General features: G+C 46.4%; 62 protein-coding genes, 1 pseudogene and 1 riboswitch (1 of these 64 cut by a window edge). Of the genes and pseudogenes, 16 read left to right on the top strand and 47 right to left on the bottom strand.

The genetic code is table 11. The features are described from left to right. On the bottom strand, positions 1-352 hold the 5' portion of the coding sequence (locus KI350_RS11335; RefSeq protein WP_023856201.1) for a YfcC family protein. 1,055 nt of this gene lie to the left of the window's left edge; 352 of the gene's 1,407 nt are visible here — the first part of the coding sequence; it begins with the start codon at positions 350-352; its stop codon lies off the left edge, out of view. A 242-nt stretch (positions 353-594) separates the two neighbouring features. On the opposite strand from KI350_RS11335, the gene KI350_RS11330 reads away from it, so the two are divergent. Together KI350_RS11330 and KI350_RS11320 are read left to right on the top strand one after the other, a co-directional pair. Beyond that, complete coding sequence (locus KI350_RS11330; RefSeq protein ID WP_236808605.1) at positions 595-1,641, top strand: anthranilate phosphoribosyltransferase; 1,047 nt, start codon at positions 595-597, stop codon at positions 1,639-1,641. A gap of 79 nt (positions 1,642-1,720) precedes the next feature. Continuing rightward, positions 1,721-2,542, top strand: coding sequence for an endonuclease I family protein (locus tag KI350_RS11320; protein WP_020452859.1), 822 nt, complete (start codon positions 1,721-1,723; stop codon positions 2,540-2,542). Between the two features lie 126 nt (positions 2,543-2,668). Here KI350_RS11320 and KI350_RS11315 read toward each other — a convergent pair whose 3' ends face one another. The 26 genes from KI350_RS11315 to KI350_RS11195 all read right to left on the bottom strand — a co-directional run bounded on the left by KI350_RS11315 (position 2,669) and on the right by KI350_RS11195 (position 26,908). Then, on the bottom strand, positions 2,669-3,508 hold the full coding sequence (locus tag KI350_RS11315; RefSeq protein WP_023856203.1) for an FAD binding domain-containing protein: 840 nt from the start codon (positions 3,506-3,508) through the stop codon (positions 2,669-2,671). Positions 3,509-3,729: 221 nt separating this feature from the next. Then, positions 3,730-4,851, bottom strand: a complete 1,122-nt coding sequence (locus KI350_RS11310) for an NAD(P)/FAD-dependent oxidoreductase (RefSeq protein ID WP_023856205.1) — start codon at positions 4,849-4,851, stop codon at positions 3,730-3,732. 64 nt (positions 4,852-4,915) lie between these two features. After that, positions 4,916-5,776 (bottom strand): DMT family transporter, encoded by an 861-nt coding sequence (locus KI350_RS11305; protein ID WP_020452862.1) that lies wholly within the window; start codon positions 5,774-5,776, stop codon positions 4,916-4,918. Between the two features lie 30 nt (positions 5,777-5,806). Further along, positions 5,807-6,190, bottom strand: a complete 384-nt coding sequence (locus tag KI350_RS11300) for a hypothetical protein (protein ID WP_023856206.1) — start codon at positions 6,188-6,190, stop codon at positions 5,807-5,809. Between the two features lie 528 nt (positions 6,191-6,718). Continuing rightward, entirely contained in the window at positions 6,719-7,840 is a 1,122-nt protein-coding gene (locus KI350_RS11295) for a Rap family tetratricopeptide repeat protein (protein WP_065643726.1), read from the bottom strand. A 564-nt stretch (positions 7,841-8,404) separates the two neighbouring features. Continuing rightward, positions 8,405-8,698 carry a hypothetical protein gene (locus tag KI350_RS11290; RefSeq protein ID WP_025809825.1) on the bottom strand — a complete coding sequence of 98 codons (294 nt, stop codon included), beginning with the start codon at positions 8,696-8,698 and terminating at the stop codon, positions 8,405-8,407. 229 nt (positions 8,699-8,927) lie between these two features. Continuing rightward, positions 8,928-10,325, bottom strand: coding sequence for a Fe-S cluster assembly protein SufB (gene sufB / locus KI350_RS11285; protein WP_020452865.1), 1,398 nt, complete (start codon positions 10,323-10,325; stop codon positions 8,928-8,930). An 18-nt stretch (positions 10,326-10,343) separates the two neighbouring features. After that, positions 10,344-10,790: a Fe-S cluster assembly sulfur transfer protein SufU gene (gene sufU / locus KI350_RS11280; protein WP_020452866.1), complete on the bottom strand. Its 447-nt coding sequence runs from the start codon at positions 10,788-10,790 to the stop codon at positions 10,344-10,346. Then, positions 10,780-12,000 (bottom strand): cysteine desulfurase SufS, encoded by a 1,221-nt coding sequence (gene sufS, locus KI350_RS11275; protein ID WP_020452867.1) that lies wholly within the window; start codon positions 11,998-12,000, stop codon positions 10,780-10,782. Before sufS ends, sufU begins: the two co-directional genes overlap by 11 nt. Continuing rightward, positions 12,000-13,313 (bottom strand): Fe-S cluster assembly protein SufD, encoded by a 1,314-nt coding sequence (sufD, locus tag KI350_RS11270; protein ID WP_023856210.1) that lies wholly within the window; start codon positions 13,311-13,313, stop codon positions 12,000-12,002. Before sufD ends, sufS begins: the two co-directional genes overlap by 1 nt. A 17-nt stretch (positions 13,314-13,330) precedes the next feature. Then, on the bottom strand, positions 13,331-14,116 hold the full coding sequence (gene sufC / locus KI350_RS11265) for a Fe-S cluster assembly ATPase SufC (RefSeq protein ID WP_020452869.1): 786 nt from the start codon (positions 14,114-14,116) through the stop codon (positions 13,331-13,333). A 222-nt stretch (positions 14,117-14,338) separates the two neighbouring features. Continuing rightward, positions 14,339-15,274, bottom strand: a complete 936-nt coding sequence (locus KI350_RS11260) for a cation diffusion facilitator family transporter (RefSeq protein ID WP_023856211.1) — start codon at positions 15,272-15,274, stop codon at positions 14,339-14,341. Between the two features lie 123 nt (positions 15,275-15,397). Continuing rightward, positions 15,398-15,532, bottom strand: a complete 135-nt coding sequence (locus tag KI350_RS23520) for a YuzK family famiily protein (protein ID WP_257007291.1) — start codon at positions 15,530-15,532, stop codon at positions 15,398-15,400. A 155-nt stretch (positions 15,533-15,687) separates the two neighbouring features. Then, on the bottom strand, positions 15,688-16,071 hold the full coding sequence (locus KI350_RS11255; RefSeq protein ID WP_031305044.1) for a carboxymuconolactone decarboxylase family protein: 384 nt from the start codon (positions 16,069-16,071) through the stop codon (positions 15,688-15,690). A gap of 92 nt (positions 16,072-16,163) precedes the next feature. After that, on the bottom strand, positions 16,164-16,994 hold the full coding sequence (gene metQ, locus KI350_RS11250; RefSeq protein ID WP_023856213.1) for a methionine ABC transporter substrate-binding lipoprotein MetQ: 831 nt from the start codon (positions 16,992-16,994) through the stop codon (positions 16,164-16,166). A 13-nt stretch (positions 16,995-17,007) separates the two neighbouring features. Next, positions 17,008-17,676 (bottom strand): methionine ABC transporter permease, encoded by a 669-nt coding sequence (locus tag KI350_RS11245; protein WP_003185053.1) that lies wholly within the window; start codon positions 17,674-17,676, stop codon positions 17,008-17,010. Further along, positions 17,669-18,694, bottom strand: coding sequence for a methionine ABC transporter ATP-binding protein MetN (gene metN, locus KI350_RS11240; RefSeq protein WP_023856214.1), 1,026 nt, complete (start codon positions 18,692-18,694; stop codon positions 17,669-17,671). The genes KI350_RS11245 and metN overlap by 8 nt, the downstream gene beginning before the upstream one ends. Before the next feature lie 116 nt (positions 18,695-18,810). Next, positions 18,811-18,918, bottom strand: a riboswitch (SAM riboswitch). Between the two features lie 174 nt (positions 18,919-19,092). Next, complete coding sequence (locus KI350_RS11235) at positions 19,093-19,449, bottom strand: SCP2 sterol-binding domain-containing protein (protein WP_020452875.1); 357 nt, start codon at positions 19,447-19,449, stop codon at positions 19,093-19,095. 121 nt (positions 19,450-19,570) lie between these two features. Beyond that, entirely contained in the window at positions 19,571-19,879 is a 309-nt protein-coding gene (locus KI350_RS11230; protein WP_023856215.1) for a thioredoxin family protein, read from the bottom strand. Between the two features lie 25 nt (positions 19,880-19,904). Next, positions 19,905-20,249, bottom strand: coding sequence for a toprim domain-containing protein (locus KI350_RS11225; RefSeq protein ID WP_023856216.1), 345 nt, complete (start codon positions 20,247-20,249; stop codon positions 19,905-19,907). 62 nt (positions 20,250-20,311) lie between these two features. Continuing rightward, a complete protein-coding gene (locus KI350_RS11220; RefSeq protein WP_020452878.1) occupies positions 20,312-20,548 on the bottom strand; it encodes a YusG family protein in 237 nt (78 codons plus the stop codon). 60 nt (positions 20,549-20,608) lie between these two features. Then, positions 20,609-20,992, bottom strand: coding sequence for a glycine cleavage system protein GcvH (gene gcvH, locus KI350_RS11215; protein ID WP_020452879.1), 384 nt, complete (start codon positions 20,990-20,992; stop codon positions 20,609-20,611). A 61-nt stretch (positions 20,993-21,053) separates the two neighbouring features. Beyond that, positions 21,054-21,410, bottom strand: coding sequence for an arsenate reductase family protein (locus KI350_RS11210; protein WP_023856217.1), 357 nt, complete (start codon positions 21,408-21,410; stop codon positions 21,054-21,056). A gap of 115 nt (positions 21,411-21,525) precedes the next feature. Next, complete coding sequence (locus tag KI350_RS11205) at positions 21,526-23,310, bottom strand: acyl-CoA dehydrogenase family protein (RefSeq protein ID WP_023856218.1); 1,785 nt, start codon at positions 23,308-23,310, stop codon at positions 21,526-21,528. Positions 23,311-23,329: 19 nt separating this feature from the next. Then, positions 23,330-24,505, bottom strand: coding sequence for an acetyl-CoA C-acetyltransferase (locus KI350_RS11200; protein WP_023856219.1), 1,176 nt, complete (start codon positions 24,503-24,505; stop codon positions 23,330-23,332). Positions 24,506-24,517: 12 nt separating this feature from the next. Further along, positions 24,518-26,908: a 3-hydroxyacyl-CoA dehydrogenase/enoyl-CoA hydratase family protein gene (locus KI350_RS11195; RefSeq protein WP_212930481.1), complete on the bottom strand. Its 2,391-nt coding sequence runs from the start codon at positions 26,906-26,908 to the stop codon at positions 24,518-24,520. A gap of 208 nt (positions 26,909-27,116) precedes the next feature. Between KI350_RS11195 and KI350_RS11190 the strand changes: the two genes are divergently transcribed. The 3 genes from KI350_RS11190 to KI350_RS11180 all read left to right on the top strand — a co-directional run bounded on the left by KI350_RS11190 (position 27,117) and on the right by KI350_RS11180 (position 27,958). After that, positions 27,117-27,278, top strand: coding sequence for a YuzL family protein (locus KI350_RS11190; protein WP_075213790.1), 162 nt, complete (start codon positions 27,117-27,119; stop codon positions 27,276-27,278). A gap of 76 nt (positions 27,279-27,354) precedes the next feature. After that, entirely contained in the window at positions 27,355-27,606 is a 252-nt protein-coding gene (locus tag KI350_RS11185) for a hypothetical protein (protein WP_165428015.1), read from the top strand. 10 nt (positions 27,607-27,616) lie between these two features. Beyond that, positions 27,617-27,958 carry a spore coat protein gene (locus tag KI350_RS11180; protein WP_212930487.1) on the top strand — a complete coding sequence of 114 codons (342 nt, stop codon included), beginning with the start codon at positions 27,617-27,619 and terminating at the stop codon, positions 27,956-27,958. A 29-nt stretch (positions 27,959-27,987) separates the two neighbouring features. Here the strand turns inward: KI350_RS11180 and KI350_RS11175 are convergent, their stop codons facing one another. The 5 genes from KI350_RS11175 to KI350_RS11155 are packed head-to-tail and all read right to left on the bottom strand — an operon-like array spanning position 27,988 to position 31,862. Beyond that, on the bottom strand, positions 27,988-28,239 hold the full coding sequence (locus KI350_RS11175; RefSeq protein WP_020452886.1) for a YusU family protein: 252 nt from the start codon (positions 28,237-28,239) through the stop codon (positions 27,988-27,990). Next, positions 28,240-28,980 (bottom strand): IucA/IucC family C-terminal-domain containing protein, encoded by a 741-nt coding sequence (locus tag KI350_RS11170; protein WP_212930480.1) that lies wholly within the window; start codon positions 28,978-28,980, stop codon positions 28,240-28,242. It lies immediately after the preceding gene. After that, positions 28,973-29,791, bottom strand: a complete 819-nt coding sequence (locus tag KI350_RS11165) for an ABC transporter ATP-binding protein (RefSeq protein WP_020452888.1) — start codon at positions 29,789-29,791, stop codon at positions 28,973-28,975. The genes KI350_RS11170 and KI350_RS11165 overlap by 8 nt, the downstream gene beginning before the upstream one ends. 17 nt (positions 29,792-29,808) lie before the next feature. Next, the gene (locus KI350_RS11160; RefSeq protein WP_065643729.1) at positions 29,809-30,864 is read right to left on the bottom strand and encodes a FecCD family ABC transporter permease; all 1,056 of its coding nucleotides are present in this window, start codon (positions 30,862-30,864) and stop codon (positions 29,809-29,811) included. Continuing rightward, positions 30,861-31,862 carry a FecCD family ABC transporter permease gene (locus KI350_RS11155; protein WP_065643730.1) on the bottom strand — a complete coding sequence of 334 codons (1,002 nt, stop codon included), beginning with the start codon at positions 31,860-31,862 and terminating at the stop codon, positions 30,861-30,863. The genes KI350_RS11160 and KI350_RS11155 overlap by 4 nt, the downstream gene beginning before the upstream one ends. Positions 31,863-32,014: 152 nt before the next feature. On the opposite strand from KI350_RS11155, the gene KI350_RS11150 reads away from it, so the two are divergent. Further along, positions 32,015-32,992, top strand: a complete 978-nt coding sequence (locus KI350_RS11150; protein WP_212930479.1) for an ABC transporter substrate-binding protein — start codon at positions 32,015-32,017, stop codon at positions 32,990-32,992. Positions 32,993-33,032: 40 nt separating this feature from the next. On the opposite strand, the gene KI350_RS11145 is transcribed toward KI350_RS11150, so the two are convergent. The 3 genes from KI350_RS11145 to KI350_RS11135 all read right to left on the bottom strand — a co-directional run bounded on the left by KI350_RS11145 (position 33,033) and on the right by KI350_RS11135 (position 36,607). After that, positions 33,033-33,479: a YusW family protein gene (locus KI350_RS11145; RefSeq protein ID WP_065643732.1), complete on the bottom strand. Its 447-nt coding sequence runs from the start codon at positions 33,477-33,479 to the stop codon at positions 33,033-33,035. Positions 33,480-33,558: 79 nt separating this feature from the next. Beyond that, positions 33,559-35,343, bottom strand: a complete 1,785-nt coding sequence (locus KI350_RS11140) for a M3 family oligoendopeptidase (RefSeq protein WP_065643733.1) — start codon at positions 35,341-35,343, stop codon at positions 33,559-33,561. Between the two features lie 109 nt (positions 35,344-35,452). Then, positions 35,453-36,607 (bottom strand): D-alanyl-D-alanine carboxypeptidase family protein, encoded by a 1,155-nt coding sequence (locus tag KI350_RS11135; RefSeq protein WP_212930478.1) that lies wholly within the window; start codon positions 36,605-36,607, stop codon positions 35,453-35,455. Positions 36,608-36,749: 142 nt separating this feature from the next. Between KI350_RS11135 and KI350_RS11130 the strand changes: the two are divergent. After that, positions 36,750-37,593, top strand: a pseudogene (locus KI350_RS11130) (SDR family oxidoreductase). Positions 37,594-37,687: 94 nt separating this feature from the next. After that, the gene (locus tag KI350_RS11125) at positions 37,688-38,152 is read left to right on the top strand and encodes a Dps family protein (RefSeq protein ID WP_043927172.1); all 465 of its coding nucleotides are present in this window, start codon (positions 37,688-37,690) and stop codon (positions 38,150-38,152) included. 296 nt (positions 38,153-38,448) lie between these two features. Here the strand turns inward: KI350_RS11125 and KI350_RS11120 are convergent, their stop codons facing one another. Continuing rightward, positions 38,449-39,819: a S1C family serine protease gene (locus KI350_RS11120; RefSeq protein ID WP_003185101.1), complete on the bottom strand. Its 1,371-nt coding sequence runs from the start codon at positions 39,817-39,819 to the stop codon at positions 38,449-38,451. 238 nt (positions 39,820-40,057) lie between these two features. Here KI350_RS11120 and cssR point away from each other — a divergent pair, with 238 nt between their 5' ends. Both cssR and cssS read left to right on the top strand, forming a co-directional pair. Then, complete coding sequence (cssR, locus tag KI350_RS11115; RefSeq protein ID WP_009329557.1) at positions 40,058-40,732, top strand: two-component system response regulator CssR; 675 nt, start codon at positions 40,058-40,060, stop codon at positions 40,730-40,732. After that, a complete protein-coding gene (gene cssS / locus KI350_RS11110) occupies positions 40,729-42,075 on the top strand; it encodes a two-component system sensor histidine kinase CssS (protein WP_003185106.1) in 1,347 nt (448 codons plus the stop codon). The genes cssR and cssS overlap by 4 nt, the downstream gene beginning before the upstream one ends. Positions 42,076-42,098: 23 nt before the next feature. Here cssS and spxO read toward each other — a convergent pair whose 3' ends face one another. Next, positions 42,099-42,263: an anti-adapter protein SpxO gene (spxO, locus tag KI350_RS11105; protein WP_009329558.1), complete on the bottom strand. Its 165-nt coding sequence runs from the start codon at positions 42,261-42,263 to the stop codon at positions 42,099-42,101. Positions 42,264-42,450: 187 nt separating this feature from the next. On the opposite strand from spxO, the gene KI350_RS11100 reads away from it, so the two are divergent. After that, positions 42,451-43,335 (top strand): TetR/AcrR family transcriptional regulator, encoded by an 885-nt coding sequence (locus tag KI350_RS11100; protein WP_020452897.1) that lies wholly within the window; start codon positions 42,451-42,453, stop codon positions 43,333-43,335. A 45-nt stretch (positions 43,336-43,380) separates the two neighbouring features. On the opposite strand, the gene fumC is transcribed toward KI350_RS11100, so the two are convergent. Then, entirely contained in the window at positions 43,381-44,769 is a 1,389-nt protein-coding gene (gene fumC, locus KI350_RS11095) for a class II fumarate hydratase (protein WP_003185111.1), read from the bottom strand. An 83-nt stretch (positions 44,770-44,852) separates the two neighbouring features. Further along, positions 44,853-45,020 carry a YvzF family protein gene (locus tag KI350_RS11090; protein WP_003185114.1) on the bottom strand — a complete coding sequence of 56 codons (168 nt, stop codon included), beginning with the start codon at positions 45,018-45,020 and terminating at the stop codon, positions 44,853-44,855. Between the two features lie 123 nt (positions 45,021-45,143). Between KI350_RS11090 and KI350_RS11085 the strand changes: the two genes are divergently transcribed. Genes KI350_RS11085 through KI350_RS11070 form a run of 4 tightly spaced genes read left to right on the top strand, consistent with a single transcriptional unit; the run spans position 45,144 to position 49,200 of the window. Continuing rightward, positions 45,144-46,586, top strand: coding sequence for a spore germination protein (locus tag KI350_RS11085; RefSeq protein WP_025809849.1), 1,443 nt, complete (start codon positions 45,144-45,146; stop codon positions 46,584-46,586). Further along, a complete protein-coding gene (locus KI350_RS11080; RefSeq protein WP_003185118.1) occupies positions 46,555-47,655 on the top strand; it encodes an endospore germination permease in 1,101 nt (366 codons plus the stop codon). The genes KI350_RS11085 and KI350_RS11080 overlap by 32 nt, the downstream gene beginning before the upstream one ends. Then, the gene (locus tag KI350_RS11075) at positions 47,652-48,773 is read left to right on the top strand and encodes a Ger(x)C family spore germination protein (protein WP_020452900.1); all 1,122 of its coding nucleotides are present in this window, start codon (positions 47,652-47,654) and stop codon (positions 48,771-48,773) included. Before KI350_RS11080 ends, KI350_RS11075 begins: the two co-directional genes overlap by 4 nt. Positions 48,774-48,816: 43 nt before the next feature. Further along, on the top strand, positions 48,817-49,200 hold the full coding sequence (locus KI350_RS11070) for a hypothetical protein (RefSeq protein WP_003185122.1): 384 nt from the start codon (positions 48,817-48,819) through the stop codon (positions 49,198-49,200). 36 nt (positions 49,201-49,236) lie between these two features. Here the strand turns inward: KI350_RS11070 and liaR are convergent, their stop codons facing one another. From liaR to KI350_RS11030, 8 genes are all read right to left on the bottom strand, one after another. Further along, positions 49,237-49,872: a two-component system response regulator LiaR gene (gene liaR / locus KI350_RS11065; RefSeq protein WP_065643736.1), complete on the bottom strand. Its 636-nt coding sequence runs from the start codon at positions 49,870-49,872 to the stop codon at positions 49,237-49,239. A 3-nt stretch (positions 49,873-49,875) separates the two neighbouring features. Next, entirely contained in the window at positions 49,876-50,940 is a 1,065-nt protein-coding gene (liaS, locus tag KI350_RS11060; protein WP_020452901.1) for a two-component system sensor histidine kinase LiaS, read from the bottom strand. Further along, entirely contained in the window at positions 50,937-51,668 is a 732-nt protein-coding gene (gene liaF, locus KI350_RS11055) for a cell wall-active antibiotics response protein LiaF (protein WP_003185130.1), read from the bottom strand. The genes liaS and liaF overlap by 4 nt, the downstream gene beginning before the upstream one ends. Positions 51,669-51,698: 30 nt before the next feature. Continuing rightward, complete coding sequence (gene liaG, locus KI350_RS11050; protein ID WP_003185131.1) at positions 51,699-52,562, bottom strand: LiaG family protein; 864 nt, start codon at positions 52,560-52,562, stop codon at positions 51,699-51,701. 105 nt (positions 52,563-52,667) lie between these two features. Further along, on the bottom strand, positions 52,668-53,351 hold the full coding sequence (gene liaH / locus KI350_RS11045; protein ID WP_009329563.1) for a stress responsive protein LiaH: 684 nt from the start codon (positions 53,349-53,351) through the stop codon (positions 52,668-52,670). 20 nt (positions 53,352-53,371) lie between these two features. Next, complete coding sequence (locus KI350_RS11040) at positions 53,372-53,758, bottom strand: protein liaI (protein WP_003185133.1); 387 nt, start codon at positions 53,756-53,758, stop codon at positions 53,372-53,374. Positions 53,759-53,930: 172 nt separating this feature from the next. After that, entirely contained in the window at positions 53,931-54,884 is a 954-nt protein-coding gene (locus tag KI350_RS11035) for a pectinesterase family protein (protein ID WP_003185134.1), read from the bottom strand. A gap of 130 nt (positions 54,885-55,014) precedes the next feature. Next, positions 55,015-55,593, bottom strand: a complete 579-nt coding sequence (locus tag KI350_RS11030; RefSeq protein WP_020452902.1) for a cob(I)yrinic acid a,c-diamide adenosyltransferase — start codon at positions 55,591-55,593, stop codon at positions 55,015-55,017. Positions 55,594-55,778: 185 nt separating this feature from the next. Here KI350_RS11030 and KI350_RS11025 point away from each other — a divergent pair, with 185 nt between their 5' ends. After that, positions 55,779-56,525 (top strand): SDR family NAD(P)-dependent oxidoreductase, encoded by a 747-nt coding sequence (locus KI350_RS11025; protein WP_020452903.1) that lies wholly within the window; start codon positions 55,779-55,781, stop codon positions 56,523-56,525. Positions 56,526-56,680 lie beyond the last annotated feature (155 nt).

The raw sequence follows: 56,680 nt of genomic DNA, 5'->3' as shown, positions 1-56,680 counted from the left end.
GCAGACGGACACCGAGCTCAATGACAGACGCTTTCCGCAGAACGGCAAAAGCGCCGCCAATCACAAATGTAAACACGATAATCGGAGCCGCTTCTGTCATCCCTTTCGGAACAGCCGTAAGCAACCCCAAGATATCAACCGGCGTCTGTTCGATCCGTTTGTAGGACGCCGGATCAATCATTTCCCTGCCGTCCGGACTTTCCACCCGTTCATATTCGCCCGCCGGAATCACATATGTCATAAGCGCCATTAGACCAATCATGACAGCCAGAATGACATAAATATGCGGAAATTCCTTTTTGCTTTTTTCTTTCTTGTTCACGTCTTCTGTTTTGTAAGCCGGCATTCCCATTTTCGATCATCCCCTTTTCCATGTTAACTTTTTTAACATATTAAATGATTACAGCATTAATCGCATTGAAAAATCCTCTAAATTTCAGCATGTTTTCAGTTAAAATACCTAAATCTACACGGCCAATCCAGAAAATCGTCATATTTTCTATCAAGTATTAAGCCGACAATCTCGACTGTTCCTTTTCTGCATTTTCATGTAAAGTCATAAGAAAGATCAGCATGTAAAGGAGAGAGTTCACATTGCAACAGTGGATTAAAGAAGTCGCAAGAGGAAAAAGGGGCGCCCGCGATTTAACTTATGAAGAGGCCAAACAGGCTGCAGAAGCGATCGTTACGGGAAATGCCAGCCCCGTCCAGACCGCCGCATTCTTAATAGCGGAGCGGATGAAAACAGAGTCCCCTGAGGAATTGCTCGCGTTTACCGAAGCATTGCGGAACAGCTCGAAAACACTGAACCTTTCCAAAGCTGTAAAAGATGCGGTCATCGATTTTGCGGGACCTTACACAGGAAGACATTCTTTTTTAGCAACCATTCCCGCCTCGCTCCTTCTCGCAGGAAACGGAGTCCCCGTGTTTCTCCACGGCAGTGATGCATTGCCGCCCAAATATGGAACGAGTGTAAAAAATGTCCTGGACAAACTCGGAATCCCCTCTGAGACTGATCCTGCGCAAACGGCACACTCACTGGAAGAGGCCTCAATCGGATTCGCAGCCGCCGAAACATTTTGCAAACCGTTTGTTCGGATGAGGAAAATTCGCGAAGAGATCGGCATCCGCACCGTGCTGAATACAGCTGAAAAACTGGTCAACTTCTCTGATGCCGACAAGCTCATGATTGGCGCATTTCACCGGACGGCCATTCAGAAAATGCATCCCGTTTTTCAGCACTTGACGTACAAAGAAATGTTCATTGTCCAGGGGGCGGAAGGCTCGGAAGACGTACCGGTCCACAGAGGCAGCTTTGTGTTTACGATAAAAAACGGCGTGATCGATTCCTTTATATTAAAGCCGGAAAAATTCGGGCTTTACGCAGATGAAGCAAAGCTCAACAAACCGCTGTCTGCTGAGGAACAGGCGGAAAAAATAACGGCCGTTCTCGCCGGAGATGAATCGGCCGATACCGAATACGAAAGAAAACAAGTCATCATGAATACCGCATTGCGCTATTATTTGTTCGGACACTGCGCGGCCATTGAAGAAGGCGTCCGAACGGCGGAAAAACAGCTGAAAGAAAAAGCCGGCCTGGAAGCCCTCGAGAGGTGGAAAGCTTCATTTACAAGACCGTAAGAAAACCGTAACCAAAATGATATTTCCTTTTCATGAAAAGATTGGATAATGGAAGAAATGAAAAGGAGGGAATCGAAAGATGAACCGAAAGTGTCTCATACCGTTTATTTTGATGCTGTCAGCGATGTGCGCGCCCACCCAAAACGCAGAAGCCTTCCAGTTGTTTTCCTTACACGTCCAGCCCCATCAGTCCTCGGCTCCGGCGGATTACTATGAACAGGCGCAAGGCAAAACAGGCGAAGCTTTAAAACAAGCGCTTCACGACACAATCGACGATCATAGAGAGCTTTCTTACAGCGAGGTATGGGAAGCGCTGAAAGCAACGGACGAAGATCCGGCCAATCGAAATAACGTGATTCTCTTATATTCCAGAGAGTCGCGCTCTAAACAGGCGAACGGGGGGCAAACTGGCGATTGGAACCGCGAGCACGTATGGGCAAAATCGCACGGTGATTTCGGAACAAGCAAAGGACCCGGAACAGATTTGCATCATCTCAGGCCCAGCGATGTGCAAGTAAACGCCGCCCGCGGAAACCTTGATTTCGACGAAGGCGGCAGCCCCTATCCCGGTTCTCCCGGAAACCGCTATGACGGCGATTCCTGGGAACCTGACAAAAGCATTAAAGGCGATGTCGCCAGAATGATTTTCTATATGGCGGTCCGCTATGAAGGGGACGACGGCCAGCCGGATCTTGAAATGAACGACACAACGAACAACGGATCTAAACCGTACCACGGAAAAATGTCGGTTTTATTGAAATGGCACCATGAAGATCCTGTCGATGCCCTTGAAAGAAAGCGGAACGACATCATCTATCAGCAATACCAGCATAACCGCAATCCATTCATTGATCACCCTGAATGGGCGGAGGATATTTGGGGCTCAGGCGTTTTGAATTGAACAAAAAAAGCGCCTGCCCGGCGCTCTTTTTTTAAACCTCTCTTTTTTTGTTCAGCACACCGATTTTAGGGCCAGTTCAAATTCATGGTATCCCGCGCGCCTGCAAATATTGGATTCAAGCGCTTGTCAAAACGTCTCCTTCTTCAGCATGTCGAGAATGTCAAACAGCGTATGTTTGATGACAAATTTGCGATACTCAGCGGAACCCTGCGCATCGTCCAAAACAGGGCCGGGAAAGCGGCTGATCGCCTTTTCCACCCTTTGATCTACAGGGAGCGATTCGTCATTCAACGCAGATTCCACTTCTGATGAACGAAACGGAAAAGGGCAGACACCGCTAAATGCACAGCGGACGCGTCCGTCTATTTCAAGAGCTGAAATCGTCGCCAAAGGATATCCCGTATCCCATTGCTGCCTCACTTTTATGCTTGCAAAAGGCTGATGAAGATAGCGCTCTTCAATCAAAAGGAAAATGAGGATTTCTCCCTTGTTCAGCTTCAGCTGCTGATCGAATACGTCGTGAATCAAATAGCGCTTTTCCCCCTTGTCTCCGATCGTCACCACTTTGCTGTCGGTTAATAAAAAAGGCAGCACTGCTTCGCGGTAAAAGATCTGCCCGCAAATATTGCCGCCAAGCGTAATCTTATTGCGCGCCGTATGGTCGGCCACTTCCCTTACCGCTTTGCTCAACAATGGAAAGCCGCCGTTTTCCGTGATCTCTGTCAATGTTAATGCTGAGCCTAAAGCGAGGTGGCGCCGTTCAAATTGCAGAGTTCTGCACTCAGGTATGTCTTTAATATCGATAACGGCATTTGGATGAATCACACTCAGCCGTCCTGGTATCAAATGTTCTGTTCCGCCGGAAAAATAAGCCGGCTTTTTGCCCTTGCGCTCCAAGCTTTGAAAGAGCTTTACCGCTTCCTGCGCAGATTGGGGCCTGTAATACTCAAAGTCAAACTGGATCATGGCGACCCTCCTTTTACTTTCCAAATTTGTTCGGGAATCAGAGGCGGCCGATTCAACCGAACACCTGCCGTTCAAAAAAACCGGCATGCACTACGAAGAAAGTCAGATGGTTTTCTCAAAATTTTCCTCCATGGATTTATATTGAAAAATTTTCTATTTTAAAACTGTAAACAAGAAAAAAGTTCACTCTAGCTTCGAGTGAACTTTTTTTGCAACATGATTCAACTTTCAAGCGCGCCGGCCGGATCATATAAAGCGATATCAAGCTCAGGCTCTTCTCCCAAGGCGAGTCTTGCCAATTCCGCGCCAAGGTAAGGACCTGACGTGAGCCCTGAAGCGCCAAGGCCGTTGGCAACAAGCAGCCCGCAAATGTTCGGCAATGAGCCGATCACGGGGAGAAAGCCTGGTGTAAACGGCCTGAATCCTACACGCGTCTCAAGCAGCTCGCTCAATTCCAAACCCGGCGCAACAGCAAGCGCCTTTGAGAAAATTTCGTGAAGGCCGCCAGCCGTTACCCGAAGATCATCAAGCTCCGCTTCATTTTCGTGAGTAGCGCCGGCAACGATCCGGCCGTCTTCAAATGCCAATATGTATTGGTCATTCGGAGGCATCACAACAGGCCAGCTGCCGGTATCCGCCTCCGGAAGACGAAGATGAACAATCTGCGCTTTTTGGTGGCTGACTGAAAAACGCACGCCGAGCGGCTTCAAAAGCTCGTCCGCCCAAGCGCCCGCTGTGACCAGCACCTGATCAGCGTATATTTTTTTGTCAGCTGTGGAGATCCCTGTTACCCGGTTTCCTTCATAGAGCAATGAAGCGTTTCCGGCAACAACTGAAGCTCCGTATTTCTGTGCGGCATTCACAAGTGAGCGGCGGAGCAATTTTCCGTTTACGCGCGCGGCGCCGCTGATATGAACCGAGCCGTACCCCTCTGCCAAAGGCGGAAATAAACGCTTCGTTTCCTCATGGGATAAACGGGTGATCTCGCCGATTTCAGGCGCATCCTTGCGCCTGAGATGCGCCCGTTCTTCCATTTTCTCCAGCTTTCGCTCGTCTGTATGCAAGCTGATAGCGCCTGTCCGTTTATACCCCGTCTCCGATTCTCCGTCAGCTTCAAGCTGCTTGATTAAATCGGCGTAGTACGCCGCTCCGCCTTTTGCAAGCTTGTACCATGCCTGGTTTCTGCGCTGCGAAAGCCAGGGGCAGACGATTCCCGCCGCGGCATCTGTAGCCCTTCCCCGCTCTCCGCGGTCAATCAAGGTCACTTCCGCGCCCTTTTTTGCAAGATGATAAGCGGCAGAAGCGCCGAGGACGCCCGCTCCGACTACAATAAAAGATTTCATGATAAACACCTTTTTCATTTCTGTTTATTTACAAATATAACGGATCACATCGATGGAACACAACCTAACCAACGGCTACCGATATCACGCCAAGCACCATAAAGACAGCCGCGACAATTCTAAGCCGTCCGAAACCTTCAGACAACAGAACCGCCCCCATCACCGTTCCGATTAAAATGCTGATTTCCCGAACCGGTGCCACATAGCTGACCGGAGCAAATACCATGACACTCAGCGCCAAAATATAAGCCAAAGAGTTAAAAACCCCCACCCCGACAGCTTCCATCCGGTGATGCTTCCACTCAAAGCGGACTTCGCTCCAGCTTTTCGCGGCAAAAGGAGTCAATATGATCAGACGGCCGAGCGTATTGCAATAATCAAGCAGCAACGGCGGAATGAGAAACCGGCTGACCGCTGCTTTATCAAGGAGGGTATATGCGGCAATAATACCGCCGACCGCCAGCCCGTAAAGAACCGGTGTGAGCGAGCCTGATTCTTTTAGCCGCTTGACTCCCCCTGTGAAAAAAAGAATGCTGATCACAATCAAAAGAATCCCTGTTATTGCGGGCAGCGTCAATGACTCGCCAAAAAAGGCGACCGCCAGCACACAGGTGAGCAGCGGGCCAGTTCCTCTCGCAATAGGGTAGACGAGGGAAAGGTCGCCCTTTTTGTACCCTTTTTGAAGAACAAGAAAAAAGCCCAAGTGTGCAAGGATGCTCGCCATGATAATGGCAAGCTGCCAGATGCCGATCTCAGGCTTTTCATATATGACAACACCTATGGCCAACGGCGTGTAGACAACGGCTGCAATCGCTGTGAACAGCCAGATAAATGGAACGCCTCCATCGGCTTTTTTTGAAAGGTAGTTCCATGATGCATGGATAAATGCAGAACATAATAATACACAAAAACCCACGGCAGTCATTACACAGCCCTCCGTTCATCATAATGGAGCTCAATGTTTGATGACAATGTAGCGCTTCAATTCCCCATGCCATTTCTTTCCTTTAACAGCATCCACCCAGACGTCATACTTGCCCGGTTTCAGCTTTTTCGTCGGGAAGCTCACCCGAAAATGAGATTTTCCGCGTGTTAAATGAACATCTCGATAGATCAGGACAGTTCCTTTTTTATTGATCAGCCGGACAGCGATCATCGTTCCCGTAACAGGACTTTTTCCAGTGACAACGATCGAAGTGGCTGATTTCGTATATGTATTGGCATCCGTCCTGAATTTCACCGCGCCTTTGGAAGGCATAGCAAAGGCTTCTGTACTCCCGGCAAATGCGGCCAGCAAGAAAACAGCGGCTGTCAACACAGCCTTTTTCAACATTTTCACTGGTCATATCCTTTCTTATACAGTATGAATGTCACATGCTATACCCTTCATTATACATGACAATATGATCTAATAAAGATATTTTACAAGAAGATCCTGTTCTTCTTTTAATGGACAAATACTGTATAAGTGGGTGAAAGGGGATGATTTAAATGTATGAAGCTAAGGTGAAAAGATTAAGACAGGTATACAAATTGTTGATGAAGATGGGTATTTTCATGATGATCTTTTTCTCGCAGGCAGCCTTGTGGAAATACTCGTCGATCGAATAGCTGTTGAAATTCTTTAATAAGCTCAACGAGACTCCAAGTATGAAAAAACGCGCGATCCGTTTCTTTATCATGCGTAATTAATAAAGCCCTGCTGGAAGAAGGGCTTTTACTGACTGAGTATCATATTTTTAGACTGGGATAGTTAGTTTAAGAAGCGAACCTGTCGGCTACTTTGTAGGTGGGAGTTTCTGCTTTAAAGGAAGACGATCCTGCTACTCCAATAGCTCCTAGCAACAGAACAAAACAAATCAATAATTTAGTTTTCATGTAGAAAAGCACTCCTTTGAATTTGTCTTCTCGCATTAACTGTAATCCGGTAAAATTCAACAGCGTCTCGAATTTTTTCTTGTTTCTCTAAAAGGTCTGCTGTGACGAAACCATATTCCTCCATATCTGCATACATACCTTTTTCTTCGAAGAACTTGAACGATTCCCGCACCATGTCTAGGTCAAATGAAAGATAAAGCCCTTTTATTAAGTCAAACTTCGCAAGCAGATCTGAATTTTTGTTCTTTTTAGCCAATTCTTTGCCCTCAAAGTACAAGTCATCAGTAATCGACAACTTGCCTTGCTTCGCCCTTACATGCGCGAGGTTAAATAACGTTTTAGGCAAGAAACCGTGCTTCTCCTCATTATACAAATTAAGGGCTTTTTGAAAATGATCAGTTGCTTTATCAAGTTCTTCCAGTTGATTATAACATATTCCGATATTTAAATGTGATGAACCCATAAGGTGATGGATTCTTTGTTTCTCTGACTCTTCAAGTGCTTTATTTAAATTATGTAGAGCCTTTTCAGGATACATTTGATCTAACCAATTACCCGCAATGATAAACTGACTTTGCACTCGACGCTCACCGTAAGTTTCATACTTTTTGTATATGTTAAACGCACGACTTGCGTAATTCATTGAAAAGAACGTTTGCTTCATATGGTAATAAACTTCAGAAGCTTTGAAATAGAATTCAGCTCTTTCCAGTTCATCACAATCAAAAGAATCGAGTTTTTTCTCCGCATCCCTATAAAAATTCAACGCAAGTATTAATTCTTTTTGTCTGAAATGATACATCCCAGCAAAAAAATGAAAATAATAATCTAACATCCCTTCCAGATTATTCTGATCGCGAATTTTTTTAAAATCATCAAACCGACTATCTAAATTAACACCGGGATTTGAATACATATAATCAAGTTGAAGATTGTGTCGAAAGAGCAGTAAGTTATAATAAACAATTACGTCCTGGTTTTCTTCCATTTGCGCTAGTTCTTTTTCAACTTCTTTTTTTGTATCCTCAGCCTTGCCTGTCCAATTGTTTTTTAATGCTGTATACCAAAAATTCATTTTCGTCGCAACCAAATCATATGGTATTACACTCACTTATCCTCTTCCTTTCTCGTAAGATTATAATTTTTCAGAAAAATCAACAGATTTTTCCTTTTTCTTCACAGTCATCATTTTACATAAAAGAATAATTTTTCACAACAACATTCTAAGAAATCTTTAAAAGTTAGAGGTTCTTTGACCTAATCAATTTGATACATTTTTACTGTTGAATTTTAGGATTATAAAATGGGGATCAGAAAAGTAGTAGGATTATATATATCTGTTGGTATGATAAAAGGTAGTATAAAATGCGGTTTCTTTTGTTGAAACGTATCGTCACAGAATCGTTAAGAGAATATAAAATTGAGTCAGAGTTCTGACCGCACTTATCAAACCAGTGTTCCTCCGAACCGTATGATATTATAACTCAAAATTGAAACCGGCAAGCCGAAAAAAAACCGTAGATATACCCCCATCTTGTCAATAAAAATTGAAGACAGGCAATAGTTTATATCTACGGTGCACAAACACATAAAATGATGACGGGTAAACAAATCGAAATCTGCTATAACCGATGGACGCCCCCTACCACCTTGTTTAAAGTTGCTTAAAATAGTCTTAACCACAAATATTAGTCGCTCTGCTAATTAAGCTCCAAATCCGCGGAATAATTTGGTTTATCTTATTATAATCCGGACCTGCGACAACCACAATTTCATAAAATCGATATTGATCAATTCTTAAATGCATAATCACAACTGTGTGATCATCGGTTAAGCAGGTAACTGCACGGGCATGATTCACTACATTTGAGTAGTAATACCTTAACTCATTTGCTATGCATTCCTTGTGTCGTGCAATGTCTGAATAACTGTTGATGTTGGCTGAATAATTGACCGATGGATAAGCCATTTAATTTTCCCCCTCAGATAATTTCCGAAAGTTATTATTTTCCAGTCATCAATTATATGCCTACTGCAAGTTAATTGTTACTTCTAAGAAATAAGTTATTCTCCCTGTTGTTGAATAAAAAAAGCAGGGTTTCCCCTGCCAATCCCCACTGCTGTAGAGAGATCAAACAAATACTTAGAAAAAAAGAAGAAGACGAACTTCAAAAGTTCGCCTCAACATTTTTTATATATTAACCAATAGACCCTTCCATTTCAAACTTGATCAAACGGTTCATCTCAACCGCGTATTCCATCGGCAGTTCTTTTGTGAACGGCTCGATGAAGCCCATGACGATCATTTCTGTTGCTTCTTCTTCAGAAATGCCGCGGCTCATCAAGTAGAAGAGCTGCTCTTCAGATACTTTTGATACTTTCGCTTCGTGCTCCAATGAAATGTTGTCGTTCAAAATTTCATTGTATGGGATTGTATCAGAAGTTGATTTGTTGTCCATGATCAGCGTGTCGCATTCGATGTTTGAGCGGGCGCCTTCGGCTTTGCGTCCGAAGTGGACGATTCCGCGGTATGTGACTTTTCCGCCTTGTTTTGAGATCGATTTTGAAACGATTGTGGATGACGTATTTGGTGCAAGGTGAATCATTTTCGCACCGGCATCCTGATGCTGTCCTTTTCCTGCGAGAGCGATAGAAAGCGTCATACCGCGCGCGCCTTCGCCTTTCAGGATAACGGCAGGATATTTCATTGTCAGCTTGGAGCCGATGTTTCCGTCGATCCATTCCATTGTCGCGTTTTCTTCACAGACCGCACGCTTTGTCACAAGGTTGAAGACGTTGTTCGCCCAGTTTTGAATCGTTGTATAACGGCAGTATCCGCCTTTTTTAACGATGATCTCAACAACCGCGCTGTGAAGGGAGTTTGTTGTATAAACAGGTGCTGTACATCCCTCTACATAGTGAACGTGAGCGCCTTCGTCGACGATGATCAGCGTCCGTTCGAACTGTCCCATATTTTCTGAGTTGATGCGGAAGTATGCTTGCAGCGGAGTATCAACTTTTACGCCTTTTGGCACGTAGATGAATGATCCGCCGGACCATACCGCAGAGTTCAAGGCCGCAAACTTGTTGTCAGTCGGCGGGATGACTTTTGCCCAATGCTCGCGGAAAATGTCTTCATTTTCTTTGAGGGCGCTGTCTGTGTCTTTAAAGACGATCCCTTGAGACTCAAGATCTTCTTTCATGTTATGGTAAACGACTTCTGACTCATACTGCGCAGATACACCGGCCAAATATTTTTGCTCAGCTTCAGGGATTCCGAGCTTGTCAAATGTTTGTTTGATTTCCTCAGGAACTTCGTCCCATGATCTTTCTGAACGCTCAGAAGGCTTTACATAGTACGTGATTTCATCAAAGTTCAATGAGTTTAAATCTCCGCCCCATTGCGGCATTGGCATATTGTAGAAGTGTTCAAGAGATTTCAGGCGAAAGTCGAGCATCCACTCCGGCTCTTCTTTCATGCGTGAAATTTCCTCAACGATTTCTTTTGTCAATCCCCGCTCTGAACGGAAAATGGAAACGTCTTTGTCGGCAAAACCGTATTTATATTCGCCGATATCCGGCATTTTCTTAGCCATCCATTTTCACTCCAATCTTTATTCGTTATCGCTGTTTTCTTTGGAAACGCCTTTTTCAAGGGCTTTCCATGACAATGTTGCACATTTAATCCGGGCCGGAAATTTTGAAACGCCTTGCAGGGCTTCAATATCGCCTAAATCGATCGAATCGTCGTAGTCTTTGCCCTGCATCATATCTGAAAAGATCTGTGACATCTGAAGGGCGGTCTCCACGTCTTTCCCTTTGATCGCCTGTGTCATCATGGACGCAGAGGCCATTGAGATTGAGCATCCTTCGCCTTCAAATTTTGCATCTTCTACTTTACCGTCTGTTATCTTCATCGTCAGTCTGATTCGGTCACCGCATGTCGGGTTGTTCATATCAACAACGATGCTGTCATTTAAAACCCCTTTGTTTCTCGGGTTTTTGTAGTGATCCATTATCACCTGGCGATACAGTGTATCTAAGTTCACATTAAAAGACATTTGTGAAATACTCCTTTGTCTTCTGAAGAGCTTCAATCAGTTTGTCGATGTCTTCTTCCGTATTATACAGATAAAAGCTTGCTCTGGCAGTGGCGGAAACGTTCAGCCATTTCATCAAAGGCTGTGCGCAGTGATGACCGGCTCTGACGGCGACCCCTTCTGCATCAAGCACGGTTGCCACATCGTGCGGATGAACGTCTTCAAGGTTGAATGTCACGAGTCCTGCACGTTCGGCAGGACCATAGACAGTCGCGCCTTCAAGCTCTTTAAAGCGCTCCAGGGCGTAGGCCGCCAAACGGTGTTCATGCGCCAATATTTCGTCAAGTCCGATGTCTTCAAGGAAGTCAATCGCCGCTCCCAATCCGATCGCACCGGCAATGATCGGTGTGCCGGCTTCGAATTTCCAAGGCAGCTCCTTCCAAGTCGATTCGTAAAGACCGACAAAATCGATCATTTCTCCGCCGAATTCTGCGGGTTCCATGTTTTCAAGCAATGCTCTTTTTCCATACAATACCCCGACCCCGGTCGGACCACACATTTTGTGGGCTGAAAACGTGTAGAAATCGCAGTCCAAATCCTGGACGTCAATTTTCATGTGAGGCGTGCTTTGCGCACCGTCTACGACCATGACCGCGCCGTTGTCATGCGCGATTTTGGCTATTTCCTTAATCGGGTTGATCGTACCGAGAACGTTTGAAACATGCGCAGCCGAGACGATTTTTGTATTTTCCGTCACCGTTTCCCTGACATCGTCCAAGGAAATGGTTCCGTCTTCCTGAAGCGGAATGTACTTCAGCGTGGCGCCGGTTGCTTTGACAGCCTGCTGCCACGGAATAATATTCGCATGGTGCTCCATCGGTGTAATGACGATTTCATCACCAGGCTTGAGGTTTGCGCGGGCATAGCTGAGCGCAACCATATTCAGGGCCGTTGTCGTACCCCTTGTAAAAATAATTTCCTGCATAGACTTCGCGTTTATAAACTTCCTGACCTTCTCACGAGCTCCTTCATATCCATCCGTTGCTTTCGTTCCTAATGTATGAACGCCGCGATGGACATTGGAATTGTAAGAGTTGTAATACTCATCAAGCGTCTCGATGACAACGCGCGGCTTCTGCGAGGTTGCCGCGCTGTCCAAATAAACGAGATCGTGTCCGTTGACCTGTTGGCTGAGAATCGGAAACTGTTCGCGAATATCTTTGGCATTCATTATTTTACTTTCCTTTCAATCACAGAGACCAGCTGCTTCTTCACGCCTTCGATCGGAAGTTCATTGACAACCGGTGCGAGGAAGCCGTAAATGACGAGGCGCTCTGCTTCTTCTTTTGGAATTCCGCGGCTCATCAAATAGTAAAGCTGAACCGGATCGACGCGGCCGACGGATGCAGCGTGCCCTGCCGTTACATCGTCTTCATCAATTAACAGGATCGGGTTGGCGTCGCCGCGCGCTTTTTCACTCAGCATAAGAACGCGTGATTCCTGCTCTGCATTTGATTTTGACGCGCCGTGCTCGATTTTTCCGATGCCGTTGAAGATCGAAGATGCGGAATCTTTCATAACGCCGTGTTTTAAAATATAGCCTTCTGAATGCTTTCCGTGATGAATGATTTGCGTTGTAAAGTTTTGAGTCTGTTCTCCTCTGCCGACGACAACCGTTTTCGTATCGCCGAATGTGCCGTCTCCATGCAGATTTGTCGTGTTTTCAGAAACGGTGTCTCCGTCATTCATTAAACCGAGCGCCCATTCAATTTTGCTGTCGCGTCCGAGTGCAGTTCCGCGGCGGCTGACATAAGCCGTCACCCCTGCGGAAAGGTTGTCGACCGCACCGTATTGCACGCGGGCATTCGCGCCTGTGATCACTTCTGACACGATGTTAAAGACCGCTTCCTTAGGGTTCACAGTGCTGATGTAGTTTTCTACATATGTGACTGCACTATTGTCATCAGCAACGACAAGTACATGGTTGAAAAGCGTTGTATCATTGCTTTCATGGACATAAACAGCTTGCACCGGCGCTTCCAGTTCGACGTTTTTCGGAACGTAAAGGAAGGCTCCGCCGTTCAGGAGGGCTGCATGCAATGCCGTTAATTTATGCTCATCGGCTTTTACGCCGTCTTTCATAAAGTATTTTTTGACTAGCTCGCCGTGTTCGCGGAACGCAGTATGAATATCTGTAAAGATGACGCCTTTATCCTGCAGCTCTTTTGAAAGAGAAAGGTAAGCCGGCGTCTGGTCTCTTTGGACATAAAGCGTTTTGTCTTCATTTCCAAGATCGATCAGCGATTTGACCTCATCTGAAAGATCATCCAAAGAATCAAGCGGTTTATTTTCTACAGTATGCTTATCAAACCGTGTAAAATTCCAATTTGTAATTTTCGTTTTATCAGGTTTCGGCAGCGGCAGATCTTCTGCTTTTTCAAGCGCTTCTAAGCGTAGATCTTGCAGCCATGCAGGTTCCTGGTGCTTCTCAGAGAAGCTTTTGACATATTCCCGATCTACAGATAGTTTTGTTTCCAATGTCATGTTTATCCCCCTAACGCTTACGCTTCTTGACCGACAGTTTCGTCTTCGATTCCAAGCTCATGCTTAATCCAGTCATATCCTTCAGCCTCAAGGCGCTGCGCCAGCTCAGGTCCGCCGGATTTCACAACGCGGCCCTGCATCATGACGTGCACATGGTCAGGCGTAATGTAGTTCAAGAGGCGCTGATAGTGCGTGATGATCAGGCAGCCGAAGTCCTCGCCGCGCATTTTGTTGATTCCTTTTGAAACGACTTTAAGGGCGTCGATATCCAAACCTGAATCGATTTCGTCAAGAATCGCGATTTTCGGTTCGATCATCATCAGCTGAAGAATTTCGTTGCGTTTTTTCTCACCGCCTGAGAAACCTTCGTTCAAGTAGCGCTGCGCCATATCAGGATCCATTTCAAGAAATTCCATGTTTTCGTCCATTTTGCGGATGAATTTCATTAAAGAAATCTCGTCGCCTTCTTCTCTGCGCGCGTTGATCGCTGAACGGAGAAAATCGGCATTTGTAACACCGCTGATTTCACTCGGATACTGCATAGCCAAAAACAGGCCGGCCTGAGCGCGCTCGTCCACTTCCATTTCCAGAACGTCCTTGCCGTCAAGCGTGATGCTTCCTTTTGTTACTTCGTATTTAGGGTGCCCCATAATCGCCGCGGATAAAGTTGATTTACCCGTTCCGTTCGGTCCCATTACAGCGTGGAATTCCCCGCCTTTTATTTCAAGGTTTACACCTTTTAAAATCTCTTTTCCTTCAATCTCAACGTGAAGATCTTTGATTGTTAATGTCGAAGCAGCCATGAAATATACCTCCAATATATATAATCATCATTCTCAATTTATTCTCATTCTAATTTTATAACAAATGAAAAGTGAATACAACAATAGTCTTCCTATCTTTTCGTGTACATGTTCTCAAGTTTAACAAAAAACGTTTTGTTCTTAAAGAGATTGGGACAAGAAAACTTCCCGGACGAGAGATGTGTACCTTACAATCAACAAGCTATAGAAAAACAGCGGGAATTACGAGCGGGAACGGTTTGATCCCAGGCTGCACGATTCATGACGGGAACAGCGCTCCCCTTCTATTTGGACCGTCACATGCTCCACGTTGCATTCTTTCCTTAGATATTTTGATACTTGTTTTAAGATTCTATCCCTGTCACTGTTTTCGTCTGCCACGATATGGCAGCTTAATGACGGCATATCAGATGAGATCGACCAAATGTGGAGATCGTGAACCTCTCTGACTGACGGAATGGAAAGCAGGCCGTTTTTAAGCGCTTCCGCATCAATGTCTTTCGGTTTTCCTTCCATTAATATATGCACCGAGTCTTTCGTCACCCGCCACCCGCTGACAAGAACCAAAGCCGCGACGGCGGCGCTTGCGATTGGATCGGCGATATTCCAATTGAAGAAAAGCATGAGGAGGCCTGCGATAATCGCGCCGAAAGATCCCAGCATATCGCCGATGACGTGCAAAAATGCGCTCCGCATGTTTAAATTCCCGCTTGTGTCGCCTTTCATTAATATCCAGGCTGCAGCAATGTTGACGAACAAACCAACCGTTGCAATCACCAGCATGCCACTGCCGGCGACTTCTGGCGGGCTGAAAAAGCGGTTGTACGCTTCCCAAAAGATATAAAGTGAAATCAAAAGCAAGGTGATGCCATTGATAAACGCAGCCAAAATTTCAAAGCGCCTGTAGCCGAATGTTTTGCTCACAGTTGCGGCCTTTTCCCCAATTTTAAACGCCAAGAGGCTGAAACCAAGCGCTGCAGCGTCGCTGAGCATATGTCCCGCATCTGACAGCAAAGCGAGGCTGTTCGTCAATATCCCGCCTATCACTTCAATGATCATAAAAGTAAAAATTAAACCGAAGCTGATGTAGAGCGCTTTTTGATTGGCTGATCGGCTGCCATGGTGGCTGTGACCTGTGTGATCGTGAGAATGAGCCATCATAAATCCTCCTTTTAATATATGATCATATATTCATATTTAAATTTTACCTTTTCCTTCACTTATGGTCAAGCGGATTCTAAAGACATATAGAAGGACGGATTGACATCCGCCCCCCTCGTTTTATCCGATCATGGGTAAATTTGATACGATCTGCTTGCTTTTTTGATGCTGCTCTTCGCGCCTTTTCTCAACTTCAAGCCGGTTCACATGGCTTCTGCTGTACTCCTCGTACCCCATTCCATGCGACTTGTGCATCGCTTTTTCCATTTCGGCCGTGAATTCAAGGTCAAGCTGATCTTGGCTTGAACAAATAATGAATCATCCTTTCAGAGATTTTCTTTCATAGTACCAGTTATATACAAACTCTTCAAAGATGTGTGTGCTTTCAATATGCTTTCACGGATGAAAAATTAATGCTTCATTTGCTGGAATTCTTCCATCGCCTGCAGAACGAGCGTGACAGCTTGGCTCATGGCCGCGCCCCCGCCAAATGCCGCAGTTACGCCGACCGCTTCAAGAATTTCTTCCTCCGACGCTCCGCAATCCAGGCAGCCCTTGATATGATAAATAATGCAATATTCATCTTGTGTATTAACACTGATGCCCAGTGCGATCAGCTGCTTATCCTTTTCGCTGAGCGCGCCTTTTTTAAAGCATTCCTCTGTAAATTCGTTGTATTTGGCGGCAATTCCGGGCATTTTTTCGGAAAAGATGCCGATCCCTGCTTTATATTCATGCAGTGCGGATTCGATAATGCTTTCTGATTCATGCTGATTCACGTTTTGTTCCTCCATTTTCAGTTGGTAGTCTTTTTTTATTATGAGCCTCTTTTCAAAAAATACGCGAAAAAACCCCGGTTTTCTCCAAAACCGGGGTGTTCTTTCATTTACTCAGAAACAGAAATGACAGAGCCTTCATATTTTTTGTCGATGAACTTTTTAATGTCATCAGAGCGCAATACGTCCATCAGAGCTTTCACTTTGTCAGAATCTTCGTCGCCTTTGCGGACGGCGATGATGTTAGCGTAAGGATTGTCTTTTGGAGACTCAAGCTCGATTGAATCAGTTTTCGGATTGAGCTTGTTTTGGATCGCGTAGTTCACATTGATGAACACTGCGTCAGCTTCATTGGCTTCGTATGCTTTTGCCGTCATTTCAGGCGCCACATCATTTTTGATTTTGAGGTTTTTCTTGTTTTCTGTAATATCTTTTACTGTCGCATCCACTTTTTCAATGCCTGATTTCAGCTTGATCAGTCCGGCATTTTCAAGCATTGCAAGCATGCGGCCCTGTTCAGCGGCGTTGTTGCTCATAATAATTTTTGCACCGTCAGGAAGGTCTTTTAAAGATTTATACTTTTTAGAGTAAATACCGAATGGCTCAAGGTGTACCGCGCCGACGTTAACAAGATCGTAGTCTTTATTTTCTTTCATTTCCTGTTCAAGATACGGGACGTGCTGGAAGTAGTTCGCATCGAGATCTTTCGTTGCAAGCGCCTTGTTGATCAGTTTGTAGTCCGTGAAATTTTTGATTTTAAGCTCATAGCCTTTTTCTTTCAAAAGCGGCTTTGCTTCTTCAAGGATTTCAGCGTGAGGCGTCGGCGTCGCTCCGACTGTGATGACTTTGCTGTCTTTATCCCCTTCGCTGCTGGAAGATCCGCAAGCGGCTAAAACGCCTGCAAAAATGATGAATAAAGCTGTTAATAAACCTTTTTTCATGTTGATGTCCTCCCTAACGTTTGTCTAATTTATTTGTTATAAAATCCCCGATAAACTGGATGATAAACACAATAGCTAAGATGAAAATAGTGGCGATGAGTATAATATCGGGATTGTTCATCTGAAAACCGTTTACATAGGCAAGGTTCCCGAGTCCGCCTGAACCGATTGCTCCGGCCATCGCCGTCGAACCGATCAGTGCAATCGCCGTAACCGTAATGCCAGAGATCAAGGCCGGCATCGATTCGGGCAGGAGCACTTTAAATATGATCGTCGATGTTTTGGCTCCCATCGATTTTGCCGCTTCAATCACGCCTTTATCAACTTCGCGCAAAGCGATTTCAACCAGGCGGGCATAGAACGGAGCGGATGCGATAATCAAAGCCGGAAGTGCGGCGTTCGGCCCCAAGATCGTGTTCATTAAAAACTTTGTGAAACCGAGCAGCAAAATAATCAATATAATAAAAGGAATAGACCTGAACACATTGACGATTGCCGAGATTACACCGTTCACGACCCGATTCTGCCAAATGTTTCCTTTAGAAGTCAGATACAGCAGCATACCGAGAATCACTCCGATGATAAAAGCAAACAATAGGGAAATTCCTGTCATATATATCGTTTCATACGTAGCTTCCCACAGCTGCTCCATATCTACGTTTGGAAACAGTTTTTCAAACATTCGTGATCACCTCTGCTTCTACTTGACGGCTCTTGATGAAATCGACCACATCATTGACCTCGTTTTCATATCCATCGACATGAATGAACAATGAACCGTATGCGCCGTCCTGAGTTTGCGAGATTTTGCCTTGAAGGATGTTGACTTCAACATCGAACTTCCGAATGATCTGTGTGATCAGCGGCGATTCGGCCGCTTCACCGACGAAGGTGAGCTTGATCGTCCGCCCGGATGTCGTTTCTTCGAGGAAATGCTTCAGCGTTTCCTGTGTTTCCACCGGTTCTGTTACCTGCTGAACAAAGCGCTTTGTCATTTCTTCCTGCGGCTTGAGGAATACGTTCAGCACATCGCCTTCTTCCACGACCTTTCCGTTTTCCATGACGGCCACTCTGTGGCAGATTTTCCTGATAACATGCATTTCATGAGTAATCAGGACAATGGTCAGTCCGAGCCTTTCATTGATATCGGACAGAAGACCCAGGATCGAGTCAGTCGTCTGCGGATCAAGCGCTGATGTCGCTTCATCGCATAAGAGAACTTTCGGATTGTTTGCGAGCGCCCGAGCGATGCCGACGCGCTGCTTTTGGCCTCCGCTAAGCTGTGAAGGGTAGGCATTTTCCTTGCCTTCAAGTCCGACAAGCTTTATCAGTTCAGCGACTCTTTTCAGACGTTTTGCTTTGCTGACACCGGCGATCTCCAGCGGAAACGCAATATTGTCGCGGACCGTTCTTGACCACAATAGGTTGAAGTGCTGGAAAATCATGCTGATTTCCTGCCTTGCATTCCTCAGCTTCTTCCCTTTGATCTCACTGATTGTTCTGCCGGCTACTTCAACCGTGCCTGAAGTCGGCTGTTCAAGTCCGTTCAAAAGACGGATCAAGGAGCTTTTTCCAGCTCCGCTATATCCAATAATTCCGAAGATTTCACCTTTTTTAATCGTAAGGGTGACATCCTGGACAGCATTGACATCTCCATGCTTTGACCGATAAATCTTTGAAACATTTTGAAGATTTATCAAAAGCCATCACCTGCTTTCTTGCTCAATTCTCATAGTTGTCTAAATTCCTGATCAAACAATGAAAAAAGCCTTTCTGCACACATGAGCAGAAAGGCTTTTGAATAGTCTGGGCCTTTCTCTCATCTTTCAAAGCATAACGCTTCGTGTGAATTGGCACCATTTCAACACGTGTTGATGGTTGCCGGGTTTCATAGGGCACTTCCCTCCACCTCTCTGGATAAGAGAATCATATATTTATTTTTTGATTATTATGATCGGAATTCTTAAAGTAGGATATCATGCGAAAAAATAGTTGTCAACTATTTTTCGTAAGACAATCGGCCTACGGCGAAAAGAGACGAACGTAAACGCTCGTCTCTGTCCGACTTATACACGGAATGTGCCGATTTTTCAAATTTTTAAAATGTCTCTGAATAAAGATCGCTGTTTTTAAAAAAGCCGTCCGTCAGCCATAAAATCGCTTCAAGCTTCAATAAAGCTCTGAATGAGCCTTTTACTTGAACAGTGCCGCGCTGTACGAGATGCTGCAATGAAATATCGCCGTGAAGAAGGTCAATAATCTCGCTTTGCTCTCCAAAAAAGGTCAAATGAGCTTTCTCTGCAAGAGAAGATTTTTCCATTTCCCCTTTTTCGTTGATCGCTAACGTAAAAGCTTCTTTCTCGCCTTGAAACGTAATCAGCAAAGCCGTTGTCGATAATAGAGGTTTTAAAAAAAGAGCCTTGTCCTCTCTTTCTATCAATCCCATTTTCTCCAACTGTATAACCTCCTGTAAATTGGTCATACTTACAGATTCTCTGTCTGCCGCAGGAGTTCCTTTAGGAATTGCTCGACAAGTTTTTGCTGGTTATTTCCCGAGAAATATGTCAAAACCGCCCTTAATCCACAACATTTTGTTTAATCGTATCGTATAAGTAGGAAACGGAGTGAAAAGCGTATTCTTTTTTGACGACTTCCCCGTTTTTGTAAAGGATAAAGCATGGAACGCTTTCTATTTCCTGCTGCTTGGCAAATGCCGGGGAATAATTGAGATTGTTTTTATAAAAAGGAATGTCCTTTATCATTTCATCAACGACTTCCAGCATTCTTCCGGCCAGCTGACACGTTCCGCAGAACGGCGTGTATACATATAGAAGACAGGTCTCATGTTCAAGCCGTTTTAGCTCTTTTTCTTGGAGTTCTTGCATCTGTTGAACCGCACCTCAATACATTTTATAATAAATATTTTGTATGTACCCGGATGTTTGAACGAATTAATACTTCTGCAACATGCTGACTCGGGGCGGAAGCGACTTCTTTGTATACCCTATCGATGTATAGATGCGAAGCTTGGGGGAGCTCCCTCGTCAGCTGCCGGCGGAGCTTTTCCCCTGATTCATCGGCATCCACCAGGATATAAACGTCTTTATCAAACAGCGTTTCGGCGAATTCATCGAGTTTTGCCTGGCTGATCGTTCCGTTTGTGCAAATGATATCCACGGGCTCTTCGATGACATGCTTCACTTTTTGCTTATCTGATTTCCCTTCGACAATCATGACTTTTTCATTTTCCGGCATATGGATCACCTTTAAAGATTTACTTGTAAAAAAAGGCAGTGAATATTCACCGCCTGACTTGATTAACACCAGCCTTGGTGGTCATCACAGTCTACATATTTAGCATCCGGACCGCTTACGGTATCCGCCGTTTTGTAAAATCTCTCATCTTGGAATGAATATCCAGATTTCAACTCGTATTGATCCTTTCCGGTCATTCGGCCGATCAGCTCATTCTCATGGTACAGCTGCATTCCGCCGTTTTTTAATCGGCTTTCCACATGTTCTGTAATATCAATACGTTCTTTTTTCAGCGTCAATTTGGACACCCCCTCTTGATATAGAGTATCCAAACGACACATGGCTATCCTGAATAATCCTTAGTCTTCTTTTATCATGTCCTCATATTGCTCGGCTGTCATCAGATTTTCGATTTCAGAAGCATCGGACGGCTCGACGATAATCATCCAAGCCTTTTCATACGGAGACTCGTTGACGAATTCAGGGCTGTCTTCCAGATCTTCGTTCACTTCGACCACTTTTCCGTTGATCGGGGCATACAGCTCAGAAACGGTCTTTACGGATTCAACGCTGCCAAAAGGCTCGTCCGCTTTGATTTCGTCTCCCACTTCAGGAAGCTCGACAAATACGATGTCTCCAAGTTCGGATTGGGCGAAGTCTGTAATGCCGATTCTGACTTTATCTCCTTCTGTTTTCACCCATTCGTGTTCTTCTGAATAACGCAACTCTTTCGGTGTGCTCATGCTAACCCCTCCATAAAGTGTTTTAATCGATCCTACATTGAAGATATCATATTTTGATGGGTTATAACCAGTATGTCTTAAACTGTTCTTCTTTAAAACCGACCGTTACTTTACTGCCGTCTGTCGCAATCGGGCGTTTGATCAGCATACCGTCCGAAGCCAGCAGTTCCAGCTGCTCATCTTCAGACATGTTTTGCAGCTTGTCTTTTAAGCCGAGTTCACGGTATTTTTGTCCGCTCGTGTTGAAAAACTTCTTCAATTCAAGCCCGCTTTTCTCGTAGAGCTCTTTCAGTTTTTCCTTGCTTGGCGGCTCTTCTGCGATATGTATCCCATTGATTTCTTTGCCATGGTCTTCAAGCCATTTTTTCGCTTTGCGGCATGTCCCGCATTTCGGATACCAGTAAAAATCCAAAGCCATACATACACACCCCTCTCATTTAATCGAGGTAATTTTAACACAGATCGAATGAAAAACCTAAAACCGTGCTCCATTCTATAACAGCTAAAAACCCCGCCTAAGCAGGGCTTTTCGTTTAAACGATATATTTCTCAGCTTCAAAGACTCCCTTGGCTGCCTGGCGCTTTTTCTCAATGACATTGACAGGCGTAAAGCGCGTCAATTTGCGGAGCGCGGACAGCATCATCCGCAGCGAATCACCTGATTCCATCGCAATGAGCGATTCCTTGGCATGGCTTTCAATTTCCTGAAAGGCAACTTGTGCAAAAATCTGCGTATAAAGAATTTTCTGGGCGTTTTTGTCTTCCCCGGTTGCCTGGATGGCTTTTTCTGTACGCAAAATAGCTGCTTCCATGGCGTAGACCTGGCTGACAATGTCGGCGATATTCACGAGGATTTCCTGCTCCTGGTCGAGCGCTTTTCCATATTTTTGCGCGGCGAGTCCCGCGATCATGAGCGCGATTTTTTTGGCGTTTCTCAGCAGATACTTTTCCTGTTCCAAAACGCCGTCACCTGGTTCTTCAGGCATGAGGATCATCAGTTCTTCCTGAAGCGCCTTCGCTTTCTCAAACAGAGGAAGCTCGCCTTTCATCGCTTTTTTCAAGTATGTGCCCGGGACGATGAGACGGTTTATTTCATTTGTGCCTTCAAAAATCCGGTTGATCCGTGAATCGCGGTAAGCCCGCTCCACTTCGTATTCCTGCATGAATCCGTAGCCGCCGTGGATTTGGACGCCTTCATCAACGATATAATCAAGCGTTTCAGATCCAAATACTTTGTTAAGGGAGCATTCGATTGCATATTCAGCGATCGATTTCGCGACCTGGCGCCCGTCTTTTTGCTCTTCTTCGCTCAAGGTGCCCATTTTGTCTTCAAACAGCCCGACCGTACGATAAACAGAGCTTTCCATCGCATAAAGTCTGGCTGACATAGTGGCGATTTTTTCCCCGATTAAGCTGAACTTTGAAATCGGCGTCTTAAATTGCTGGCGCTGATTGGCGTATGAAGCGGACAGCTCGATGACCCGTTTGGAAGCGCCGATTGTCCCGACAGCGAGCTTATAGCGGCCGATATTTAAAATATTGAAGGCGATGACATGCCCTTTTCCCGGTTCGCCTAAAAGGTTTTCTTTCGGAACTTGAACCTGGTCTAAGATGAGCGTACGGGTCGAAGAGCCTTTGATGCCCATTTTTTTCTCTTCAGGCCCTGTAGAAACACCTTCGTAATCTTTTTCCACAATGAAGGCCGAAAAATGTTCGCCGTCTATTTTCGCGTAGACGATGAAAACATCGGCAAAAGCTGAGTTTGTAATCCATTGCTTTTCACCGTTTAATATATAGTGGGTTCCCGCCTCATTCAAAACGGCCGTTGTTTTTGCCCCTAATGCATCAGATCCGGAGCCAGGCTCTGTTAAGGCATAGGCTGCAAATTTTTCCCCTGTTGCAAGGGACGGCAGATACTTTTTCTTTTGCTCCTCGGTTCCGAAAAATACGATCGGAAGCGTGCCGATCCCGACGTGCGCCCCGTACGATAACGAAAAGCTTCCCGCTCTTGAGAATTTTTCGGTAATCAGCGCCGAGCTGATTTTATCGAGCCCGAGTCCGCCATACTCTTCAGGAACGTCAGCACCGAGAAGCCCGAGTTCTCCAGCTTTTTTCAGGAGCCTGACAGAGTGATCGAAATTGTGCTCTTCAATTTCGTCGATGTATGGCAAAACATCTCCGAGAATATAATCTTCAGTCGTTTTGGCGATCATTTTATGTTCATCTGTGAAATCTTCCGGTGTAAACAGCTGATCAGCCGTCACCTCTTCGATCAGAAAGGCTCCGCCTTTTTTCATATGGTCTTTTGTTTGTTCCATTGTTCCATCCCCCTTGTGATTAAACTAATTCGAATACCCCTGCTGCTCCCATACCTCCGCCGATACACATTGTTACAACGCCGAATTGCTCGCTTCTCCGCCGCATTTCGTGGATCAATGTCAGCGTGAGCTTTGTGCCCGTGCAGCCGAGCGGATGTCCGAGCGCAATCGCTCCACCGTTGACATTGACTTTTTCTTCATCGATGCCAAGCGACCTGATCACCTGGATCGCTTGTGATGCAAACGCTTCATTTAATTCGAATAAACCGATATCAGAGAGCTCAAGTCCCGCCATCTTCAGCGCCCTTGGAACAGCTTCAACAGGACCGATGCCCATCACCTCCGGCGGAACGCCGCCGACTGCGAACGAACGGAACCTTGCGAGGGGCTTTAACCCAAGCGCATCCGCTTTTTCTCTGTCCATGATCATCACTGCGGCCGCCCCGTCGCTCGTCTGCGATGAATTCCCTGCCGTAACAGAACCGTCCGCCGAAAACGCCGGTTTTAACGTTGACAGAACGTCTTTCGTTGTCCCCGGGCGCACACCTTCATCGGCAGAGAAAGTAAACGTCCGCTCCTTCAGCTTGTGATGTTCATCCACTTCTCTGATGGTGACGTCCACCGGGACGATTTCATCTTCGAACTTTCCTTCCGCAATCGCTTTGGCTGCTTTTTGATGGCTGTTGACGGCAAATGCATCCTGATCCTCCCTGGAAACGCCGTATTTGACGGCAACCTGTTCTGCCGTATGGCCCATTCCCATATAATATTCAGGAGCCGTTTCCGCCAGCGCCGCGTTCGGTCTGACGATATGCCCCATCATCGGCACGATGCTCATCGATTCAGCGCCGCCGGCAATGATTGTGTCGGCTGCTCCAAGCATGATTTTTTCGGCCCCGTAAGCGATTGATTGAAGTCCTGATGAACAATATCTGTTGATCGTAACGGCCGGAACTGTGTGTGGCAGACCGGCAAGCGCGCCGATATTGCGTGCCATATTCAAGCCTTGTTCGGCTTCCGGCGTAGCGCAGCCGATGATTAAATCATCGATATTCCCTTCATAACCGCCCGCTCTTTTCAGCGTCTCTCTCACGGCATATGCGCCTAAATCATCGGGACGGACAGTCCTCAATGAGCCTTTTTTTGCTTTTCCGATCGGGGTTCTCGCTCCCGATACAATAACTGCCTCTTTCATTGTTTTCCCTCCTTAATTACGCAAAGGTTTGCCTTTCACAAGCATATGTTGCATTCTCGCCTGTGATTTCGGTTCACTTACAAGGCTCAAAAATGCTTCCCTTTCCAAATTGAGCAAGTATTCTTCCGTTACTTCAGCGCCGAATGGAACCCTGCCGCCCGCGATGACAAACGCCAGCTTTTTCGCTATCTTCATGTCGTGTTCAGAGATGGCGCCGGACAGTTTTAACGATTCAGCACCGAGCAGGAGCGCCGCATAGCCGGTTTCGCCCGTCACCGGGACTTTCTTTTTCACCGGCGGACGGTAGCCGCTTTCGGAAAGCGTCAGGACGAGTTTTTTAGCATCGTATAACAAGTGATCCTGGTTGATGCTGATTTGATCCTCTGCGGTTAAGATGTTCAGCTCTTTCGCTTCTTGAGCCGAAGTCGACGTTTTTGCAAGGGCAATTGTCTCAAACGTCTTGATGGCGGCCTCCTGGATATCCGGTTTAACGCCTTCAGGCAGCCCCTTCAAGTAGTTTAAATAAAGCTCTTTATTGCCTCCGCCGCCCGGAATCAGACCGACGCCTGTTTCAACGAGGCCCATGTATGACTCGCTTGAAGCTTGAACACGGGCTGCAGGCAGACAAAGCTCAGTCCCACCGCCAAGCGTCATTCCGAACGGAGCGGCGACGACCGGCCTGGTACTGTATTTCACTTTCATCATCGTCTCCTGGAACTGACGGATGATCATGTCAATTTCCATATAGTTGTCGTCTTGAGCTTCCATCAGCATCATCGCAAGATTGGCTCCGACACAGAAATTTTTGCCCTGGTTGCCGATCACAAGTCCTTTATAATTGGCGTCTACTTCCTCAAGAGCGAATTTCAGCATTTGGATGATATCAAAGCCGATTGCATTGCTTTTCGAATGAAATTCGAGCAGTGCGACATCATCGCCTAAATCGATCAAACTTGCCCCGCTGTTTTTCTTGATGACGCCTTTTGTTTCTTTGAGTGATGACAAATGAATCGTTTTCTTGTTTTCTTGAAGCGCCCTGTATTCGCCGCTTTCAAAACAGTAATAAAACGTCTTTCCGTTTTCCTTAATGTAGAAGGTCTCATGTCCTTTTGCGAGCATTTCCTTCACCCAGTCCGCGACTTTCCAGCCCTCAGCTTCAAGCTTTTGCACCGCGTTTTTCACACCGATGCTGTCCCACATTTCAAACGGCCCTTCCGACCAGCCGAACCCCCATTTCATCGCCTGATCAATCGCCGTTATGCTGTCAGCGATTTCCCCTGTCAGCTCAGCCGAATAGATAAGCGTCGGAGCTGTCATGTTCCAAAGAAGGCTTCCAGCTCTGTCATCTGAATAAATAAGCGCTTTCAATCTCGCTCCTGCGCCTTTCATTTGCTTGGCCGCTTCAAGTCCCGATGTTTTTAATGTTTGGCGTTTGCTGTAGGTCATCGTCATCGGATCGAGCTCAAGGATGTCTTTTCCTTCTTTTTTGTAAAAACCTTGTTTCGCTTTGCTTCCGATCCAGCCTTTTTCGAGCATTTGTTCAATAAATTCAGGCAGCCGGAAAACGTTTTTTTCTTCACCAGTGACTTGGTTATAAACATTTTTGGCAACATGCGAAAATGTATCAAGCCCGACGACATCGAGCGTTCTGAAAGTTGCGCTTTTCGGGCGCCCGATCAGCGGACCTGTAATCGAATCGACTTCGCCTATCGTGTAACCGCCTTTCAGCATTTCCTGAACCGTCACAAGCAAGCCATAGGTTCCGATGCGGTTGGCGATAAAGTTTGGCGTGTCTTTCGCTTCAACAACCCCTTTGCCAAGGACGTCTTCGCCGAATTTCTTCATAAAAGCCAGCACTTCGGGATCCGTTTCGTCAATCGGAATCACCTCAAGCAGCTTTAAATAGCGGGCCGGGTTAAAAAAGTGCGTTCCTAAAAAGTGCTTTTTGAAATCAGCGGACCTTCCCTCCGCCATCTGCCTGACGGAGATGCCTGATGTATTGCTGCTGACGATGCTTCCATGTTTTCTGTATTGATCGACCTTTGAAAACACTTGCTTCTTGATCTCCAGTTTTTCGACAACAACTTCAATAATCCAGTCGGCATCTTTAATTTTTTCAAAATCGTCTTCCATGTTCCCTGTGGTGATACGGCTGATATTCTTCTTCGAAGTCAGCGGAGCCGGTTTTTGCTTTAGCAGCTTTTGTACGGCTGACTGTGCCAGCCGGTTGCGCACATCCGGGTCTTCAAGGGTGCGGCCTTTTTTTCTTTCCTCATCTGTTAATTCACGCGGCACCATATCGAGCAGTAACACAGGAATCCCGATATTGGCTAAGTGAGCCGCGATTCCGGAACCCATTACACCGGAACCGATAACGGCGGCTTTACGAATATGCTTGACCATGAAAGATCCTCCCCCACTTTGAATGAATACTCATTCATTTTTGCTCCAAAAAAATAAACTCTCCTGTCTTCTTTCATCTTAAAAGATTTTGGAAGCGAGTTCAATAACTTGGTGCAAAATTTCTGAAATTTTTTCAGCGGGTATTATTTTGCCGCGGTTACATGTTTCCCCGCTTTTGGGACAAACCAATAGAGAGGAGGTGAAGGCCTTGGTACGTGAAAGAAAAAATCCATCCTCTGCCGCAGTCAGCGCCGCAAGCATAAAAGGCAATGCAGGTCCGGATTATAAAAAGGCGAATGCGGGCGGAAAACGGACAAGCCAAAACCAGCAATATAAAAAGCATAATATGGATGTTCCTGAAGATCACTAAGCCCCCTTTAAGCATCCGGTATAAATTTCCGATGTGTTAGGAAATCTAAAAATAAACGCTAAAAGGAGGCAGACGCATGCAGCAACAGCAAGGAATGACAACACCGCCGCCGGTCATTTCAACAAAGGATCATCTGTATTTGACGGATATGCTGAACTGGAACTTGCTCGCGATGAAAAAAGCACATTTTATGGCGGAACAATGCCAGGATCAGTCTCTTAAAACAGAACTCGACAGGGCCGGACAAATGCACCATCACCATTACAATGTGATATTGGAGCAGCTTCGTCAAAATCAAACGCAAAACCCGTCAGCATACATGCAATAGGAGGTCAATGATGAATCAGCAAAACCAACAGAAAATCGGCAATCAGGAAACTCCTGTCCCGAAGACGAGCGCGATGAATGACAGGGATTTTGTCAACGAACTGCTGACAACTGAAAAATACATGACGGCAGCATACTCGACAGCGCTTAATGAATTAAGCCATGAGTCGCTTTACCAGGCTGTTCAGCCGCTGTTTAACGAGGCGCAAAACGTACAGCGCAGATTGTACCAGGTGATGTTTCAAAACGGATGGTACAAGGTGGAGGCAGAAGATGCTCAGAAAATCCAGCAGTCTTATCAGCAGTTCCATTCTACATTGCAAGAACAGTCGCCATATCAGCAAAACCAATAAACAAAAAATAAGCAGAGGAGTCTCCCTGCTTATTTTTTTTGATTAGCCGCACGGTGCGCTTCATTTCGTTCTTTAATCTGGCGGATGACTTCTTTTATCTCCTGCTTCGCATCCGGATAAGCTCCGTTCCAATGCTTGGCGAGGGGCGGCATGCTTTTGGCGATATGGCTGTAGATGATCCACATCTTCACCTGTTCTTTCAGTTCTTCGTCCGTTTCGCCTAAAAGCAGCTCCGTATATTTCTCAACAAGTCCGTCCAGCTGCTCCTTTAGTTTTTCCACTCACGACACCCTTTCTTTACGTTTATTTCTCGGGCATGTCCTGCATTTGACGCCGTTTTTGTCTGTTGCATAATACAGACAGCAAGTCGTGCGTGTCCGATCCTCCGCGTGCTGTCCGTGATAAAACCTTTTGAGAGGGTTTTCGTCAGCCCCTTCTTCAAAAAGGCCGGGCTCAGCTTCATAAAGAAGAAAATGAAAATCTTGCGCCGCCCGCGCCTTGAGCTTCGGATCTTCCAGAAGCGTGTCATACATCCAATACAGATAAACCGCAATATTTTCCCAAAGAATATGCTTTGAAATCGAAAATGTCCGCCGACAGGCTGCGATCAGGGCGCCAAGATGGCGCCTGAAGATATCCTCGGTCAATTTTTTCAGTTCTTCGGTGCGATCCGCTTCGATAAGCTCAGCACCTTTGTGAAAATAAAACGACGGCGTCCACCCTTGATCATCGGCTTCTATCTCCCATGACACGGAAGCGGGAGCGGCTGGCAAGCGTTTTCCGCAAACCGTAAACAGATAGAAATGCAGCGCAGCAAGCATCCCGCTGCGCTTGACGAGCATTGAAGCCGCAACTTTTTGATTCGGAGCGTTCAGCCTGTCTTTCATATCTTCTACATAACGTTCTAAAAAATCCTCATCAAGGAGCATGTTTCCTTTAACAGAGAATAAGGAGCCGGTCTGCTTCGTTCCAAGGCGAAAACGAAGCAATGACTCAAGCTCCTCTTTTGTTAAATTAAGCATGGGACTGAACCACCTGCTGGACGATGCATCTTCCTCTTCCGTACGGGATGCAGTGCGGGGTGCCGAAAAGCGGATCTTTCGTCACTTCGCAGTCCATTTCAAAAACGTCCTGCACAAGCTTGCAGTTGATAATGGATTCAGGCCGGCCTTCGGCATATATCTTTTTGTCTTTAATCGCGACGAGGTGGTGGGCGTAGCGGCAGGCGAGGTTCAAATCGTGCAGCACCATCACGATCGTGCGCTTTTCGTGTTCATTTAATTCAAACAAAAGGTCCAGAATTTCAATTTGATGCGTCATATCCAAATATGTCGTCGGTTCATCCAGTAAAATGATATCCGTTTCCTGAGCGAGCGTCATCGCGATCCAGGCGCGCTGCCGCTGGCCTCCGGACAAGGAATCGACTGTGCGCTCGGCCAGTTCTTCCATTCTTGTCGCTTTCAAAGCCTTTTGCACGGCCTCTTCATCTTCCGCCGACCATTGCTTCAGCCAGTTTTGATAAGGATACCGCCCCTGCTTGACGAGCTGGAGAACGGTCAGGCCTTCCGGAGCCGAAGGGCCTTGAGGCAGAATGGCCAGCTCCTTTGCCACTTCTTTCGTCGGAAGTTTGGCGATGGAACTTCCTTCGAGAAGCACTGAACCGCCCTTTGGCTTCATCAAACGTGCGAGAGACCGAAGGAGAGTCGACTTACCGCAGCCGTTGCTGCCGATAAATACGGTGATTTCACCTTTTGGGATCGTTAAGTTTAACTCATCAATAATGATTGTTTCTCCATAACCTAAGCTTAACGTTTCTGTTGAAATGGCACTCATAAATGAAATCTCTCCTTTTATTGGTTTCTGCTTTTATACAGCAAGTAGATAAAGTAAGGGGCGCCGATCGCTGCAGTAAACACACCGGCAGGCACTTCAACGGGAGAAAAAAGCGTGCGTCCGATGATGTCGGCAATCAGCACAAGCAATCCTCCGATCAGCGCGGCAACCGGCAAGAGGGCGCCGAATGATGAACCGACAAGCCTTCTTGCGATATGCGGGGCCATCAAACCGACAAATCCGACGGTTCCGGCAAAGGCAACGGCAATTCCGGCAAAAGCCGTGCTCAGCAGAAGGAGCAAAAAGCGGTTCCGCTGAACCGAGCTGCCCGCTCCTGTCGCCAGTTCTTCGCCAAGCGTCTGAATGTTGACGTTTCTGGCGGCGGCTGCGGATATCAGCAAAAGGACAAGCGCAGCCGACATTAAAATGTTCACATCCTGCCAGTTGGATCCATATACTGATCCGGTAATCCAGACGTTCGCCTGAGACATTCTGTATATCGGTCCTTTTATCATAAACAATGTCGTCAGCGACTGGGCAAGCATCGAAAATCCGATTCCGATCAAAACGAGCCTGAAAGTCGAAGAGCCGTTTTTATATGAAAGAAAATAAACGAGCATTCCGGCGAGAGCCGCGCCGATAAATGCGGCGACCGGGAGCCAGCTGATGCTGACCGTAAGCGCATTGTTTTTATTGGAAAACAGCATTAAAAACAAGACAACGGCGACTGAAGCCCCGCCGGTCACGCCGATAATATCCGGCGAAGCGAGCGGATTGCGGATCAGACCCTGGAGGATCGACCCGGCTGCCGCCAGACAGATTCCGGCAAACAGAGCGACCAAAATCCGCGGCATCCTGAAGGACATGATGATCAGGTCATCGCCCGGATCCCCCATGCCCAAAAACGTTTTCGCGACGGCGCCCGGAGAAATAAAACGTTCACCGATGCCGGCGCTGAGGATGACTGCACAAGCCGTCAACACCAATAGGATCACGAATGAAAACAGCGCTTTTCTGCCGATCAACAATGAAATGCCGCCTTTTCCGATTCTCAGCGTGCGGTAATTTTTCATTTTTGGAACCCCCTTCTCGCGATATAGACAAAAATGGGTGTCCCAATGATGGCTGTCATGACGCCGACAGGCACTTCTTCAGGCATAATCAGGTACCTTGCGCCAATGTCTGCGGTTACGAGCAGGATGGCTCCCAGCACGGCGCAGTACGGAAGAACCCAGCGATGGTCGTGGCCGACGATAAATTTTGCAAAATGCGGGATGACAATACCGATAAAACCGATCGGCCCGGCGACGGCGACAGATCCCCCGGCAAGCAGGATAATCGAAACCGCCATCAGCGCTTTAATCAGCCACGTTTTCTGGCCGAGGCTTTTTGCCACTTCCTCCCCCATCGTTAAGACATTGATTTTCGATCCGAGTAAAAAGCTGATGATGAATGCCGGCACGATATATGGAAGGACGGAGACCAAGAGGCTGAGGTCGCGCCCCTGAACAGAGCCCGCAAGCCAAAACAGCGCCTGCTCAAGGGCTGCTTCATTAACGGAAAGCATGCCTTGCGTCAATGATGAGAACAGCGCTGACATCGCAGCCCCTGCAAGCGTCAGCTTGACCGGCGTCAGCCCTTCCCTTCCGAGAGAGCCGACAAAATAGACGACAAGCGCGGCAAACGCTGCACCGAAAAACGAGATCCATGCAATCGTCTGAAGCGAACCGACGTGAAAGAAAAACAGCGCTCCAACAACAAAGAAACCGGCACCCGCGTTCACACCGAAAATTCCCGGGGAAGCAAGCGGGTTTTTTGTCATCGCCTGCATTAAAGCGCCGGCAACCCCGAGGGAAGCGCCGACAGTTGCAGCAATCAGCGCGCGCGGCAAACGCACGTTTTTGATGACAAGATGTTCATTAGAGCCGCTGAAGCCGGTAAAAGCCTTGTAGGCCATCGACCATGACGTATTCGTATAACCGTATACGATACTGGCGCAAACGGCGGCAACCAGCACCAAAATGAAAGACAGTAGTGCGATTGTTCTATATTTATTCGTTCTTAAGAGCATAAATTAAAATTCTCCTAGTTTGACTGAAACATCTACTGGTCATTGTATCAGATAACATTGATCTTGAAAATCATTTTCAATTAACAATTGACAAAATTCTGATCAAAAATTATGATCAGGATGAATGACTTACATACCTAAGGAGGACACACATGAAGAGATGGTCAATTGTTGGATTTATCGCTTTGTTAGCGATTTCAATTCTTGCAGCCTGCGGCGGAAGCAAGGATGACTCTGCAAAGGGCGGAGAGAATAAAGATACGATCACCGTTAAACACGCAATGGGTACGGAAGACCAAGTGCCTGCAGACCCAAAAAGAGTTGTCGTCCTGACAAATGAAGGAACCGAAGCGCTTTTGGAACTCGGAATCAAACCTGTGGGTGCAGTCAAATCCTGGACAGGCGATCCTTGGTATAAGCATATTCAAGCCGATATGAAAGGCGTTAAGCAAGTCGGACTCGAAGGCGAACCGAATATCGAAGCGATTGCCGAGCTGAAGCCTGATTTAATCATCGGGAATAAAATGAGACATGAAAAAATCTACGACAAGCTTGAAAAAATTGCTCCGACTGTCTTCTCTGAAACGCTGCGCGGCGAATGGAAAGACAACTTCTCCCTCTACGCGAAAGCGGTAAACAAAGAGGAAAAGGGCAAAGAAGTTTTAGAAGATTTCGATAAAAAAGTCAGCGAATTGAGCGACAAGCTCGGCGACCAGAAAAAGAAACGGGTGTCGGTTGTCAGATTTATGGCCGGCCAATCAAGGATTTACTATAAAGATTCTTTCCCGGGAATCATCTTGGATCAGCTCGGATTTAAGTATCCGGAAAAACAGGAAAAACTGTTTAAGAAACAAGACGACAAATTTGTTTTTATGACAGAAAATAAAGAATCGATCCCTGAAATGGATGGGGATGTCCTCTTCTATTTCACATATAAACCTGCCGAAAGCAAAACAGAGGCCGAAACATGGCAAAACGATTGGACAAGCGATCCGCTTTGGAAAAAATTGAACGCTGTAAAAACCGGAAACGCCCACGAAGTCGATGATGCGATCTGGACGACGGCCGGCGGTGTCAAAGCAGCGTATCTGTTCCTTGATGACATCGAAAAATACTTTTTAAAATCGTAAGCAAAAAAGAGCATTTCCGCCGTTGGAAATGCTCTTTTGCTTATTTTCCGTGATAGATTCTTGACGTACCATCCGGCCATTTCACCCGCAGATGAAACCGGTCATATCGCTCATCAAGATTGAAAGCCTCGAGCACATTGCTGATCACGTCCTGCTTTGAATCGGATTTAGCGATCGAAAGTTCGCTTAAAACCATTTTCATTTCGTTTAAAGCTTCTTCCCCTTCGCGGTCCGCTCCGTTCAGGTGGTCTTTAATCGATGCTTTTTCCCGCTCCTGTTTGTCGTATACGGCTTCAAACGTATTGTGCTTTCCACGGCCATAGTTCACTTCCAATGCAAATGCGGCGTAAGGCACGCTTTCCACATCTGAAACAGGGGCGTTATCGGGAACGGCCTCCTTACCTTCAGCATGTTCTTCTGCTATTGAACGGCAGCCGGTCATCAGGATCATGACAAGAGCGATAACGGCCATCCGAAATAGGTTCATACCGTTCATCTCCTCTATGCACATTATCCTTAGCTATGTCCACTTTGCGGAAACTCATTCAATCTCTTAGCGGAAGCCTTTATATCATCGCTAACAATGCTTCTGCATCGCGGACAGCCGGCTGAATGGCCGCTTCCCAGAAATCCCGCTTCGTCAGATCGGCGCCGAGATGCTTCATCGCCAGTTCCTCAACAGACATGGAGGCTGTATCTTTTAAGAGCGCGATATATTTTTCTTCAAATGCCGCCCCCTCTTTCAGCGCTTGCGCGTAAATGCCAAGCGAAAACAAGTAACCGAACGTATAAGGAAAATTGTAGAACGGGACAGACGTAATATAAAAATGAAGCTTTGACGCCCAAAAGTATGGATGATACTCGCCAAGCGCTCCGCAAAACGCTTCTTTCTGAGCTTCTTCCATCAGCTCGTTCAGCCTTCCGGCGGATACGACGCCGTTTTTTCGTTCATCGTAAAAGCGGGTTTCAAATAGGAATCTTGCGTGAATGTTCATAAAAAAGGCGACGCTTCGCTGAACCTTATCTTCCAGAAGGACGAGTTTTTCTTCGTCTGAACCGGCTTGTTTTAATGCCGCATCAGCCACGATCATTTCTGCAAAAGTGGACGCGGTTTCCGCCACGTTCATTGCGTACGCCCTGTTCAGCGGCCTGACGTCCAGCATGGATTCCTGATGAAAGGCATGGCCAAGCTCATGCGCCAGCGTGGAAACGTTTGACTGGCTTCCTGCAAATGTCATAAATATTCTCGATTCCCCGCTGTCAGGAAAATTGGCGCAAAAGCCGCCCGGGCGTTTGCCTCCCCTGTCCTCAGCTTCAACCCATCTGTCTCTGAGCGCTTTTTCGGCAAAGGAGGAGAGCTTTTTTCCAAACGTTTTAAACTGCCCGGTAATAAAAGCGGCTGCCTCTTGATACGAATATTCCTTTGCCGCTGAACCGAGCGGCGCTTCGATGTCATACCAGCTCAGTTTATCCAGCCCGAGCACAGACGCCTTCCGGGAAAGATAGTCTGCAAACGGCTTTTTATGATCAATGATGACCTGCCACATGACATCAAGGGTTTCCTGCTTCATGCGGTTGATGTTCAGCGGTTCTTTCAATACATTGTCCCAGCCTCTTGCCTCATAGACGTTCAGTCTGAAACCGGCGAGGTGGTTCAGCGTGCTGCTGAGCAAATCAGCGTGCTGTTCCCAGCCGTGGTCCAAATTTTCCGATACGGTGCGGCGGATCTTTCTGTCAGGTTTAGATGTCAGGTTCTGCGCTTGTCCGACAGACAGAATTTTCGTCTCGCCATCTTCTTCATACGGAATTTGAATTTGGTCGACGATGCTGTCGTACATATCGCCCCAGGCATGATATCCGTCAACAGACAAGCCTTGAATCAATGTTTCCTGTTCGGAACTAAGCTTTTCCGTTACCCGCTCCCTTCTCTCATTCAAAATATAAGCGATATCTGAAAGGCCTTCATCTTGTAGAAGCGCTTCCCATTCTTCATTTGGGACAACGGCAAATTTGCTGTCAAGCGCGACCAGCGCCTTCTGCGCATCGGCAGCGAGCTGGGTGACTTCAAAATTAAGGGCATTCGCCTTTAAATCCGCGGTGTCCTGGGCTTGGAGACATCCGACAAAAGCGTCTGCTTCGCGGATTTTAACATCAATTGTTTCAAAAAGCGCCAAGGTTTCTTTCAATTCATCAAGGCTGCTTTTTGAAACGGTAAGAGCCTCGGCAGAGCGTTTAAAAGTTGAAAGCAGTGCTTTAATCTCATTTAAATATTGACGGTACTCGGCGGAGCCGCTCCCGCCTTTAAAGAAAACCTCGAGATCCCACGTATCTTTAAGTTGATGAAATGTCATTATTCCCGTCCCCTTTCATTGGCTTGTTTCCATTATAAGATAAATTTGCCTTTTCAGGGCAAATAAAAACGGCCGGCTTGTGAGCCGGCGCGCCTCTTCCCTGATCATATTACAGCTGCCTCATCCGTTTGACCGCATAGCTGGCCGTCAATAAACCGATTAGGCCGAACACAAATAAAAACAATCCGCCTTTACTTTGCGGCTGGCCTTGAACACCATCTGTGCCGCTTGCTATTTTTGCGCTGAAAGGTTCTGCGATTTGCAAAGCCTGAAGCAGCCTGCCGTCCTCCCCTTTAATGTTCAGGATTCCGTCGCTGTCTACATTTTCACTCAGGGCTTCGCCTTTCTTTTTCGTCACGTATAAAGGGTTTTTCAGCTCATGGCTCGTCCCGTTCTGGTCGGTAAACGCCTCTCCCTTTTTGAGTTCTTGTGTCTCATAATTGTGAAATCCTTCATCCAGAAGCGTTTTTGTATCGCTGTACATCATTTTCTTGCTATCGACCTTCATGACGACGGCGATTAAATCAAGGCTGCCCCGCGTTGCCGTCGTGACAAGGGTATGCTTTGATTCATCCACAAATCCTGTTTTGCCGCCGGTTATTCCTTTGTAAGGAATCTCACCCGTCAGCATTCGGTGATGGTTTTTCAGCGTCGTGTCCCACGTCTGTCCGTGCCAAGCCGTTTGTTTTTCCGAAAAAAGCGCTCGAAACGTTTTGTTTTTCATGGCGTACTCGGTAATTCTCGCCATGTCGGCGGACGTCGTATAATGATTTTTGTCAAACAGTCCGTGAGGATTCACAAAATGAGTGTCATGCACTCCGGCATGCTCTGCAATAAACGCGTTCACATCATCCGCAAACTGTTTCACGCTTCCGCTGAGATGTTCGGCGATCGCCGTTCCTGCGTCATTTCCCGAATTCATCAAGAGCCCTTGGAGCAGCCGTTTTAATGGAACCGACTCCCCCGCTTCCAGATATACGCTTGATCCTTCCGTTTGAGCGGCATTTTTGCTGACTTTCACACGATCTTCTAAATTTCCGTTTTCTATTGCATAAATCGCCGTGGCAATTTTTGTAATGCTGGCCGGGTACATTTTTTTGCGGCTGTTTTTTTCATAGAGGACCTGCCCCGATTTCCCATCGATCAATATGGCGGAAACGCTTTTAATTTCCGGTTTGTTTTTTTCTCCTGCTTGAGCCGAGCTATGAAAAAGCAGCGTCAGACATAGTACAATAATGAACAGGAGGGATCGTTTAACATTCATCGTGTCACCCTGCCTTCTTTCTCTCTTGCGTTTTTTTATAAAAAATAGGTCTTTTAGCACTTTTTAAATTTTATCAATGATAAACTGCCGCTGACAAGCCTTTTTTTGTCAACAAGCCAAAATTTTGAATGGAGGAAACTCATTGAACAATAAAATCGCCATCGTAACAGGCGCGACGAGCGGATTTGGTTTATTGACCGCTTTAAAACTCGCCGGCACTCATTTCGTCAATCGCAACGGCGCGCCATCCAGAAAAAGCGGAAGCTTTGCGGAACCGCATAGCGGAGCTTTCAATCGATTCATCGATTGCCGTCGCTGAACTAGATGTCACAAACGAACAATCGATTTCATCATTTACCGAAGAGCTGAAACGGTACGGACAGATAGACGTTCTCGTCAATAATGCCGGAACAGCATACGGCGGATTTGCTGAAGATCTTTCTCTTGACGACTACAGAAAACAGTATGAGACAAATGTTTTCGGCCTGATGGCGGTAACGAAAGCGATCCTTCCTTATATGAAGAAACACAGCGGCGCCAAAATCATTAATTTGAGCAGCATCAGCGGGCGGATCGCTTTCCCCGCTTTCTCGGCATATGCTTCATCAAAGCATGCGGTTGAAGGCTTTTCAGAAAGCCTCCGCCTCGAACTCCGCCCATTCGGGATCGATGTGGCCGTCGTCCAGCCGGGATCGTATCAGACGGCGATTTGGGAGACATCGTTTGCCGCCCAGGTCACTGCACCTGAAGCCAAATCACGGTACAGTACATATTTTGAGCGGATCTCCGCCTATATTGCGGCTAGTCGCAAACATTACGGAAACCCTGATGATGTGGCTGAACTGATCTGCCGCCTCGCGGTAAAAAAGCGGCTGAACAGACTGCGCTATCCGATCGGCAGGGGCGTCCCCCTCCTGATCCTCCTCCACAACGTCCTGCCATGGCGGATTTGGGAACGCGCGGTCATAAAAAATTTGTTTAAATAAGGTTATTTAAAATAATTATAATTTAGTATTGATTTTAATTTTATATTTGTTATAATATAATTAACAAATGAAAAACACGAGGAGGAAATATCACATGATCTCTCAACAATTAAAACAGCAAAATCCTGTACTTGAAAACTCAATGAATACGAATTTGTCCAACTGGTTCATCCTCTACACAAAGCTTCACCGTTTTCACTGGTATGTAAAAGGGCCGCAGTTCTTTACCCTTCATGAAAAATTCGAAGAGCTTTACAACCATGCCGCAGAAACAGCAGATGTGGTCGCGGAACGTTTGCTGGCCATCGGCGGACAGCCGCTCGCCACAATGAAAGAATACCTTGACCACGGCACAATCGAGGAAAACGGATCCGAAAAAACGGCCGAAGAAATGGTTTCCGCGCTTGTCAGCGATTACCGTCAAATCCGCGATGAAATTCAGCATACCATAGAACTGGCGGAAGACAAATCAGACCATTCTACTGCTGACCTTTATATCGCCCTGACAGAGGAAATTGATAAGCAAATTTGGATGCTTTCTTCATTTTTGGACAAGTAATATGAAAAAGCCATGGCAGACGCCATGGCTTCAGATTGTTGACAAAATCCCAAAACTAAAAGCCGTTTTGGGATTTTGTCATACTTTCAGCGTGACCCTCAACCCTTGCAGTCTAGGAAAGCCGAGCATCGGAAGCTGACTTTCACAGGATGTGATGACGGCGGCGTTTAGGCAGGACGCCTAGGCGGTTAGCCGCCGATCCTTCCTCTATTCGTGAGCACCGACGCGCAGGCTTGACAACGAATGCGAGGGTTTGGCGACACGCTGAAAGCCATGGCAGACGCCATGGCTTTTATTTATGATTTGCTTTTCGCAAGCTTTGCTTTCATTGTTGTTTGCTTTCCGTTTCTCAGCACCTCAAATGTGACGGTATCTCCTGCTTTTGCTTCAGTATAAAGAATTTTTCTGAGATCTGAAGTGGTTTCGACGTTTTTGCCGTTCATTTTGGTGATGACGTCGCCGGCTTTCATACCCGCGTCTGCCGCAGGCGATTTCGGCGATACTTTATCGATGTACACGCCTTTATTAAGCTGGTCTCCGAATAGGCCGAGCGTATTTTGCTGGTACTGTTCAGGCACCTGCTGCATATCGATCATTTGCACGCCGAGGAAAGGCCGTTCCACTTTCCCTTTTTCCAAAAGCTCGTCAACGATCGGCTGAACATCGTTGCTCGGAATCGCGAAGCCAAGCGATTCAACACCGCTTTGGCTGATCTTCAGGCTGTTGATGCCGATGACCTGCCCGCTGCTGTTAATCAGAGGCCCGCCGCTGTTTCCAGGGTTGATCGCCGCATCTGTCTGAAGGACGTTCATATCCCAATTCCCTTCAGATGTTGAGACTTCAATCGTCCGGTTGACACCGCTGATGATGCCTTCTGTAACCGTTCTTGAAAATTGAAGGCCGAGAGGGTTCCCGATCGCAATTACTTTTTCGCCGGCGCGCAGTTTTGCGGAGTCTCCGAAACTTGCAACCTTATCAACGCCTTTGCTGCTGATCTCTAAAACAGCCAGATCAGTCAAAGCGTCGCTGCCGATAATCTTGGCATCCGCGGTCTTTCCGTTGTATAAGGAGATGGTCACCTTCGAGGCGCCTTCAACGACATGGTTGTTTGTGATAATGTAGGCCTTGCCGCCGTCTTTCTTAAAGATGACGCCTGATCCCGTGCCGCTCTCCTCCACGTCGTCTTCAGAGAAGCCGAAGCTCGTTTGAATATTTGAAACTCCGACGATCGCAGGCTCCAAATCTTCCACCATATCAGGTACGTTATCTGCGTTTGTGACAGGTTTTGTGGTGAAATTCTGCGACTGCTTTGGCTCTGTCTGTCCGGTTCCGGCAGTTTCGCTCGGATGATCGCCCGGCAGATACGGGGAGATTCCAAGCACCAAGCCGCCTCCGATGATCCCGCCCAAAATCGGGCTCAGCCACGAAGCCTTGCGCCGCTTTTCTTTTGCCGCTCTCGTTTCCCTGGCATCTTCCAGGGCTGCAGCGGTTTCTTTATTCGTAAGATCTGACTGATCGTCTGTATCCTTCTTTAAAATCAGCTCGGGCTCCTTTGCCGGCTGTTCTGACTGCTGCTCCTCAGAACCTGCCGTTTGCGGCGTCTGCGCTTCTTCGTGAAACTGCTCTTCATTTGCATGTTTTTGTTCGTCATCGCGTCTAAAATCCATAAGCGTACACTTCCTTTATTTTTCTTGTCTTCAACTATCGCAAATGGCATTAAAGCTTTAACATCCACAAAAAAAGAGACCCGGCCATCGTTCACTCTGTTTTCATTCCCTTTCTTCCCTGATGAATATGTTACGAAAACATTGTGGGATAAAAATGAAAAGAATATGTGAAATTATGAAAATTGACCAGACTTATGTTAAAACTAGTATAATGACGTAGAAAGGATGTGAACCGCCCTTGTCATACTCCATTTATCTAGTTGAAGATGAAGAGAATTTAAATGAATTGCTGACAAAATACTTAGAGAGTGAAGGCTGGCACGTCACTTCTTTTCTAAACGGTGAAAGCGCCAGGCAAAAAATAGGCCAGTCACCTCATTTATGGATTCTCGATATCATGTTACCAGATATCGACGGGTATACGCTAATAAAAGAAATAAAAAATCAAGATCCGGAAGTCCCCGTCATTTTTATTTCTGCGCGCGATGCCGACATTGACAGAGTGCTGGGGCTTGAACTGGGCAGCAGCGACTATATATCTAAGCCGTTTCTCCCCAGGGAGCTGATCATCCGCGTGCAAAAGCTGCTCAAGCTGATTTATAAAGAAGAACCGCCTGAGAAGAAAAAAGGAACGCCGGTTTCCTGCTATGAAGTCTATGAAGACTTGAGAGAAGTCTATGAAAATGGCAGCATGATCAATTTGACGTCAAAGGAATTTGATCTTCTGCTTCTATTTATAAACAACCAGGGCCGCGCCTTTTCAAGGGAGGATATTCTCACCAGCGTCTGGGGAGACGATTACTTCGGAACCGACCGCGTCGTCGACGATCTTGTCAGAAGGCTGCGCAAGAAAATGCCCGAACTGAAAGTGGAAACCATCTACGGGTTTGGCTACAGGATGTTGAAATCATGAAGAACAGGTCGCTCGCCTTTCAAATTTGGAGTGTCATTTGCGGCATCCTGTTAACGGTCTCGATTTTGCTGACGTTTCTATTCTCGACGACACTGCAGAACTTTTTCACTGATGAAATTTATACAAACATTGAAAATGAGCAGCATGTTCTGACGGAATACGGATTTTCCGATTCACCGGAAAGAGGCTTCGGCGGAAGCAGCGGCTCGCGAAGCACAAACCGCCACGTTCAGCACGTCCTGCTGCCTGAGAAAGGAACCGTCTATCAGAGCCCGCAGATTCTCCCCGATTCATTTATCGAGAAGGTGCAGAAGCTCGGGAAAAGGCAGGACGAGTCATCGAAAAGGTATTCGGAGAATGTCAACGGAGAGCACGTTTTCTTTGTGCTCAAAAAAATCCAGACCCAGGACCAGACGTTTCTGTTGTTATCCTATGCGCTTGATTCATACAGGGACGATTTGTCTCATACGCTGTTTAAGCAGCTGCTGTTTATTTTGATCGTCGTCATTTTGCTGAGCTGGATTCCTTCTATTTGGCTGGCGAAATATTTATCAAGACCGCTCGTCACGCTTGAAAAGCACGTCAAACAAATCTCTAAACAGGATTGGGATGATCCCGTGATTGTCGACAGGGAAGACGAAATCGGCAAGCTGGGGCACACCATTGAAGACATGCGGCAAAAGCTCATCCAGAAAGATGAGACAGAACGCACGCTCCTGCAAAACATCTCCCACGACCTGAAAACGCCGGTCATGGTCATCCGCGGGTATACCCAGTCGATCAAAGACGGCATCTACCCTAAAGGAGATTTGGAAAACACGATTGAAGTCATTGAAGGCGAAGCTGAAAAACTTGAAAAGAAAATCAAGGATCTTCTTTATCTGACAAAGCTTGATTATTTGCTGAGACAAGAAAGACAGTACGGAACTTTTGATATACAAGAGGTCATTAAAGAAGTTGTTGAACGCTTGAGATGGTCCAAAAAAGAATTGAACTGGAAGATTGATCTTGAAGAGGAAACAATGTTGACGGGCGATCAAGAACAATGGAGCAAGCTGTTGGAAAACGTTCTTGAAAACCAGATCCGCTATGCGGAGACATTCATTGACATCAGCGTCAGGTCGACGAAAGAACATACGTTGATCACCATTAAAAATGACGGACCGCACATTGAAGAAGAGATGCTTTCCAGCCTGTATGAGCCTTTTAATAAAGGGAAGAAAGGCGAATTCGGCATTGGACTCAGCATCGTTAAACGAATCTTAACGCTCCACCATGCTGACATGACCATTCGGAATGATCAAACCGGTGTGTGCTACTCAATATCCGTTCCGAGAAATTAGACTGTAGACGCTGCAGTCTTTTTTCATATAAACGAATAGCCGTTGAAATCCCGGTAGCTCGGCTTCACTGTGTTTTTTGGCTTTTTCATCCATTTCTTTTCGCACAGGACATGCTTTGGATATTTAACTTTGTCCACCTTAATTCCCCTGCTGCGCAGGCGCCTGATCATGTCATCGATTTCTTTCATCAACCTTCACCCTTTCTCCGCAAATTTTGACCACTCGGTCACCTTACTTTATAATATAAATAATATCAAACAAAAAAACAAGTTACAATCTAGTTAAAAATATAACGGAGCAAAAAAAGTGACCCGCCAGTCACCCCGGTCCGCCGAAAGCCGCTTTTGGGTTCGATCTTTCAGGAAGGTGAAAGCTATGAAACAAAAAGAGAAAGTCATTATTGAAACAGCCATCAAACTTTTCGCTAAAAAAGGATACAGTTCTACTTCAGTTCAAGAGATTGCAAAAGAGTGCCAAATGTCAAAAGGCGCTTTCTACATTTATTTTAAATCAAAAGAAGCGCTCCTCCTTTCAGTCCTTCACTACTACTATGAAAGAATCTTTACCCGAATCCAGAAAATCAAAACGGAGCATGACCATCCGCGCGATGTGTACCGGATGCAGCTCGTCGTTTTTTTCGAAAACATTTTGGAGCATAAAGAGTTTATCACGATGCAGTTTAATGAGCGGTCGATGCCGATCAATGAAGAAATTGAGGCGTTTGCGAAAAAAATGCGGAGAACCACGCTCAGGCTGCACATCGAAAACATCCAGAACATTTACGGCAAAGACATTGAACCGTACAGCGCCGAACTGTGCTTTATGATCAACGGAATGAGCGATGTCTACCTTGAGCTGATGATTTTGCTGCACCATTCGTTCGACCTGCAGTCTCTCGCCGACCACATGCTGAACCGCCTCGACGATTTGGCGAAGGGGATGATCAAGCGCAATGACCAGCCGCTGATCCCATTCGAAAAAGCAGACGAGTGGTTCGGCCCATTTTACACATTTGATCCGCTGAAGGACGCCCTGCTCAATGAAATGCGCGTCAAAGCGAACAAGCAGTACAACGGCGCTCCTCCTGCAGACCTTGCCGAAAGCCTGGATATTCTGGAGAAAGAGCTTAGAAAAGAAAAACGCAAAAACGCCATTATCAAAGGCATGATAGCCAACTTGAAGGAATATCCCGCGATTCGAAAAGAAACGGACAAACTCGCCGAATTGCTCAAAAAAGACATGCACCATCCGCACGGATGATCCGCAAAACAAAACCGGCTGCAATGCATGCAGCCGGTTTGTTGATTATGCTTTCGGTTTCACCATTTCTTCAGGTTTAACAACTTCGTCGAACTGCTCCTCTGTCAAAAGGTTCAGCTTGAGAGCCGCTTCTTTCAGCGTCAGCCCCTCTTTATGAGCCAGCTTCGCGATTTTCGCAGCATTTTCGTATCCGATATGCGGGTTTAGAGCCGTAACCAGCATGAGAGAGTTGGTCAGGTTCTTCTCAATTGTTTCCCGATTAGGTTCGATTCCTACAGCACACTTGTCATGGAATGAATTCATGCCGTCGGCAAGAAGCTGAACGGATTGGAGGAAGTTGTAAATAATCACAGGTTTAAAGACGTTCAGTTCAAAGTTCCCCTGGCTCGCGGCAAAGCCGATCGTTGCGTCATTCCCCATGATCTGGGATGCGACCATTGTCAGCGCTTCGCTTTGCGTAGGGTTTACTTTTCCAGGCATGATCGAGCTTCCCGGCTCATTTTCCGGGATAAGCAGCTCGCCGATTCCGCAGCGAGGTCCGCTCGCAAGCCATCTGACATCATTGGCGATTTTCATGAGATCTGCCGCAAGCGCTTTAAGCGCCCCATGCACGTGTGTCAGTTCATCATGGCTTGTCAGCGCATGAAACTTATTAGGCGAGCTTTTGAATGTCTGCCCGGTCAGAGCGCTGATCTCTTCGGCAACGGTGCTGCCGAATTCAGGGTGGGCATTAATGCCTGTTCCGACGGCAGTTCCGCCGATGGCAAGATCGCGGATTTTTTCAGCAGCTTCAAGAATCATCTCTTTAGAGCGGTCCAGCATGTATACCCAGCCGCTGATTTCCTGTCCCAATGTCAGCGGTGTCGCATCCTGCAAATGAGTGCGGCCGATTTTGACAATGTCTTTGAAAGCTTCAGCTTTTTCATGCAGCGTGCTTCTCAACCGGTCAATCGCCGGAATCAGTTTATCGTGAATCGCGAGGACAGCTGCCACGTGCATAGCTGTCGGGAATGTGTCGTTAGAGCTTTGGCTGCGGTTGACATCATCATTCGGGTGGATTTTCAGGCTTGATCCTTTTTCCTGCAAATAAGCCGTTCCCCTGTTTGCCACAACTTCATTCATATTCATGTTGCTCTGTGTTCCGCTGCCGGTCTGCCAGACGACCAGCGGAAAATGGCTGTCATACTTTCCTTCTAAAATATCATCGCATACGGAAACAATCGCTTCCTTTTTTTCCGCCTCAAGATTTCCAAGCTTTTCATTGGCAATCGCAGCGCTTCTTTTCAAGATTGCAAACGCATACACAATTTCCTGCGGCATTTTCTCGGAACCGATTTTAAAGTTCTCCTTGCTTCTTTGGGTTTGGGCTCCCCAAAACTTATCCGCGGGAACCTTGACTTCACCCATCGTATCTTTTTCAATTCTGTAGTCCACTTTCTTATCCCTTCCTTCTCTAATTCTGCAATATTCTATATTTCGATAAAAATCGATAAAACCCTTCCATTTAAATTTTATCTTTATTTTAATTTTAGCTCAATATAAACCCGGGTATCTTTTGCATATTTATATTTCGGATTTGTTTTACCGTATTCTTTCGATACATATGAAACCTCATAATGCTTAGAAAAAGATTGAATAATGCGTTCAATCTCCTCCGGTTTCCCCGTAAGCCTGATTTGCGCCAACTTTCTCACTCCGTCTCTGTTCAATGAAAATTTCGCCAAACACTACTGTAACACAGTATATTGTTTTTTTAACAGGAAAAGATAACCTATACAACTCCAGAAACACCAGGGCAGGTGACGATCATGACTCAATCGGAATTCAAGGAACACATCCATGAAAATCTCGCAATGCTCCTTCCCCATCTCGAGCATAACGATGATCTGATTCAAAATAAAAAAATGCTGAAAAACGGAATCATTTTTTACTTTTTGTACTTTAAAGATTTGAATGATGATAAGAAAATCCAAAAAGCGGCGAAATTGCTGGTCTCGGATGACAGCTCTTATTCACTGGAGGATGTCCGTCTCCGTTTAAATAAGCTGAATGCGGAACCCGTTACAAAAGAAAAAGACGCCATCAACGCGATATTCAAAGGAAAGTGCCTGCTCTTGATCAATGGCATGAATGTTATTTTTGCGCTGCCAACATCTGAGAAAAAGAAAAGAAGTCTTGGAGTCGTAGATACGGAAAACGTCGTCAGAGGCCCGAAAATCGGCTTTATCGAGGATGTCGATACAAATGTGGCCCTGGTCAGGCAGCGTGTCCCGGATCAAGAACTGACCGTGGAAAAAATCCCGCTCGGCAAGAGCAAGTTTAAAGACGCGACCATTCTCTATATCCAGGGCAAAGCGGACGATTCGATCATCAAAGATCTTAAAAAGCGCCTGAAAAAAGTTCAGCTGGATGATATTCAAGATACCGGCGTTCTTGAAGAATTAATCGAAGATAATAAGTACTCGCCGTTTCCGCAGATCCAGAATACCGAAAGACCTGACAAGGTTTCTTCAGCGCTGTTTAATGGACGGATCGCAATTTTTGTTGATTACTCGCCATTTGCCCTGATCGTGCCGGCTTCTTTCGGAATGGTGATGCAGTCCCCGGACGATTTTTACGAAAGATGGATCGCCACGACCTTGATCAGATTTCTTCGGTTCAGTTCGATTTTCATCACCCTGTTCCTATCGGCGTTTTATATTTCGCTTGTATCTTTTCATCAAGGCATGCTGCCGACGGCTCTCGCTGTTACGATTGCGAGCACGCGCGAAAATGTGCCGTTTCCGCCGCTCCTTGAAGCGCTGATTATGGAAGTGACGATCGAGCTCTTACGGGAAGCGGGACTGCGGCTTCCCAATCCGCTAGGCCAGACGATCGGCCTCGTGGGAGGCGTCGTCATCGGCCAGGCGGCGGTCGAAGCAAATATCGTCAGCTCTGTGATGGTGATCATCGTCAGCATTATCGCCCTTGCTTCATTTACTGTGCCGCAGTACGGCATGGGCCTGTCGTTTCGCGTGCTTCGTTTTATTTCCATGGTGGCTGCAGCCGTGTTCGGGCTTTACGGGATCATATTGTGCATGCTCGCCATCTTCACCCATTTGGTCAGGCAAAGAAGCTTCGGCATCCCGTATTTTAACCCGAACCATTTTTTCAGCTTAAAACATACGGATGAAGCCATTATTCGTCTGCCAACAAAAGCTCGGGAGGTGAACCGTAAAAATGGATCCAAAAAATCAGCACGATCGGATTAGCACGTATGAAGCCGCTTCGATCATAACCAGCACAATGCTCGGCGCAGGCCTGCTGACGCTGCCCAGGGCGCTGACGCAAAAAACGCTGTCGCCGGACGGATGGATCGTATTAATCTTTGAGGGGCTTGTCTTTTTTCTCATTATCTACATCAATGCAAAAATCGTTAAAAAACACAACGTCCTGTCTTTTTTTGATTACACAAGAGAAGGCTGCGGCTTTATAATCGGGAATATTCTCAACCTGTTAATCGTTTTATACTTCATGGGCGTGGCCAGCTTTGAAGCCAGGGCGATGGCTGAAATGGCAAAGTTTTTCCTTCTTCAGTTCACGCCGATGAGCGTGACGATTTTCGCTTTTATCGTCTGTGCAATTTATTTGGTTGTCGGGGGTATCAGCGATATGTCAAAGATATTCCCGTTCTTCCTGTCCGTTACCATTGTCATTCTTCTGATCGTCTGCGGACTGAGCCTGAATATGTTTCAGCTGAACCATTTGCGGCCGGTTCTCGGCCTTGGTTTGGAGCCGGTCAGCAGAGCTTTGACGGTCGTTTCCATTTCATTTTTAGGGGTGGAGCTGATGATGTTTCTGCCGAAATACGTCAAAAACAAAGAAAAGCTTTTTAAGGCATCGGCGATTGGATTTGGGATACCGCTCTTCTTATATATCCTCACCTTTGCGGTCGTTGTCGGGGCGCTGACCGCGACTGAGGTCATGACGTTGACATGGCCGACGATCTCGTTGTTTCAGTCTTTTGAGATAAGAGGGATTTTCATCGAAAGGTTCGAATCGTTTTTGCTCGTCATTTGGACGATCCAGTTTTTCACAACGTTTGTCGTCTATACGTACTTTGCCGCTTCAGGACTTGAAAACGTATTCGGATGGCCTGTGAAAAAAAACGTCCTCTTCATCGGCGTTGTCATCTATCTAGCATCCCTTGTCCCGCGGGACGCCAACCAGGTCAGCGCCTTCAGCGACTACCTTGGATATATCTTTATCGTTGTCTTCTGTGCACTTCCGCTTATGATCTTTTTGCTCGTGTCCATCAAAAGGAGGTTTACTTCTTCATGAAAAAAAAGGGAATGTTAGCAGCCCTTTCTCTGCTTCTCCTTTTAACAGGCTGCTGGGACAGCAGGCAGATCGAAAAGCTTAGCATCGCCATCGGCCTTGCCCTCGATAAAGGTGAAGATGATAAAAAGGTGAAATTGACGTATCAGTTTCTCGTTCCTAAAAAGATCGGACAAGACGGCAGCGCTCAGGATCCGTCTAAAGTGGTGTCCACCTCCGGAAACACGGTCCATCAAACCATCCGTTCCACCGCTTTGAAAAATTTCCCGGTATTCTCGCAGCATCTGCAAGTCCTGATTTTCTCAGAGGAGCTTGTATCCGATATTTCTCTGGAAGCATTGATCAATCAATTTATTAGGGACAACAGCATCAGAAGGAGCAGCGAGGTCTATATGACGCCCGGAGCTGCCGACAGCATACTGAAGGTTGATGGTGCAAGTGACCCTGCGTCCGACGTGATCCACAGCATCTCTGAAAACAGAGCTTCGACGATCAAGCTGCTCAAGCCCGTCACATTGAACGATATTTCGATTAAAATGCAGTCTGATTTATCTTATATCATGCCGAAGGTTGCGATCGAAAAAGGACAGCTTCAGCTTGAAGGCGGCGCCGTGATCAAAAACAACAAATACCATGCAAACCTTTCGCCGTCTCAGATCGAAGCGCTGAATTTATTAACTGGCAATGTCATCGGCGGAGTGATCGACTCAAGGCATGATGGACATTTGTTCTCGTATGAAGTGTTTTCGATGACCCACCGCGTGCGGGCGATGAGGCAGAACGGAAAGTACAAATTCGTCGTAAATGCCAATATTAAAGGAAGGCTGTCAGAGGACTGGTATCTTGGAGAGGATTCTTTTAATGACCAATATATAAAAAACATAGAGAAATCGGTTCAAAAAGACATCAAAAAGCGGGTTGAGCAGCTGATCCATGTCCTGCAGCACGATATCAAAACGGACGTCACCGATTTTTCCGACAATGCGCGGATCAATTTTCCGAAGGAGTGGGAAAAAGACAGATTCAATTGGGACAAACACTTCAGCGAAGCCTATATCGACTATCATATTAAAGCGACGATTCAGGACTTTGGAACAAAAGGTGCGACAAAAAGCAGATAGCGCCCCGTTTTTCTGATAGAATGTGTTTGAAAGGGTGATGAGCTTGAAGCGGATATTGCACATGACAGGCATTTTTTTGATTGCAGCGGCAGTCATTCTGTCCGGATTCATTATCAGTGATGTCGCCTATGATCCGTTTATGGAGGATTCGCAGTCGATGCTTTTCTTCACGATCGGCACATACCTCACCACTCCGTTTTTTTGCTTCATCGGCGGATTCATTTTGCTAGGCATCGGCAAGTTGATCGACTTGCAGGAGAAACACAATGCCATAGTGGCCGAGCGGCTCGACATCATTTGCCAAAACGGTACAGCGGGCGAACATGCACGCGAAGAAAACGAGGCCGCCCAACTTACCGCCCGCACGGTTGAAACAGATTCATTCACTCTTCCTGCAGCCGAGGATCGAAAATATTGGAACGGCTGAAAAACGGCTTTCTTGAGAAAGCTGTTTTTTGTTTGATCAGTCGACAAGTTTGTTTCGGTGGGCGTAGATTGCGGCTTGTGTCCGGTCGTCGACTTCAAGCTTGGAAAGGATGTTCGTCACATGCGTTTTAACTGTTTTAATGGTGATATATAATTCTTCGGCAATACCTTTGTTTGTCTTGCCCTCTGCTACAAGTTTGAGGATTTCCAATTCTCTTGCCGTCAGCGATTGATGAAGGGGCTGTTCGCCGGCTGAATGTCTCAGCTTGGACAACACTTTTCCTGCGACTTTGGCTTCAAGCTTTGGTTCTCCGACGCTCGCAGCCCTGATCGCATCGGCGATTTCACTCGCTTTCGACGTTTTCAGCAAATAGCTGAGCGCTCCGGCTTCGATGACCGGATAGACCTTGTCATCATCAACGAAGCTCGTCAGAACGATGATTTTCGGATCGGCAAGCTGCCGGCAAATTTCTTTCGTGGCCTCAATTCCGTCCATCCCTTCCATCACAAGATCCATCAAAATCACGTCGGGTTTGGTTTCAAGCGCCAATTCAACGCCGCGCTTTCCGTCTGATGCCTCCCCAATCACTTCAATATCAGGCTGGGATTCCAGGAAAGCGGCCAGCCCCATTCTCACCATTTCATGATCATCAATTAACAATACTCGAATCACCTTTTAAGCCTCTCCTTTTTGTTGTTCAAAAATCGGAACCTTTACATCAACCTGTGTTCCTTTTCCCGTAAATGAAATGATTTCTGCCACTCCGCCGACTTCGCTGGCTCTTTCCTTGATCGAGTTCAGCCCGTACGAAGATGTTTTGACGGCATCCATCTTAAATCCTTCGCCATTGTCAATGACTTTCAACTGGAGCTGTTTGTTCCTGAGCAGCAGTCTGACGGTGACTTTTGTCGCTTTTGAATGCCGGAACACGTTTGAGAGCGCTTCTTGAACGATCCTGAACAGGTGGTCTTCCACACCTTTCGGAAGTTTGCCCGCATCCTCAATCTCCCAATCGATGTCGATCGACTGTTTCGCTTTAAATTCTTTCAAAAGGTCTGCAAGCCCTTCTTGTAGACCTTTCCCTTCAAGCGTAACAGGTCGCAAATGCAAAAGGAGCGCCCTCATTTCATTCTGGGCATCGGCCGCCATTTTTTCGACCATTTTCAGCCTTTGAGCGAGCTTTTCATCAGCCGCAGCATCGATTCCCTCCAAAACAGCTGAAGTCATCATGGAAATCGCAAACAGCTGCTGGCTCACCGCATCATGCAATTCGCGCGCAAGACGCTGCCGCTCTTCGGAGATCACCGATTTTTTCATTTGATCCTGCCATTCCGCTCTCTCATTGGACAGCTTTTGCAAAGAGGCAACCTGTCTTTCGATCCGTTCGGCCATCTCATTGAGCTGGTCGGCGGCCAGCCCGATCTCATCGTCTCCAAGCGATGGAATCCGGTAGGCAAAGTTGCCGTTTTCGTACTTTAGAATAGACTCGATCAGCTTTTCAAGCCGTTTTTTCAGCTGATTGCCGAACATATAGCCTGAGCCGAACCCGACAGCTGCGCTGATCAATGCGAGAAGCGCGATAAACGGAATCCCGAACCACCTGGAAACGATGAGCACCCTCGGATCCAGCTGGTAATAAAACAGCATAAAGCCCAATACAGCAAGAAAAATCGTAAAGCTGACACCAAGGGATAAGCGGACGGCGCGCCATTGAATGTTTGCAAGTCTGTTCGTTCTCATATGAACCGCACATCCACATCGCCGATAAACAGCGAAATCGAAATTTTGACCCGTCGTGCCGACTGCTCGTAATTCTCTGTCTCGGAATAGATTTGATTGCCGATGCCGCTTTTTCGGCCGCCGATGACGTCAATGTCTCCAACGAATGCAGAAGAGCTGATGGACACCTCAAGATCGGACGGAATGTAAATATCGACATCTCCGATCAACCCCGTAATGACGATGGTGTTTTCGCCCTCTGAAATAATCGCCTTTGACAAATCGATTTTCACGTCACCGATAAACCCGGAGATATTCAAGTCATTTAAGTCAAAAGGTGTTTTCATCAATTTTACATCACCGAAAAAGAAGCTGCGCTGGCCAGGGCTGTTCTTCTCCTGAAGCGGCTTGAAATCCGCCTTTTCCTTTCCCCTGTCTTTCGGCTTATGGCGGTCAAATACCGGCTGATTTGTCACCAGCCGGTACCCCGCATAAATTAAGAAAGCGGCAAAGAAAAAGCCGAACAGGCTGAATGTAATGCTGAAGATGTCTTTCAGCAGCAGAAAGCCTGCAAAAATATACATGACAGACCCGAGCCAGCGGCGGGAATATTTGTGGAGAAAATACCCGGCAAAAAGAAAAGCGAGCGGCCAGAATAACGCGTCTCCAAGCCCGCTGTTTTGCAAAAATATGCTGATTCCGAAGAGTACGATGATCAGTCCGATCAGCTGGTTTTTTGTAAGACGCATGCTGACTCGAGCCCCCTTTCTTCTTGTCGATTACTCAATTGAGACATTCCCGCTCGTAATTGAGATGTCGATTTTATTTTTTCCATTTCCTTTTTTTCCAGTCAGCGTCCGCTTCTCATTGGCGACTTGGTCAAATGAATAGGAATGACTGATGTTTCCGCTTGTCGACTCGGCTTCAAGACTGATGTCGGCATCATCGGGCAGGCTGAGCTTGGTGTTTCCGGATGTCTGTTTGATGCTCAGAGAATCGTTGATCTCTGTAAAGGAAGCGCGCAAATTGCCCGAAGTCTGTTTGATGCTGAGTTTGCCGGTGACATTTTCAAGTTTTGTATTACCGGATGTGGAGCGGATATCAGCAGCTGCCGTTTGAACGTTTTCCAGCCTGACCGATCCTGACGTCCCTTTTACAGAAAGGTCTTCCGCCTGAAGGTCATCGGCCTTGAGGCTGCCGCTTCCCGACTTTAAGGCTACATTTCGCAAATGCAGACCGCCGCCGGACAGTTTGACATTTCCGCTTCCAGAAGAAATCGACAGATCATCTTTATATTCAGAAGGGATCTTGACAATCAGCTCATTTTTCTTCCAGAAAAACGGCCAAAAGCCTTTCGAATGAGCGGAAAGCTGAAGAGTACGCCCCTGTTCGGACGAATCAAGCCGGACGTTTTTTCCTGAAATCTCGGCTTTTATATCATCGCGGTTTTCAGCTTGAATGTTGACTGTTATACTCTTTGCATCAATGTCAATTTTATCGATGTCTTCCGCCTGTGCATGATATGTGCGGGCTGACTCTTCATCGAAGCCGAAGAAAGAAAAGCCTTCACGCCCATTAAACATCATGCCTGCAAGGATGAGAATGCCGGCGATGATCAGCAGTTTTCCAACCGTTTTTTTCATTTAGAAAACCCTTTCGGCTAGTAAGTGTATGCTCCTTATTATAAGGAAAATGGTCTTTGAAAGAAATCAAAAATTGCATAAGGGGCTGTGAGAGCCCCTATTCGTTTATGCATTTCCCGCAGGTGTCTGCTTTTCCAAGCCTGTCTTTTTAGCCCTCATTTTTTCCAGCTCTTCTTCCACTTCTTTTGCATATTCAAGGCGGCCGAATGGGCTGCTTGATGAAGCTGATAATTCAGCATAGCTGTTCACCCTTGTTTCCATCTCTTCAATCCGGTTTTCCATTCTCATAAATTCCCGGTAGGCGCTTTCGCTGTCGATTTTATTAAATGATGCATTCATATGTTCTTTCGCTTTCACCGCGTTTGCCCTGGCGATCAGCGCATGCTTTCGGTCTTTGATATCGCGCAGTTTAACCTCAAGTGTCTCCAGCTGTTCCTTTAATTCAGCAAGCTGCTTTTTCGCGTGCTGGTGAGCGTCCTTGTATTCAGCAGCTTTTTCTTCAAAATACTTCATTTCTGAGAGCGCCTTTTTAGCAAGTTCTTCTTCACCCGCATCAAAAGCGAGCTGAGCCTGGTTTCTTCGCTTGACAGCAAGCTTTTCGGCTTCTTCCACTTTTCCTTTAAAACTATGTTCAATTGTCTGCTGCTTGACGATGGTATGCTTCGCCTTGGCGATATCGCTTTCCATGTCGCGTACGTATTGATTCAGCATCACCCGTGGGTTCTCCAGTTTATCCAATCCTTCATTTACTGATGCGACAAACATGTCTCTGATTCTTTTTAAAGCCATGATCTCGTCCTCCCAAAATATTATTTATTCTTTTTCAAAAAGTCTTCCCACTCTGCATCAAAGCCTGTGTCATATGAAGCTGCGGAAGGCTCCGTTTTCTCTGAATAAAGGATGTCATCCTGTTTGTCATCTTGCTTCATCATTTTCCATCCGAAATAAACCATCGCTGCAGCAACCGCGATGCCGATCAGAAACGGCAATGACCCTCCCAAAAACATGATGCCGAAGATCGCGGCCAGTACCGCGGCAAACTGGCGTCCTTCCTTCCATTTTTTCACGGAATAGAATAGAAGCAATGCTCCAATAGCACCTGTAACCAATCCGCCGAAATGGCCTCCGCCGAAGAACAGGGAGACGCCAAAAAGGATTAGAAAAAAGCCGATGATGGACTTCCCATTTATATTCATATTTGCTCCTCCTTTCTCGTTCATGTCTTTACTATAGTCAATTTCAGGCTTCGACAAAACGAGTCACAGATTGATTTTGCCGTACGACCAGGGTCGTATGGCACATCGGACCCGCTCGCATAAAAAGACCGCTCATCTCAGCGAGAGAGCGGTCTTTCTGCAGGTTGCCTTGCTATGATTCAACTTTAGGATTCCAGCCGTCCAATACGTTTTCAATTGTCCATTTCTCAGCCTCATGATCGGCAAGCTGCCTTCGGGCCTCATGCGAAATCGCACCCGGACCCGTATTCCCGTATTCGTACAATCTGGCATCGGCCGCAGAAAAGCCCGACATATCCGTCCATCCTTCAGGCTTGATGTGTGCGCCTAAATCGCAGCGGTGATATAGCACACTGGCGATGGCGTCGGGGTCTCCTCCCGGATGCCATGGGCGCCCGAGGTATACCGTTCCATCTGCGGCATCGCTTGTCACTCTGCAGTTTGTTATCAATAAACCGAACGGCTTTGCGATATGCGTGCTCGCAGCTGTCACATAACCGTTGTTTGTAGCGGACCCGCGGTCAGCGCTATGGATCTGGCACTCTTCAAACACAGCTCTTGCTCCTCCGAAAATGAAATCGACATCGCCTTCTATATAGCATTGATAAAAATATTGTGTACCGTCATTGACAAACAGTGTATCTTGTCTGCCTATAAACCTGACATATTTGAACGTCATCCTGTTTCCTTTCGCATAAACCGCCACCGCTTGCGTATCGGTCGTGTCGACTTTCGTGCGGTCGAACGAGTTTTCAAACGTCAAATTTTCGGCTTCAACATGATCCGCATAAATAAACACGCTTGAACTTCCGGTCGTGCCGTATTTCCCTCCTCCTTCCTTTTCTTTTCCGGCATAGTTGTCATACGTAATCACAGTCTCGTAACGATTTTCGCCGATCAGCTTCACAAACGGCTTTGTAGCCGGAATATGAACGACTTCTTTGTAAACTCCTTTTTTAATGAATATCACTTTCTGTTCCCGACTGTACTCAGGCAAAGCATCGATCGCCTCTTGAACGGTTTGAAATTCGCCGTCTCCATCCTTCGAAACCGTCAGCCGTATAGCAGCTGCCTCCCGATTAACCACTTGAACACTCCCTCTCTTTGAAAACGCTTACTTAAAGTTTACGACAAAAAGCCGTTTTCCCCTGCCGGAAAACGGCTTGATTTGATCAATCGGCCCATTTCTGTTAGATAACGATTGGCGGATGGCTCATTCATGATTTTTTCTTTGTCCGGAATACATCAGCGCTTCGTTCATATTCGACATCCACTTCCCCGAGACGGTGATTGACAATGCGCGCCGCCGCAAATAAATAATCGGACAGCCGGTTGACGTATGGCAGCGCAAGCGGCGGAATGTCTTCTTCTTTGGCCAAAGCGACAATCTTTCGTTCAGCTCTTCTGATGACCGTTCTCGCCGCATGCAAAAATGATGCCGTTTCTGTTCCGCCCGGAAGAATAAACTTGGTCAGCCGCGGCGCTTCCTCGACATAGGCATCAATTCGTTCTTCAAGCATGGTGATTGATTCAGTCTTGAGCTTGCCTTCTTCCTGAACATTGACATACGCCAAATCAGTGCCGCAGTCGAACAGCTCATGCTGGATGGCGGTCAACTCTGACAGAACATCTTGAAACAGCGCTTCTTCTGCTTTTAAATAAGACTGAGCCAGCCCGATGAAACTGTTTGCTTCATCCAATGTGCCGTACGCTTCCACTCTAAGATGATCTTTATCCGCCTTTCCGCCAATTAAACTCGTTTTTCCCTTATCGCCTGTTTTTGTGTATAGTTTCATTTCATTCTCCCTTCTTTATTACTTGTTTCTATAGTATACCCTGTTTCTAACTACTGCAGGAATTGTTCCATTATGAAACAAAAAAACGAATAGCAATCATCAAAATAAAGTTTTGTTGAATAAAGAAACACTCAATTTTATAATAGACATGAAAACGGTTTTATTCAAAGACAGGTGGGATGAGGATGGAATTGAATCAGCAAACGGCGATTATTACCGGTGCAAGCCGCGGCATCGGCAAAGCTGTTGCAGAGACGCTTGCGGATAAAGGGGCAAATGTCGTCATCAACGGGACAAACGAAGAATTGCTCAAGTCCCTGTGCACACAATTGAATACTGAGAGAAAGCGCGCTTCTTATGTTGCAGGTGATGCCAGTTTGCCAGAAACAGCCTCGCTTCTCATAGCTGAAGCAAAACAGCAGTTTGGGCGGATCGATATTTTGGTCAACAATGCGGGCATTAATTTGCGGAAAACGACCATTGATACATCGCTTGAAGAGTGGAAAAGAGTGATAGATTTAAATTTAACCGGCACCTTTCTCATGTGTCAGGCTGTCATCCCGGAGATGATCATGCAGGGCGGCGGAAAAATTGTAAACATGAGCTCAACGACGAGCAAAACACCGCATCACAATGCCTCTCCTGCTTACGGTGCATCGAAAGCAGGCATCAACTATTTAACGATGCATTTGGCAAAGGAGCTCGCTGCACACCGCATTTATGTCAACGCCGTCTGCCCGGGACCGATTGAAACGGATATGAGCAAGCAGTGGAGCGAGGAGTATCGCGCAGCTGTCATGGAGCGGATTCCGCTGAAAATGATCGGCTCACCCGAGCATGTCGCAAACGTTGTCGCCTTCCTAGCCTCTGATCAATCTGATTTTATAACGGGCGAAACCATTAATATTAACGGCGGCACCTACATGAACTAAAAAGAAGAGCCTCCTTAACTGGAAGGCTCTCAGCTTGTAGAGAAACCTATGTTTTTCTACAAGCTTTTTTGTTTTAAATGGTTTTGATGTGTTTTGTCATCTTTATAAAAGAAATAGAAAAAGTCCTCCCACACCCCTAGCCTAGCTTCGCTAGG

It is taken from the genome of Bacillus sp. J41TS8 (genome assembly GCF_018333035.1).
GTDB classification, from domain to species: domain Bacteria; phylum Bacillota; class Bacilli; order Bacillales; family Bacillaceae; genus Bacillus; species Bacillus paralicheniformis.
Note: the sequence above shows the minus strand (reverse complement) of the source record. Positions and strands in the feature narration are given on the sequence as shown.

Excerpts from the sequence above, each read along its gene's own strand:
- liaG (WP_003185131.1), bottom strand. The coding sequence starts at position 52,562 with ATGAAAAAAACGGTTGGAAAACTGCTGATCATCGCCGGCATTCTCATC.
- KI350_RS11195 (WP_212930481.1), bottom strand. The coding sequence starts at position 26,908 with ATGGTCAAGCATATTCGTAAAGCCGCCGTTATCGGTTCCGGTGTAATG.
- KI350_RS23520 (WP_257007291.1), bottom strand. The coding sequence starts at position 15,532 with ATGCACAAGTCGCATGGAATGGGGTACGAGGAGTACAGCAGAAGCCAT.
- KI350_RS11155 (WP_065643730.1), bottom strand. The coding sequence starts at position 31,862 with ATGCTCTTAAGAACGAATAAATATAGAACAATCGCACTACTGTCTTTC.
- KI350_RS11230 (WP_023856215.1), bottom strand. The coding sequence starts at position 19,879 with ATGCAAGAACTCCAAGAAAAAGAGCTAAAACGGCTTGAACATGAGACC.
- KI350_RS11025 (WP_020452903.1), top strand. The coding sequence starts at position 55,779 with ATGGAATTGAATCAGCAAACGGCGATTATTACCGGTGCAAGCCGCGGC.
- KI350_RS11315 (WP_023856203.1), bottom strand. The coding sequence starts at position 3,508 with ATGATCCAGTTTGACTTTGAGTATTACAGGCCCCAATCTGCGCAGGAA.
- KI350_RS11225 (WP_023856216.1), bottom strand. The coding sequence starts at position 20,249 with ATGCCGGAAAATGAAAAAGTCATGATTGTCGAAGGGAAATCAGATAAG.
- KI350_RS11255 (WP_031305044.1), bottom strand. The coding sequence starts at position 16,071 with ATGGAGGAACAAAACGTGAATCAGCATGAATCAGAAAGCATTATCGAA.
- sufB (WP_020452865.1), bottom strand. The coding sequence starts at position 10,325 with ATGGCTAAGAAAATGCCGGATATCGGCGAATATAAATACGGTTTTGCC.
- cssS (WP_003185106.1), top strand. The coding sequence starts at position 40,729 with ATGAAGAACAGGTCGCTCGCCTTTCAAATTTGGAGTGTCATTTGCGGC.
- KI350_RS11080 (WP_003185118.1), top strand. The coding sequence starts at position 46,555 with ATGGATCCAAAAAATCAGCACGATCGGATTAGCACGTATGAAGCCGCT.
- KI350_RS11260 (WP_023856211.1), bottom strand. The coding sequence starts at position 15,274 with ATGGCTCATTCTCACGATCACACAGGTCACAGCCACCATGGCAGCCGA.
- KI350_RS11140 (WP_065643733.1), bottom strand. The coding sequence starts at position 35,343 with ATGACATTTCATCAACTTAAAGATACGTGGGATCTCGAGGTTTTCTTT.
- KI350_RS11030 (WP_020452902.1), bottom strand. The coding sequence starts at position 55,593 with ATGAAACTATACACAAAAACAGGCGATAAGGGAAAAACGAGTTTAATT.
- KI350_RS11180 (WP_212930487.1), top strand. The coding sequence starts at position 27,617 with ATGAATCAGCAAAACCAACAGAAAATCGGCAATCAGGAAACTCCTGTC.
- KI350_RS11310 (WP_023856205.1), bottom strand. The coding sequence starts at position 4,851 with ATGAAATCTTTTATTGTAGTCGGAGCGGGCGTCCTCGGCGCTTCTGCC.
- KI350_RS11120 (WP_003185101.1), bottom strand. The coding sequence starts at position 39,819 with ATGGATTTTAGACGCGATGACGAACAAAAACATGCAAATGAAGAGCAG.
- sufU (WP_020452866.1), bottom strand. The coding sequence starts at position 10,790 with ATGTCTTTTAATGTGAACTTAGATACACTGTATCGCCAGGTGATAATG.
- KI350_RS11245 (WP_003185053.1), bottom strand. The coding sequence starts at position 17,676 with ATGTTTGAAAAACTGTTTCCAAACGTAGATATGGAGCAGCTGTGGGAA.
- KI350_RS11290 (WP_025809825.1), bottom strand. The coding sequence starts at position 8,698 with ATGGCTTATCCATCGGTCAATTATTCAGCCAACATCAACAGTTATTCA.
- KI350_RS11305 (WP_020452862.1), bottom strand. The coding sequence starts at position 5,776 with ATGACTGCCGTGGGTTTTTGTGTATTATTATGTTCTGCATTTATCCAT.
- metQ (WP_023856213.1), bottom strand. The coding sequence starts at position 16,994 with ATGAAAAAAGGTTTATTAACAGCTTTATTCATCATTTTTGCAGGCGTT.
- KI350_RS11085 (WP_025809849.1), top strand. The coding sequence starts at position 45,144 with ATGACTCAATCGGAATTCAAGGAACACATCCATGAAAATCTCGCAATG.
- sufC (WP_020452869.1), bottom strand. The coding sequence starts at position 14,116 with ATGGCTGCTTCGACATTAACAATCAAAGATCTTCACGTTGAGATTGAA.
- gcvH (WP_020452879.1), bottom strand. The coding sequence starts at position 20,992 with ATGAGCACACCGAAAGAGTTGCGTTATTCAGAAGAACACGAATGGGTG.
- liaF (WP_003185130.1), bottom strand. The coding sequence starts at position 51,668 with ATGCGTCTTACAAAAAACCAGCTGATCGGACTGATCATCGTACTCTTC.
- KI350_RS11210 (WP_023856217.1), bottom strand. The coding sequence starts at position 21,410 with ATGGCTTTGGATTTTTACTGGTATCCGAAATGCGGGACATGCCGCAAA.
- KI350_RS11040 (WP_003185133.1), bottom strand. The coding sequence starts at position 53,758 with ATGAATATAAATGGGAAGTCCATCATCGGCTTTTTTCTAATCCTTTTT.
- KI350_RS11170 (WP_212930480.1), bottom strand. The coding sequence starts at position 28,980 with ATGCTTAATTTAACAAAAGAGGAGCTTGAGTCATTGCTTCGTTTTCGC.
- KI350_RS11160 (WP_065643729.1), bottom strand. The coding sequence starts at position 30,864 with ATGAAAAATTACCGCACGCTGAGAATCGGAAAAGGCGGCATTTCATTG.
- KI350_RS11320 (WP_020452859.1), top strand. The coding sequence starts at position 1,721 with ATGAACCGAAAGTGTCTCATACCGTTTATTTTGATGCTGTCAGCGATG.
- KI350_RS11100 (WP_020452897.1), top strand. The coding sequence starts at position 42,451 with ATGAAACAAAAAGAGAAAGTCATTATTGAAACAGCCATCAAACTTTTC.
- KI350_RS11150 (WP_212930479.1), top strand. The coding sequence starts at position 32,015 with ATGAAGAGATGGTCAATTGTTGGATTTATCGCTTTGTTAGCGATTTCA.
- KI350_RS11205 (WP_023856218.1), bottom strand. The coding sequence starts at position 23,310 with ATGGAACAAACAAAAGACCATATGAAAAAAGGCGGAGCCTTTCTGATC.
- sufS (WP_020452867.1), bottom strand. The coding sequence starts at position 12,000 with ATGAATGCCAAAGATATTCGCGAACAGTTTCCGATTCTCAGCCAACAG.
- spxO (WP_009329558.1), bottom strand. The coding sequence starts at position 42,263 with ATGAAAGAAATCGATGACATGATCAGGCGCCTGCGCAGCAGGGGAATT.
- KI350_RS11200 (WP_023856219.1), bottom strand. The coding sequence starts at position 24,505 with ATGAAAGAGGCAGTTATTGTATCGGGAGCGAGAACCCCGATCGGAAAA.
- KI350_RS11165 (WP_020452888.1), bottom strand. The coding sequence starts at position 29,791 with ATGAGTGCCATTTCAACAGAAACGTTAAGCTTAGGTTATGGAGAAACA.
- KI350_RS11075 (WP_020452900.1), top strand. The coding sequence starts at position 47,652 with ATGAAAAAAAAGGGAATGTTAGCAGCCCTTTCTCTGCTTCTCCTTTTA.
- liaH (WP_009329563.1), bottom strand. The coding sequence starts at position 53,351 with ATGGCTTTAAAAAGAATCAGAGACATGTTTGTCGCATCAGTAAATGAA.
- KI350_RS11185 (WP_165428015.1), top strand. The coding sequence starts at position 27,355 with ATGCAGCAACAGCAAGGAATGACAACACCGCCGCCGGTCATTTCAACA.
- KI350_RS11135 (WP_212930478.1), bottom strand. The coding sequence starts at position 36,607 with ATGAATGTTAAACGATCCCTCCTGTTCATTATTGTACTATGTCTGACG.
- sufD (WP_023856210.1), bottom strand. The coding sequence starts at position 13,313 with ATGACATTGGAAACAAAACTATCTGTAGATCGGGAATATGTCAAAAGC.
- KI350_RS11145 (WP_065643732.1), bottom strand. The coding sequence starts at position 33,479 with ATGAACCTATTTCGGATGGCCGTTATCGCTCTTGTCATGATCCTGATG.
- liaS (WP_020452901.1), bottom strand. The coding sequence starts at position 50,940 with ATGAGAACGAACAGACTTGCAAACATTCAATGGCGCGCCGTCCGCTTA.
- KI350_RS11125 (WP_043927172.1), top strand. The coding sequence starts at position 37,688 with ATGATCTCTCAACAATTAAAACAGCAAAATCCTGTACTTGAAAACTCA.